This window comes from Streptomyces sp. PsTaAH-137 (assembly GCF_003259365.1).
Lineage (GTDB): Bacteria > Actinomycetota > Actinomycetes > Streptomycetales > Streptomycetaceae > Streptomyces.
In genome coordinates this window covers 1-57,159 of sequence record NZ_QLLY01000017.1, presented here as the reverse complement: position 1 = coordinate 57,159, position 57,159 = coordinate 1, and the positions used below count along the sequence as shown (strand labels likewise).

The following is a 57,159-nucleotide window of genomic DNA, read 5'->3' as shown; positions in this document are numbered from 1 at the left end:
GGAGGCCGGATTCCGGCACCGTCCGCGTCCTCGGCCTCGACCCGGTGCGGGACGCGGCGAAGCTGCGCCCGCGGATCGGCGTGATGCTCCAGTCCGGCGGCGTCTACTCGGGCGCCCGCGCCGACGAGATGCTCCGCCACATCGCGAAGCTGCACGCCCACCCGCTCGATGTGAACGCCCTCATCGAGCGACTGGGCCTCGGCAGTTGCGGACGCACCACCTACCGCCGGCTCTCCGGCGGCCAGCAGCAGCGCCTGGCGCTCGCGATGGCCGTGGTCGGCCGGCCCGAACTGGTCTTCCTCGACGAACCGACCGCAGGACTCGACCCGCAGGCGCGCCGCGCCACCTGGGACCTGGTCCGGGATCTGCGCGCCGACGGCGTCTCGGTGATCCTGACCACGCACTACATGGACGAGGCGGAGCAGCTCTCCGACGACGTCGCGATCGTCGACGCCGGGAAGGTCATCGCGCACGATTCCCCGGAACAGCTGTGCCGGGGCGGCGCCGAGAACACGCTCCGCTTCAGCGGCCGTCCGGCCCTCGACGTCGGCTCCCTGCTCAAGGCCCTGCCCCCCGACTCCGCGGCCGCCGAGCTGACCCCCGGCTCCTACCGCGTCAGCGGCACGGTCGACCCGCAGCTCCTGGCGACGGTCACCTCCTGGTGCGCCCAGCACGGCGTGATGCCGGACAAGATCTCCGTCGAGCGGCACACCCTCGAAGACGTATTCCTGGAACTGACCGGCAAGGAGCTGCGCGGATGAGCGCCGGTACGTACGCACCGAACCCAGGAGCCGCGCCGCTCCCCCGCATGATCGCCGCGCAGGCCGTGCTCGAGACCAAGATGCTGCTGCGCAACGGCGAGCAACTCCTGCTGACGGTCGTCATCCCCACCCTCCTGCTCGTCCTGTTCTCCTCGGTCGACATCGTGGACACGGGCTCCGGCAAGGCGGTCGACTTCCTCGCCCCGGGCATCCTGGCCCTGGCCGTGATGTCCACGGCCTTCACCGGGCAGGCCATCGCGACGGGCTTCGAGCGCCGGTACGGCGTGCTCAAGCGACTGGGCGCCTCTCCGCTGCCGCGCTGGGGGCTGATGGCCGCCAAGACGCTCTCCGTGCTCGTCACGGAAGTGCTGCAGGTGATCCTGCTGACCGTGATCGCCCTCGCTCTCGGCTGGTCGCCGCACGGGAACCCGCTCGCCGTCGCGGCTCTGCTCGTCCTCGGCACGGCGGCCTTCTCCGGGCTCGGTCTGCTGATGGCCGGCACACTCAAGGCGGAGGCCACGCTCGCCGCCGCCAACCTCGTCTTCCTGCTGCTGCTCGTCGGCGGCGGGGTCATCGTGCCGCTCGACAAGTTCCCCGACGCGGCGCAGTCCGTGCTCGGTCTCCTGCCCATCTCGGCGCTCTCCGACGGTCTGCGGGACGTGCTCCAGCACGGGGCGTCGATGCCCTGGGGCGACCTCGGCATCCTCGCCGTCTGGGCGGTCGTGGGGCTCGGCGCGGCGGGCCGGTTCTTCCGCTGGGAGTGATCCGGCGGGTGACCGGTATCGCTCCGTGTCACCCGACATGCCGTCGGCGTGACGTAACTCCCGTCACAGATTCCGCAGTTACGTCCCCCTCGTGAAGCCGCGCACAAGCGGCCCCCTACGATGGGCCCGTGCCAAACCTGACCCGCGCCGACGCCGTACAGGCGGTGCGCAACCCGCTCGCCTTCATCGCCGAACGCTGGACCCCCACCCCGCGGACCGTCCAGCGCGCGGCCCTCTCCGCCGTCGTCATGACGGTGGTCATCGTCGTCACCGGCGGCGCGGTGCGCCTGACCGGGTCGGGCCTCGGCTGCCCGACCTGGCCCAAGTGCACCGACCAGTCGCTGACCGCGACGAGCGAGATGGGCTTCCACGGAGCCATCGAGTTCGGCAACCGCATGCTCACCTATGTGCTGTGTGCCGCGGTCGGCTGGGCGATCATCGCCGCCCGCTCGCAGAAGCCGTGGCGCCGGTCGCTGACCCGGCTCGGCTGGACGCAGTTCTGGGTCGTCATGGGCAACGCGGTGCTGGGCGGCATCGTCGTCCTGGTCGGCCTGAACCCGTACACGGTCGCGGCCCACTTCGTGCTGACCACCGCGCTGCTCACGGTGGCCGTGCTGATGTGGCAGCGCACCCGCGAGGGCGACGCGGAGCCCCGCCCGCTGGTCGGGCAGGCCATCAAGCAGTTGGTCTGGTTCCTGGTCGCGGCGGCCGCCCTGCTCATCCTCGTCGGCACGGTGGTGACCGGTGCGGGGCCGCACGCCGGCGACTCCAGCGATGTCCCGCGGATGCCGCTGGACTGGGAGACGGTCAGCAAACTGCACGCGGTGCTGGCCTGGATCGTGGTGACGCTGACCTTCGCCCTGTGGTTCGTCCTCAAGGCCGTCGACGCCCCCAAGGGGCCCCTGAACCGCACCCGTGATCTGTTCCTGATCCTCCTGGCCCAGGGCGTCATCGGCTACGTCCAGTACTTCACCGACCTCCCCGAGGTGCTGGTCGCCCTGCACATGCTGGGCTCGGCACTGGTCTGGATCGGGGTGCTGCGGGTGGTCCTGTCGCTGCGCGAGCGCCCGGAGACAACGGCGGGCGTACCGGCCCAGGCGGGCTCGGAGCTGTCGGCGGTCTGACGCCGTCCGCCCGGCCTCCGTCGAGCACCTCGCGGCCTCCGGAGGGAACGTCTCACCCTCCATCGAGGACCTCCATGAGGCGGGCCGCGTAGGCGCGCGGGTGCGTGGTGTTCCCGTTGTGCCCGCCGGGGAACTCCCGCGCCTCGACTCCCCGTATCCGGGCGAGCTCCAGGGCGCACCGCCGGTCGAAGACCTCGGGAGCCGTGGCCCGGCCGACCGCCGGCACGATCCGCACCGCGGAGCGGGCGAGCAGGTCGGCATCCAGCTCCGCCTGGACGACCGCGGTGAACTCCTTCTCGATGAAGAACCCGAAGTTCGCCTCGCGCTGCGGGGTGAGCGGCATCGGCGTGAGGTGCGGCTCGGTCTCCTGGTGCGCCGGGTCGATACCGAGCACGCGCGCCATCTCCGGGAAGGCCGCCGACAGGCCCCGCTCGCGGTAGAGCTGCTGCAGGGCGAGCAGTTCCCGCACGTGTGCGGGGCGGCGGTCGGCGGGGAGCAGGGCCGGTGACACGGGCTCGTGCGCGACGAGGGTGGCCAGCTGCTCCGGATGGCGCAGCGCCAGATGCAGCCCGATGGAGGCACCCATGCTGCAGCCCAGCATCAGCGCGGGCCGGTCGGTCAGCTCGGCCAGCAGCTTGTGCACGTCGTCGGCGTGCTGGGTCAGGCGCACGCTTCTGTCCGGTGCCGCGCGTTCGCTGCGGGACAGGCCCCTGCGGTCGTACGTCACCACGGTGTAGCGGTCGGTGAGCCGGCCGACCAGATCGACACTGCGGCCTGCGTCCCCCTCTCCGCTCTGCGCGATGAGCAGCAGCGGACCACTCCCCCGGACCTCGTAGTACAGCGTGGCGCCCTCGACGGTGAGAAACATCGGATCCCCCAGGTGACATCTGCCGGTCGGCCCCCTCGCCGCCGCACACCCTCACCATAGTCCATCTATTTCGATGCATCAAGATAGATTCATCAGGACAGATTCATCGAGATGGATTCATCTGGATCGATGCAGTCTCGGTGTAACCTCCGGGCATGAGCGCCTCCCTCAGCCCCGTCGAACTGTTCCTGCTCGGCCGCACGCTGATGAAGATCGGCGAGGAGGCGCTGCCCGAGCCGGCTCTCGGCGCGGGCCCGTTCCGCGGTGGCAGCCGGGCGATCCTGGTGGTGCTCAGCGACGTCTACGCCCACGACAGCACGTCCGTCGGCGCCATCGCCTCCCGCACCGGCCTGCCCCAGAGCCAGGTCTCCGGTGCCGTCGCCCGGCTCAGGGAAACCGGGTCCGTCGTGACCGCGCCCGACCCAGACGACGGCAGGCGTCAGCTGATCCGGCAGGCCACCGAGGCCTCGGGGCGGGTCGCCGAGGTGCGCGCCGCCGGGATCAACGAGGCGCTGGCCACCGCGCTCGGCACCGACGACCCGGACCGGCTGCGCGAGGTCGGCGACGCGCTGGCCGTGCTGGCCCGGCACCTCACTCCGGAGTCGGTCAGCCGTCTGCGTCCGTGACCCCGAGCCCGTACACCCGTTGCGCGGTCCCCGACGCGATCATCCCGGCGACCCGCTGAGCGTCGTGGAGCGACCACGCCCCGTCGGCCACCCACTCGCCGAGCACCCGCCCCAGCGCCTCGCGGAACAGCCGGGCGCCGACCACGTGCAGTTCGGGCAGACCGCTTGCACCGGTGGAGAAGAGGAGCTTGCCGAACGGGGCGAGTTCCAGGATCTCCGCCAGCACCGCCCCGGCCCGGGCTCCGGTACGCGCGAGGGCCGGTCCGAGGTCCGCGTACACATGCGGGAAGATCCCCGCCAGATGGGCGGCGTGCCGGTGGTACGGGTAGCCGTGGAGCAGCACGAGATCGGTGCCGAGGCCCGCGGTGGCCCGGGCGAAGTCGGCGAGCAGCACCGGGTCCGTGCGGTCGATGCGCAGTCCGGGTTCGCCGAGCCCGGCATGGAGCTGGAGGGGCCGGCCGGAGGCGACCGCGATCCACAGCAGATGGCGCAGCAGCACGGGATCGGTCACCGGGCCGCCCACCGTGCGATCCGCCAGCCAGCGCCCGGCCGCTCCGCGCACCTCGCCCGGTCCCGGCGGCTGCGGCGCGAGCGCGAGGCCGTGCCGCACCCCGGCGACCGAGGTGAACGCGACGGCGCCGACGGCCGCGGCATGCACCGATTCGGCGAGGTTCGCGAGGAAGGACTCGACGGTTCCGGAGGTGTCCGCGACCTGTTCGGCCAGTAGTTCGAGGCGGACGATCTCGTGGGCCTCGGCCTCCGCGGCCGACGCCATCTCGGGCGGGCCCGTCAGATCGTCGGGCAGCCCCGTGTCCATGAGGTACGTCGTGATGCCGCTGCCGCGCAGCAGCCGCCGCCCCGCTTCCAGGACGCCGAGCTCGCGGCGCCTGGCCAGATAGCGGGCGGGCGGGCAGTGGGGTTCCAGACCGAGCAGGGGCGGGCACCAGCGGCGTACCGCGAAACCGGTCTGGGTGTCGAAGAAGGTGGTGCCGGGCGCGGGCGGCCCCACGCCCCGGCCGAGGTGGGCCTCGAACGTGCCGAGGCCCAGCTCCGTACGCAGCACCCCGTGGCAGTACTGGTCCACGAGGGACGGCGTTTCGATCATCCGGGGCTCCCCGTATATGGACCGTGCTCCTACAGTCCTAACGGGTGACAGGGCACCTGGTGTTGCTCAACCTTGCGTCGCACACCTGCACCCATGGCCGCCCAAAAGCCCGGGTCAGCCGCCGAGCTGAATGCCCGCCATGCGCTTCCACTCGTACGGGCCGGTCTCGACCTTGGCCGCGAAGTCGCCGTCGAAGTCCTCGTGGAGGGTGATCCCGGACTTCTCGACGGCCTTCTGGGCGATCTCGTACGTCCGCGCGACCAGGTCGCCCCAGCCGCCGTCCTCGCCGACGAGAACGATGCGGGTCCCGCGCTCGCCGATGTACGCGAGCTGCCCCTCGGCGCCGCCGTGGGCCTTGGCGAACACGCCGATCTGCCGGGCCAGCTTGGCCGCCCGACGCTCGTCCTTCGCCGCCCGACCGGGTGCCTCAACCTCTTGAGTCTCTGCCATGGACAGGATGCTACCGACGAGTAGGGAAACAAGCGATGGGTGGGGTGCGTGGCCTGGGCCACGCACCCCACCCATCGGACGAGTGTCGGAGACTGATCAGCGCAGGAACGGGTCCACGGCCACCGCCACGAAGAGCAGCGACACGTAGGTGATGGACCAGTGGAACAGGCGCATCTCCTTGAGCTTGCCGCCCGTGACCTCGGCCTTGGCGCGGTTCTGCAGACCGTGCGCCTCCCACAGCCAGAAGCCGCCCGCGAGCAGTGCGACCACGGTGTAGAACCAGCCGGTGTAGCCGAGCGGCGTGAGCAGCAGCGAGACCGCCACCATCACCCAGCTGTAGATGACGATCTGCTTCGCGACCACCTTGTTGGAGGCGATGACCGGGAGCATCGGTACGCCCACGCGCGCGTAGTCGTCCTTCACCTTCATGGACAGCGGCCAGTAGTGCGGCGGCGTCCAGAAGAACATCACCAGGAAGAGGATGACCGGCGCCCACGACATCGAGTTGGTCACCGAGGACCAGCCGATGAGCACGGGCAGGCAGCCGGCGATGCCGCCCCACACGATGTTCTGCGACGTCCGCCGCTTCAGGATCATCGTGTAGACGACCACATAGAAGAGCAGGGCGCCGAGCGACAGCCAGGCCGACAGCCAGTTCACGGCGAAACCGAACAGCAGTGTGGAGATCACCGCGAGAGAGATGCCGAAGACAAGGCACTCGTTCGGGCTCACCATTCCGGTGACCAGCGGCCGCTGCGACGTGCGCTCCATGAGAGCGTCGATGTCGCGGTCGTACCACATGTTCAGCGCGTTGGCACCGCCCGCCGACAGGTAGCCGCCGAGGCAGGTGACGAGCACCAGCTTCAGGTTCGGCACACCCTGCTCGGCGAGGAACATCACCGGAACCGTGGTGATGAGCAGCAGCTCGATGATCCGCGGCTTGGTCAGCGCCACGAACGCCTTGACTCGGGCCCCGAACGGCCGCTGGCTCCGGTTGCTGCTGCTCGTCAGCGCTCCCGCTGGACGGGATTCGACGGCCGTCACGCACACCCCTGACAGAGACTCCAGCGAGCCGCCGAAGAAGACCACTTGATGTGAAGTCCCGGTAAAGGCTCGCGCGTACCACGCCACTGTAGACGTTGCCTATACCTCGCCCTTCGTGGGGGTGGGGTCGTGTTGGGCAGCATGCCGCGAAGGACGCAACGCACACGCGCGCGTGCCGCACACCGTCCGTTTCGCCCCGGTCCGCAGGGGCACTCCAGATGAGCCTTCACGCCCCCGGATGAGCCCCCGGATGAGCGGGTCCGTATTCACGTGAGGAACGGCCCCGATCCCTGTCAGGAGGCGGATTCGACGGAGGCCCGGCAGTCTGGAACGAGTCGAAAAAACGCACGTTCCAGCAAGGGTAGGCTCGACAACGGCCGGTGAGACCGACATCACCGGCATTAGCCATGTGGAGAGGAGCCCTGACTCAGGGTGAGTACCAAGCCGACCACCACAGACCTCGAGTGGACCGATGTGGACCAGCGGGCGGTGGACACCGCCCGGGTCCTGGCCGCCGATGCCGTACAGAAGGTCGGTAACGGCCATCCCGGTACGGCGATGAGCCTGGCCCCGGTCGCGTACACCCTCTTCCAGAAGGTGATGCGACACGACCCGGCGGACGCCGACTGGGTCGGGCGCGACCGTTTCGTGCTGTCCGCGGGCCACTCGTCCCTGACCCTCTACATCCAGCTCTACCTGGCCGGTTTCGGCCTGGAGCTGGACGACCTGAAGGCGTTCCGCACCTGGGGCTCCAAGACCCCCGGGCACCCGGAGTACGGCCACACCACGGGCGTGGAGACCACCACGGGCCCGCTCGGCCAGGGTGTCGCCAACGCGGTGGGCATGGCGATGGCCTCCCGCTACGAGCGCGGCCTGTTCGACCCGGAGGCCGCCGCCGGCACCTCCCCGTTCGACCACTTCATCTACGCCATCGCCGGTGACGGCTGCCTTCAGGAGGGCATCTCCTCCGAGGCGTCGTCGATGGCCGGGCACCAGAAGCTCGGCAACCTGATCCTGCTGTGGGACGACAACCACATCTCGATCGAGGGCGACACCGAGACGGCCGTCTCCGAGGACACCTGCAAGCGCTACGAGGCGTACGGCTGGCACGTGCAGCGCGTCGCCCCGAAGCCGGACGGCGACCTGGACCACGAGGCGATCTACAACGCCATCGAGGCGGCCAAGAAGGTCACGGACAAGCCGTCCTTCATCGCCATGCGCTCGATCATCGCCTGGCCCGCCCCGAACGCGCAGAACACCGAGGCAGCCCACGGCTCGGCGCTCGGCGACGACGAGGTGGCCGCCACCAAGCGCGTCCTGGGCTTCGACCCGGAGAAGAACTTCTTCGTCTCCGACGAGGTCATCGGTCACACGCGCAAGGCCCTCGACCGCGGCGCCCAGGCCAAGGCCGAGTGGGAGAAGTCGTTCCAGGAGTGGCGCACCGCCAACGCGGAGCGCGCCGCCGAGTTCGACCGCATCAACGCGGGCGAGCTGCCGGCCGGCTGGGAGCAGAGCATCCCGGTCTTCGAGACGGGCAAGGCCGTCGCCACGCGCGCCGCGTCCGGCAAGGTCCTCCAGGCGCTCGGCCCGATCGTGCCCGAGCTGTGGGGCGGCTCCGCCGACCTCGCCGGCTCGAACAACACGACGATCGACAAGACGTCGTCCTTCCTCCCGGCGGGCAACCCGCTGCCGGAGGCGGACCCGTACGGCCGCACGATCCACTTCGGCATCCGCGAGCACTCCATGGCCGCGGAGATGAACGGCATCGCGCTGCACGGCCACACCCGCATCTACGGGGGAACGTTCCTGACGTTCTCCGACTACATGCGCAACGCCGTCCGGCTGTCGGCCCTGATGCACCTGCCCGTCACGTACGTGTGGACGCACGACTCCATCGGCCTCGGTGAGGACGGCCCGACGCACCAGCCGGTCGAGCACCTGGCCTCGCTGCGCGCCATCCCCGGGCTGCACGTGGTCCGCCCCGCGGACGCCAACGAGACGGCGATCGCCTGGCGCGAGATCCTCAAGCGCGGCAAGAAGGACTACGGCAAGAGCGCCCCGCACGGCCTGTCGCTGACCCGTCAGGGCGTGCCGACGTACGAGCCGAACGAGGACACCGTCAAGGGCGGCTACGTGCTCGTCGAGGCGTCCAAGGCGACGCCCGACCTGATCCTGATCGCCACCGGTTCCGAGGTGCAGCTGGCCGTCGAGGCCCGCGAGACGCTGGAGGCCGAGGGTGTCGCCACGCGCGTGGTGTCGATGCCGTGCGTCGAGTGGTTCGAGGAGCAGGACCAGGGGTACCGGGAGAGCGTCCTGCCGTCCGCGGTCAAGGCCCGGGTCTCGGTCGAGGCCGGTATCGGTCTGACGTGGCACAAGTACGTCGGTGACGCGGGCCGCATCGTCTCGCTGGAGCACTACGGTGCCTCCGCCGACGGCAAGGTCCTCTTCAAGGAGTTCGGTTTCACCGCCGAGAACGTGGTGGCCAAGGCGCGGGAATCCCTCGCCGCGGCTCAGCGCTGACGCCCGTACACGACGACATAGGAGATGCAATTTCCATGACAGACGCACTGAAGCGCCTCTCCGAGGAGGGCGTCGCGATCTGGCTGGACGACCTGTCGCGCAAGCGGATCACGTCCGGCAATCTCGCCGAACTGATCGACCAGCAGCACGTCGTGGGCGTCACCACCAATCCGTCGATCTTCCAGAAGGCGATCTCGGAGGGCGACGGTTACGACCAGCAGCTGGCCGACCTCGCGGCCCGCAAGGTGACCGTCGAGGAAGCGATCCGCATGATCACGACGGCGGACGTCCGCGACGCCGCCGACATCCTGCGCCCGGTCTTCGACGCGACCGGCGGCCAGGACGGCCGGGTCTCCATCGAGGTCGACCCGCGCCTCGCGCACAACACCAAGGCGACGGTCGCCGAGGCCAAGCAGCTCGCGTGGCTGGTGGACCGGCCGAACACGCTCATCAAGATCCCGGCGACGAAGGCCGGTCTGCCGGCCATCACCGAGGTCATCGGCAAGGGCATCAGCGTCAACGTCACGCTGATCTTCTCGCTCGAGCGCTACCGCGAGGTCATGGACGCCTACCTGGCCGGTCTGGAGAAGGCGAAGGCCGCGGGCCTGGACCTGTCCAAGATCCACTCGGTGGCGTCCTTCTTCGTGTCCCGCGTGGACACCGAGATCGACAAGCGGATCGACGCCCTGGGCACCGACGAGGCGAAGGCCGCTCGCGGCAAGGCCGGTCTGGCCAACGCGCGTCTGGCGTACGAGGCGTTCGAGGAGGTCTTCAGCGGTGACCGCTGGGCCGCCCTGGACAAGGCGCAGGCCAACAAGCAGCGTCCGCTGTGGGCCTCGACCGGTGTGAAGGACAAGGCGTACAAGGACACCCTGTACGTCGACGACCTGGTCGCCCCGGGCACGGTGAACACCATGCCGGAGGCCACCCTGGAGGCCGCGGCCGACCACGGGCAGATCACCGGCAACACCATCGCGGGCACGTACGCCGCGTCCCGCCAGGAGATCGAGGCCGTCGAGAAGCTCGGCATCTCGTACGACGAGGTGGTCCAGCTCCTCGAGGACGAGGGCGTCGAGAAGTTCGAGGCGGCCTGGAACGACCTGCTCAAGTCGACCGAGGCGGAGCTCAAGCGCCTCGCCCCTTCGGAGGGCTGATCCCTTGACCGCACACGGAGCGAACCGCAATCCGCTCCGTGACGCCGCAGACCGACGGCTCCCGCGCATCGCGGGTCCGTCGGGTCTGGTGATCTTCGGCGTTACGGGTGATTTGTCACGTAAAAAGCTGATGCCTGCCGTTTACGACCTCGCCAACCGGGGCCTGCTTCCCCCGGGCTTCTCGCTGATCGGGTTCGCCCGCCGCGACTGGGAGGACGAGGACTTCGCCCAAGTCGTGCACGACGCGGTCAAGGAGCACTCCCGCACCCCCTTCCGCGAAGAGGTCTGGCAGCAGCTCATTCAGGGCATGCGCTTCGTCCAGGGCAACTTCGACGACGACGACGCCTTCGAGAACCTCAAGGCGACGATCAACGACCTCGACAAGTCGCAGGGCACGGGCGGGAACTTCGCGTTCTACCTCTCCGTACCCCCCAAGTTCTTCCCGCTGGTCGTCAAGCAGCTCAAGGAGCACGGGCTCGCGGACGCGCCCGAGGGCTCGTGGCGCAGAGCCGTCATCGAGAAGCCCTTCGGCCACGACCTCGCCTCCGCGCAGGACCTGAACGCGATCGTGCACGAGGTGTTCGACCCGGACCAGGTGTTCCGGATCGACCACTACCTCGGCAAGGAGACCGTCCAGAACATCCTGGCGCTGCGCTTCGCCAACCAGATGTTCGAGCCGATCTGGAACCGGTCGTACGTGGACCACGTGCAGATCACCATGGCCGAGGACATCGGCATCGGTGGTCGCGCTGGGTACTACGACGGCATCGGCGCCGCCCGTGACGTCATCCAGAACCACCTGCTCCAGCTGATGGCGCTGACCGCCATGGAGGAGCCCGCCTCCTTCGAGGCGAACGCGCTCGTCGCGGAGAAGGCCAAGGTGCTCGGCGCGATCAGGCTGCCGAAGGACCTCGGCAAGGACACGGTGCGCGGCCAGTACGCCGCCGGGTGGCAGGGCGGCGAGAAGGCCGTCGGCTACCTCCAGGAAGACGGCATCGACCCACAGTCGAAGACCGACACCTACGCGGCCGTGAAGCTGGAGATCGACAACCGCCGCTGGGCGGGCGTGCCCTTCTACCTGCGGACCGGCAAGCGGCTCGGCCGGCGCGTCACCGAGATCGCCGTCGTCTTCCAGCGCGCCCCGCACTCCCCCTTCGACCACACGGCGACGGAGGAGCTGGGCCAGAACGCGATCGTGATCCGCGTCCAGCCGGATGAGGGCATCACGGTCCGCTTCGGCTCCAAGGTGCCGGGCACGTCGATGGAGATCCGGGACGTCTCGATGGACTTCGCCTACGGCGAGTCGTTCACCGAGTCGAGCCCGGAGGCGTACGAGCGGCTGATCCTGGACGTCCTCCTGGGCGACTCGAACCTCTTCCCGCGCACGGAGGAGGTCGAGCTGTCCTGGAACATCCTCGACCCGATCGAGCAGTACTGGGACACGCACGGCAAGCCCGCGCAGTACCCGTCCGGCACGTGGGGGCCCGCCGAGGCGGACGACATGCTCGCACGAGACGGACGGAGCTGGCGGCGCCCATGAAGATCGACCTGACGGACACCACGTCCAGCAAGATCAACAAAGCCCTGGTGCAGGGCCGTCGTGCCATCGGCACCCCGGCCGTCGGCATGGTGCTCACCCTCGTCATCGTCACCGACGAGGAGAACGCCTACGACGCGCTGAAGGCGGCCAACGAGGCCTCGCGCGAGCACCCTTCGCGCACCCTCGTGGTCATCAAGCGCGTCTCCCGCTCCCCGCGCGACCGCACGAAGTCGCGGCTCGACGCCGAGGTGCGGGTCGGCGCGGAGGCGGGCACCGGCGAGACCGTGATGCTCCGGCTGTACGGCGAGGTCGTGAACCACGCCCAGTCGGTCGTCCTGCCGCTGCTCCTCCCCGACGCCCCGACAGTCGTCTGGTGGCCCGTGGACGCCCCTCTGGACCCCGCGAACGACCCGCTGGGCGCCCTGGCCCAGCGGCGCGTCACGGACACGTACGCGGCCGAGCAGCCGGTCCACGAGCTGGAGGCCCGCGCGGCGTCCTACTCCCCCGGCGACACCGACCTGTCCTGGACCCGGATCACGCCGTGGCGCTCCATGCTCGCGGCGGCCCTGGACCAGGTCACGACCGACGTCACGTCGGTGGAGGTCGAGGGCGAGGAGTTCAACCCGAGCTGCGAACTGCTGGCCATGTGGCTCGCGGACCGGCTCGACGTCCCCGTCAAGCGCACGCTCTCGGCGGGCCCCGGCCTGACCGGCGTGCGCCTCGACTCCACGCACGGTCCGATCGTCCTGGACCGGGCCGACGGCACGCTGGCCACGCTCTCCATCCAGGGGCAGCCGGACCGCGCGGTCGCGCTCAAGCGGCGTGAGACGTCCGAGCTGATCGCGGAGGAGCTGCGCCGGCTGGACCCGGACGACACCTACGCGGCGGCCCTGCGCTTCGGCGTCGACCGGCTGGGCGAACCGGCGGACCAGAGCACGGTCCCCATGGACCACACGCCGGCCGAGAAGCCGGCGGAGGAGAAGGCCGAGGCGGAGTCGCGCCCCGCGCCCGTCAAGAAGGCCGCCGCGAAGAAGGCGCCCGCCAAGAAGGCGGCGGCCAAGAAAACAGCAGCCAAGAAGGCCCCTGCCAAAAAGGCTCCGGCCAAGAAAGCGGCAAGCAAGTGAGTGCAGCACCCCAACTGGTCGTCCATCGCGACAAGGAGCTGATGGCGCAGGCGGCCGCGGCCCGGCTGATCACCAAGATCGTCGACGCCCAGGCCACCTGCGGCACCGCCTCCGTCGTCCTGACGGGCGGCCGCAACGGCAACGGCCTGCTGGCCGCGCTGAGTTCGTCCCCGGCCAGGGACGCGATCGACTGGGGCCGCCTCGACCTGTGGTGGGGCGACGAGCGGTTCCTGCCGGACGGCGACCCCGAGCGCAACTACACACAGGCCAAGGAGGCGCTGCTCGACGCCGTTCCGCTCGACCCCGCGCGCGTGCACGCCATGCCCGCGTCGGACGGGCCCCACGGGGACGACGCGGACACGGCCGCCGAGGCGTACGCGGCCGAGCTGGCCGCGGCGGCCGGGCCCGAGGACCACGGGGACGTCCCCACCTTCGACGTCCTCATGCTCGGCGTCGGCCCGGACACGCACGTCGCGTCGCTCTTCCCCGAGCTTCCGGCGGTCCGTGAGACGGAGCGCACGGTGGTCGGTGTGCACGGCGCCCCGAAGCCGCCTCCCACGCGCGTGTCGCTCACGCTTCCGGCGATCCGGGCGGCGCGTGAGGTGTGGCTGCTCGCGGCGGGCGAGGACAAGGCCGAGGCGGCCGCCATCGCGCTGTCCGGCGCGGGAGAGGTCCAGGCCCCGGCGGCGGGCGCCTACGGCCGCTCGCGCACGCTGTGGCTGCTCGACGCGGCCGCGGCCTCGCAGCTTCCCCCGGAGCTGTATCCGCCGGCGGTGTCCTGACCGCTCCGACGCACTCGGGCCCCGTACGGACGCATGTGAACCCATGTGCCGGTACGGGGCCCGACGCGTTCCGGGCGGTTCCGGACCGGTCCCGAACAGTCCTGGACAGAGCCCTCAGAAGCCGCGCGTCTCCCAGCGCCCCTCCAGCTGGGACAGCAGTTCGCCCAGCCGTCCTGCGAGTTCGGCGCTCCGGTCCGGGGTGAGGCCCGCGAGCAGCGTGCGTTCGAAGGCCAGTTGCTCGGGCAGCACGGCGTCGAGGACGTCCCGGCCGGTCTCCGTCAGGCGCACATGGGCCACCCGGCGGTCCCGGTCGTCGGTGTGCCGCTCGACCAGGCCGCGTTCGGTGAGCCCGCGCAGCCGCTTGGTGACCGCGGCTCCGGAGGAGAATGTCTCCCGGGCCAGTTCACCGGGGGTGAGATCGCCGCCGGTCCTGCGCAGCGCGCCCAGCAGGTCGAACTCGGCGCGGGACAGCCCCGCCTCGCGCAGCGATGTGCTCTCCGCCTGCTGGAGGAGGGCGGCGCAGCGGTTGATCCGGCCGATCAGCTCCATGGGGCCCGTGTCCAGGTCCGGGTGGACGCCGCGCCACTGCCGGACCACGGCTGCCATGACGTCGTCGGTCATGCCCGCTGCTCCCCCGCGCCGACGAGCGGTTCGTCGCGTACGAGGCCCTGCTTTCGGACGGTCGCGGCGAGCGTGCGGTGGGCCTGCTGCTCGGTGCGCATCAGCTGCTCCTCGGGCAGGGCGCGCTGCCACCATTCGCCTGCGGCGGTGTCGGCGGCGTCCCTCAGCTCCACCAGGCTGGCGGTGAGGCGACGGCGGGCGACGGCGAGATCGGCGGCGGATCCGCCGGAGACGGCCAGGGTGCTGTCGGCGCCGACGGTGGCCCGCTCGGTGGCGGCGAGGGCCTGCTCCATCCGGCCGCCGATGCGCCGGTTGGTGATGAGAATGGCCGCGGCCAGGCCGACCACGACCCCGGCGAGGGTGTCGAGGACACGGTCGGTGACGAGCTCCGTGACCGGCCTGACATGGGCGAACTCGGTGATCAGCAGCGCCATCGGCGTGACCGAGACGGAGCCGAGCCAGTAGTTGCGGCTGATCAGCATCTCGTTGCAGAAACTGAGCACGACGCACAGGACGGCCAGGACGACGACGCTGGTGCGGGCCAGCGGGACGAGCGCGATGAAGACCAGGACGCCCAGGACGTTGCCGAGCAGGCGCTGGAGCACGCGGTGCCAGGTGAGGGTGACGTTCGCCTGGTAGATCGCGCTGGCCGAGACGATCGCCCAGTACGGGTGGCCGACACCGAGGGCCAGGCCCACGTATCCGGCGGCCGCGCAGCCGACGGCGCAGCGTGCGGCGATGGGCAGCAGCGCCGATCCGGGCCGCAAAAGAAGCGCGACGAGACGCTTGCGGCCCTGCGCGCGGCGCCCTTCGCGCTCGGCGTCGATGCCGAGCAGTTCGTCGCCGCCGCCCGGGGGCAGTGCCACCTCGGGCAGGGCGCCGCGGCCGCGTACCTGGTGGGCCCAGCCGAGCAGCTGGTCGCCGTCGCCCGCGCGGGGCGTGCCGACGAGGGCGGCTTCGGCGTGCAGCACGAGGTGTTCCAGGGTGCGCCGGGCCGGGGTGCGCTCACCGGCGGCCAGCAGGGACTGCCAGGCGCCCTGTACGGCCGCTGCGGCGGCATGCCGGGCCCGGAGGCGCCGGGTGGTGTCGTCGGTGGCCAGATAGGCCGCTGAGGCCTCCAGGGCCCGTGCGGTGGCGCGGCGCTCGGGGCCCTCGCGCCGGATCAGGGCCGGGGCCAGCGCGACGAGCGCGCCGACGATGCCCGCGCCGAAGGTCAGCAGGACGTGGAAGGGGACCTCGTGCAGCTCCTGCGGGGCGAACAGGGTGCCCGACACGACGAAGACGAGGATCACGTGACCGGGCGGGCCGATGCGGGTGGCGTCGCAGACGGCCTTCTGCACGCCGGCGATCACCGCGGCGATCGCGATCAGCGCGACGACGCTGTCGACGAGGGAGGCGCAGATCAGGGCGACGGCCATGCCCGCGGTCATGCCGATGACGACCCAGACGGTGGCCCGGACGCGCGCGCTGTAGGGCAGCTGATGCCCGTAGAGCGCGCAGAACGCTCCGGCCATGGCGTACATCGCCAGCTCGCTGCGGCCCGCTATGAGCAGCGGTACGAGGACGAGGGCGGCGGCCACGGCGACGCTGGTCGCGGGCTTGAACCAGATGTCGGACGGCCGGTTGATACGGAGTACGCCGGTCAGCGGGAGCTTGCGGACGGGGGGCTGTCTGGTGGCGGACGCGGCGTTGCTCATACCAAAAGATTAGCATGTGTTTTATCTGTAAAAGATAACGCCGAACGTCAGGCGTTGCCGCCGCTGCTCGCGCTAGCGCCCCGCCACCTGGTAGTCGGATCCGTCCTTCTCGCGGACGAGCAGGCCGTCGATGACGCAGTAGCGGCGCAGGGCGGCGGTGTCGTCGTGGACGGTGCGCAGCGCCGCGTTGACCTCGCGCTCGCTGTAGGAGCGGTCCGCGTCGAAGAGGGTGTCCGTGAGATGGACGAGGAGCTGGTGGCGGACGGCGGGGCGGACCGGGATCGCCGTCAGCCGGCCGCCGGCGAAGAAGCCGGTGAGATTGCGCGGCACCCCCGAGGCCGGCTCGGGCGCCTTGGCCCGCCGGAAGACCTCGGTCCCGGCGCGCAGCGACCCGTCGGCGTCACGCTCGACGAGCCCGGCCGCGATCAGCTTGCCCAGATGCTTGCGGGCGACCGGGGAGTCGGCCTCGCGCGGTGGCAGGTCGTCGAGCACGATGCGCGCGTACAGCCTGAGGCGCTCGGGATCGGCGAGCGCTGAGAACAACTGGTCCACGGGGGCCTCCCGGCGGGGTGACGGACGAAACCCGCAGTCTCGCCCGCCACCGGCCCCCGCGCATCCGATTAACGGCCCCGCAGCTCCCGGTACTTGGCCACGAGCGCCTTGGTCGACGCGTCGAGCCCCGGCACGTCCGCGCCCTCCGTCAGGGCGGGCTCCACGCGCTTGGCGAGCACCTTGCCGAGTTCGACGCCCCACTGGTCGAAGGAGTCGATGTTCCACACGGCGCCCTGGACGAACACCTTGTGCTCGTAGAGGGCGACGAGCTGACCGAGCACCGAAGGAGTGAGCTTCTTCGCCAGGATCGTCGTGGTCGGGTGGTTGCCCTTGAACGTCTTGTGCGGCACCAGGTCCTCGGCCACGCCCTCGGCGCGCACCTCGTCGGGCGTCTTGCCGAAGGCCAGCGCCTGCGTCTGCGCGAAGAAGTTGGCCATCAGCAGATCGTGCTGCGCGACGAGCCCGGGCAGCAGATCAGCGACCGGCTCGGCGAATCCGATGAAGTCCGCCGGGATCAGCTTCGTGCCCTGGTGGATCAACTGGTAGTACGCGTGCTGCCCGTTCGTGCCGGGCGTGCCCCACACCACCGGGCCGGTCTGCCAGGCCACCTCGTCGCCGTCGCGCTGCACGTACTTGCCGTTCGACTCCATGTCGAGCTGCTGCAGGTAGGCGGTGAATTTCGACAGGTAGTGACTGTAGGGCAGAACGGCGTGCGACTGGGCGTCGTGGAAGTTGCCGTACCAGATGCCCAACAGGCCCATCAGCAGCGGAACGTTGGACTCGGCGGGCGCGGTGCGGAAGTGCTCGTCGACGAGGTGGAACCCGTCGAGCATCTCGCGGAACGCGTCGGGGCCGATCGCGATCATCAGTGAGAGCCCGATCGCGGAGTCGTACGAGTACCGTCCGCCGACCCAGTCCCAGAACTCGAACATGTTGGCCGTGTCGATGCCGAAGTCGGCGACCTTCTCCGCGTTGGTCGACAGGGCCACGAAGTGCTTGGCGACGGCGTCCTGATCGGCCTTCAGCTCGGTGAGCAGCCAATTGCGGGCGGAGGTCGCGTTGGTGATCGTCTCGATCGTCGTGAACGTCTTCGACGCGATGATGAACAGCGTCTCCGCCGCGTCCAAGTCCCGTACGGCCTCGTGGAGATCGGCCCCGTCCACGTTGGACACGAAGCGGACCGTGAGGTCCCGGTCGGTGAAGGAGCGCAGTACCTCGTACGCCATCGCGGGTCCGAGGTCGGAGCCGCCGATACCGATGTTGACGATGTTCCTGATGCGCTTGCCGGTGTGGCCGGTCCACTCGCCGGAGCGCACCCTGTCGGCGAACGCGCTCATCTTGTCGAGGACGGCGTGCACGGCGGGCACGACGTTCTCCCCGTCGACCTCCACCACGGCGTCGCGCGGGGCCCGCAGCGCGGTGTGCAGCACGGCCCGGTCCTCGGTCGTGTTGATCTTCTCGCCGCGGAACATGGCGTCCCGCAGCCCGAAGACACCGGTCGCCGCGGCCAGCTCGCGCAACAGTCGCAGCGTCTCGTCGGTGACCAGGTGCTTGGAGTAGTCGACGTGGAGATCGCCGACCTGAAGCACATAGCCGGAGCCGCGCGCGGGATCGGCCGCGAACACCTCACGGAGCTGTACGTCGCCCAGTTGTTCCCGGTGCTTGGCGAGCGCCTGCCACTCGGGGGTCCGGTTCAGCGCTGCCTGCTTGTCGGACGCGTTCATCTCGACCTTCAGCCTTCTCTCGTACGCGCGTACGGGCGATGCCCCACTCTTGCCACCCAACCTAATTGATCAGGGTGAATCGGGCCTTTCGGCGCAACGAAATCCCGGGCGCCCGTCGACCCGCGTACGAAGGCGGGCCGGGCACCGTCCCTGGTGCCCGGCCCGGCCGGCTGATCAGATCTCGCCCCGCAGTTTCGCGAGCGCCTCGGCGAGGATGGCCTCGCCGTCGGCGTCACTGCGACGCTCCCGTACGTACGCGAGGTGCGTCTTGTACGGCTCGGTGCGCGGCGGGTCCGGCGGATTGTCCCGGTCCTGCCCCGCCGGGAATCCGCAGCGCGGACAGTCCCAGGTCTCCGGCACCTGCGCGTCGGAGGCGAAGCTCGGCTGCGTCTGGTGTCCGTTCGAACACCAGAAGGAGATGGCCAGGCGCGGCGCGGACTCGCCACGCTCGGCCTCGCCCATCGGCCCCGCCCCGACCCGACTTCCTCGGATCGCGTTGCCACTTGCCACGGTCGTAACTCCCTGCGTGATGGTGCCGCGAAGCGTGTCGGCGTCTCGCTTCGCCGCGGAGCGCCACAGTCTACGTAAGGCCCAACGCGCGTCCAGTGATTGGAGTTACATCCCCTCCACCTAGACGCAAGCCCCATGATAGGCCGCGCAGTTGAGCGCGTACCTCACATGGGGCGTTACGTGAAAATACCTGACCTGTGTGCAGTTGCGACGAGTCGCTGCGAAGGTCAGTTGTTGATCTTCATGAGAATGCCGAGCACGACGATGCACGCGAACCAGAGCAGACCGATCACGACGGTGATCCGGTCCAGGTTGCGCTCGGCGACCGAGGAGCCACCGACGGAGGACTGCATGCCGCCACCGAACATGTCGGAGAGGCCGCCGCCCTTTCCCTTGTGCATGAGCACCAGGAGCATCAGCAGCAGGCTGAAGACGATCAGGGCGATCGAGAACCCCATAACCACGGCTGGACCAACTTCCTCGGACTGAACTCGGACGAATCTGGGACTTTAACGGACGACCAGGGCCGAGCAGCGTGCCGCTCGGCCCCGCAAGAGTACGACGTATCGCCGTCAGCGCATACTCACCGGCAGGCTGACAGGTCGGCGATCCTTTTCGGCCTACTGCTCGCCGAAGCGGACGATCTTGACGAACTCGTCGGCGTCCAGCGCGGCACCGCCGACCAGGGCGCCGTCGATGTCGGCCTGGGCCATGATCTCCTTGACGTTGCCCGACTTGACCGAGCCGCCGTACTGGATGCGGATCTTCTCGGCGACGTCCTCGGAGTACAGCTCGGCGAGCTTGCCGCGGATGGCCTTGCAGACCTCCTGCGCGTCGTCGGCGCCGCACACCTTGCCGGTGCCGATGGCCCACACGGGCTCGTAGGCGATGACGATCGTCTCGGCCTGCTCGGCCGGGAGGTCCTTGAGGCCGCCCTCGACCTGGGCGAGCGTGTGGGAGACGTGGTTGCCCGCCTCGCGGACGTCCAGCTCCTCACCGACGCACAGGATCGGCGTGATGCCGTGCTTGTAGGCGGCCTTCACCTTGGCGTTGACGATCTCGTCGGTCTCGTTGTGGTACTGCCGGCGCTCGGAGTGGCCGATCGCGACGTACGTGCACTTGAGCTTGGCGAGCATCGGGCCCGAGATCTCGCCGGTGTAGGCACCGGAGTCGTGCGCCGAGAGGTCCTGGGCGCCGTACTTGATCTTGAGCTTGTCGCCGTCCACCAGCGTCTGCACGGAGCGCAGGTCGGTGAAGGGCGGCAGGACGGCGACCTCGACGGCTTCGTAGTCCTTGTCCGCGAGAGCGAAGGCGAGCTTCTGGACGTGGGCGATGGCCTCGAGGTGGTTGAGGTTCATCTTCCAGTTGCCCGCCATGATCGGCGTGCGGGTGCTCATAAAGGGTCAGTCCTCCAGTGCGGCGAGACCGGGCAGCGTCTTGCCCTCGAGGTATTCGAGGGAGGCGCCGCCGCCGGTCGAGATGTGGCCGAATGCCTTCTCGTCGAAGCCCAGGGTACGGACCGCGGCGGCGGAGTCTCCGCCGCCCACCACGGTGAAGCCCGGGGAGTCGATGAGTGCCTGGGCGAGCTCCTTGGTGCCCTCGGCGTAGTCGGGGTGCTCGAAGACGCCCATCGGGCCGTTCCAGAACACGGTCTGCGCGTCGGCGAGCTTCGACGCGTACAGCTTGCGGGTCTCCGGGCCGATGTCGAGGCCCTCCTGGTCGGCCGGGATGGCGTCCGCGGCGACGGTGGAGGGGTTGGCCGGGGCCTTGGTCTTGAGGTCGGGGAACTCCGTCGACACCAGGACGTCCACCGGCAGTACGAGCTCGACGCCGCTCTTCTCGGCGCGCTCCATGTACTCGGTGACCGCGGGAAGCTGGTCCTCCTGGAGGAGCGAGATGCCGACCTCGTAGCCCTTGGCCTTGAGGAACGTGTACGCCATGCCGCCGCCGATGAGGAGACGGTCGGCCTTGCCGAGCAGCTCGTCGATGACGGCCAGCTTGTCGGAGACCTTGGCGCCGCCGAGCGCGACCACGTAGGGGCGCTTGACGTCGTCGGTGAGCTTCTTCAGGACGCCGACCTCGGTGGCGATGAGGAACCCGGCGTAGTGCGGGAGCCGCTTCGGCAGGTCGTACACCGAGGCGTGCTTGCGGTGCACCGCGCCGAATCCGTCGCCCACGTAGAGGTCAGCGAGGGCTGCGAGCTGATCGGCGAACTCGCCGCGCTCGGTGTCGTCCTTGCTCGTCTCCCCCGCGTTGAACCGCAGGTTCTCGATGACGGCGACCTGGCCGGGCTCCAGGCCGTTCACCGCGTCGTGGGCGGCGGGGCCGACGGTGTCCTGCGCGAAGGCGACCGGCTTGCCGAGCAGCTCGGCGAGGCGCTCGGCGGCGGGCAGCAGGGAGAACTGGGGGTCCGGGGCGCCCTTGGGGCGGCCCAGGTGGGAGGCGACGATGACCTTGGCGCCCGCTCCGGCCAGGGCCTCGACGGTCGGCAGGACGGCGCGGATGCGGCCGTCGTCGGTGATGAGGCCGTCGGCCAGCGGCACATTGAGGTCGGCGCGGACGAACACCCGCTTGCCGTCGACCCCTTCGGCGAGAAGTTCCTCAATGGTCTTCATGAGTGGGCTCCTTGAGAGGACTGGTCGTACGAGGCTGAGAGGCTGACGTGCGAAGGGCCCGGACTGTCGCGCGGCGTCGCGCGGGTCCGGACCCTTCGCTCACATCTGAGTGCCTTGCTGCTCCAGAACCTTAGAGGTTCAGAGCTGGCTGCCGACGAAGACCGTGAGGTCGACGAGGCGGTTGGAGTAGCCCCACTCGTTGTCGTACCAACCGAGGATCTTCACCGTCTTGCCCTCCTGGACCATCGTCAGGGAGGAGTCGAAGGTGCAGGACGCCGGGTCGCTCACGATGTCCGAGGACACGATCGGGTCCTCGGTGTAGAACAGGATGCCCTTGAGGTCGCCGTCGTCGGCGGCCTTCTTGAACGCGGCGTTGACCTCGTCCTTGGTGACCTCGCGCTGCAGCTCCACGACCAGGTCGGTGGCCGAGCCGGTGGGAACCGGGACGCGCATGGCGATGCCGTCCAGCTTGCCCTTCAGCTGCGGGAGCACCAGGGCGGTGGCCTTCGCGGCACCGGTGGTGGTCGGGATGATGTTCTCGGCGGCGGCGCGGGCGCGACGCAGGTCCGAGTGCGGGAAGTCCAGGATGCGCTGGTCGTTCGTGTACGCGTGGACCGTCGTCATCAGGCCCTTGACGATGCCGAAGTTCTCGTCGAGAACCTTGGCCATCGGCGCCACACAGTTGGTGGTGCAGGACGCGTTCGAGATGACGTGGTGGTTGGCCGCGTCGTACTTGTCCTGGTTGACGCCCATCACGATGGTGATGTCCTCGTCCTTGGCCGGAGCCGAGATGAGGACCTTCTTCGCGCCACCGGCGATGTGCTTCTCGGCGTCGGCCTTCTTGGTGAAGATGCCGGTCGACTCGATGACGATGTCGACGCCCAGGTCGCCCCACGGGATGTCGGCGGGGTTGCGCTCGGACAGCACCTTGATGGTGTGGCCGTCGACCGTGATGGTGTCCTCGGTGTGCGACACCTCGGCCTTGAGGCGACCCAGGATGGTGTCGTACTTCAGGAGGTGTGCGGTGGTCGCGGTGTCACCCAGGTCGTTGACAGCCACGATCTCGATGTCCGCACCCTGGTCCAGCAGCGCGCGGAAGTAGTTACGACCGATGCGGCCAAAGCCGTTGATGCCTACGCGGATCGTCACGAACCGATCTCCTCGTTGGTACGCCGGGTTTCGACGCCGGCGAGATTTATTGGGATGTCCCCGACCGCCTCCGACCCTACCTCCCATAAAGGCTTTGGGTGACATCGAGCGTCCGTACGCAGCGCACATCGGCTTGTACTCATCAGTAACCTTGTGGCCACGGCTTATTTCGTGGGTATTTCCGCGTCGATCCGGCTCATCAGTCGCTAATTGAGCGCAGGTCCTTTCTGATGAGCGCAATGAGATCGAGGGCGCGGCGCGCTGGGCCGTCCGGGTGGCGCCGCCCTCCCGTGGGCCGACGGCCGAGGGCGGGCAGCGGCGACGGTGGAGCGAGTGGGTACACCGGAAGTTCACTTTCCGGATTTCGGCGGGCCGCTCCGATCACCGGATAAACGCGCACGGGAACAGCCGACGCGGGGTTTGAAGCGGGGATGGCCTCCTGGACCGGATGGCCTCCGCGCATAGCCGCCTTACGTGCCTATTGAGGCGCGATAACCGCCAGTGGGCCGTGGTGGCAGGGGGTAGGAAAAAAGCCGGTGGCGGCACCCTCCAGGGGTGCCGCCACCGGCTCGTTCACCTGCGGGCGGGATCAGCCCGCCATGTTGTCCGCGAGGCTGTCGGCCAGCCCTTCCGCCATTTCGTCGGCCAGCTCCTCCGTCAGGTTCGACTCCGTGCCCGGGATGCCGAGGTCCTGCGCCCGCTTGTCCGCCATGGCCAGCAGGCGGCGGATCCGGCCGGCGACGGCGTCCTTGGTCAGCGGCGGGTCGGCGAGCGCGCCCAGCTCCTCCAGGGAGGCCTGCTTGTGCTCCATGCGCAGCCGGCCGGCGGCCGCCAGGTGCTCGGGCACCTCGTCGGCCAGGATCTCCAGGGCGCGCTGCACGCGGGCGCCGGCGGCGACCGCCGCGCGGGCCGAGCGGCGCAGGTTCGCGTCGTCGAAGTTCGCCAGGCGGTTGGCGGTGGCGCGGACCTCGCGGCGCATCCGCCGCTCCTCCCACGCGAGCACCGACTCATGGGCACCCATCCGGGTGAGCAGCGCGCCGATCGCGTCGCCGTCGCGGACGACGACACGGTCCACGCCGCGCACCTCGCGGGCCTTGGCGGCGATCGAGAGGCGGCGGGCCGCGCCGACCAGCGCGAGCGCGGCCTCCGGGCCCGGGCAGGTCACCTCGAGGGAGCTGGAGCGCCCCGGCTCGGTGAGCGAGCCGTGCGCCAGGAACGCGCCCCGCCAGGCCGCCTCCGCGTCGCAGGTGGCCCCCGAGACCACCTGCGGGGGCAGGCCGCGGATCGGGCGGCCGCGGCCGTCCACGAGCCCCGTCTGACGCGCCAGCTGGTCACCGCCCGCGACGACCCGTACGACAAAACGCGAGCCGCGGCGCAGCCCGCCCGGCGCCATCACGATCAGCTCCGAGCTGTGCCCGAAGATCTCCAGAATGTCCCGCTTGAGCCGCCGGGCGGCCATCGCGGTGTCCAGCTCCGCCTCGATCACGATGCGGCCGCTCACCAGGTGAAGGCCGCCCGCGAACCGCAGGATCGCCGAGACCTCGGCCTTTCTGCAGCAGGTCCGGGTGACGGGAAGCCGGGAGATCTCATCCTTCACCGCTGCCGTCATCGCCATGGGCCGATCCTTCCATGCATCCGAAAAATACGGTCGTACGCGGCGGCCAACAGCTCCGGGTCGTGTCTTGGAGTCCCGTCGGGCCTGGCTACCGGCGCCAGCTCGACCGCGGCACCGAATCGCTCCTTGGCGGCATCGATGAGTTCATCGCGGTCGGGCACGGCGGCCTCGTCGGCCAGCACCACGTCCAGGGCGAGTTTAGGGGCGTGTCGTCCCAAAACCTCCAAATGACGCTGCGGTGAGAACCCATCGGTTTCTCCGGGTTGCGGTGCGAGGTTGAGCGAGAGGACCTTGCGGGCCTTCGTCTCGACGAGCGCGTCGAGCAGTTCGGGCACCAGGAGATGCGGGATCACGGAGGAGAACCAGGAGCCCGGGCCGAGCACCACCCAGTCCGCGTCGAGGACGGCGGCGACCACCTCGGGGACGGCCGGCGGGTCGTGCGGCACCACGTGCACGGACTGGACCTCGCCCAGGGTGAGCGCGACGTTCGCCTGGCCGCGGATGGTCCGGATGTCGTCCGGGCGTGCCGGATCGTCTCCCCTGACCTCGGCCTGCAGCTCCAGCGGCACCGCGGACATGGGCAGGACGCGGCCGTGTGCGCCCAGCAGCTTGCCGACCAGGTCCAGTGCCTGGACGTGATCGCCGAGCTGCTCCCACAGGGCGACGATCAGGAGATTGCCGACCGCGTGGCCGTTCATCTCGCCCGGGGACTGGAAGCGGTGCTGGATGACGCGGGCCCAGGTCTGGCCCCAGTCGTCGTCGCCGCACAGGGCCGCGAGGGCCTTGCGCAGGTCGCCGGGCGGCAGCACGCCCAGCTCGTCCCGCAGGCGCCCGCTGGAGCCGCCGTCGTCGGCGACCGTGACGACGGCCGTGAGGTCGCCCGTGATGCGACGCAGCGCCGCGAGCGAGGCCGAGAGGCCCATGCCGCCGCCGAGCGCGACGACCTTGGGCGTCGCGCCCTTGCCGGGCGCCGCCGGTGAGCTTCTGCGGCGGATCCTGCTGGTGAGCCGCAGCGTACGTCCCGTCATTCGCGGCCCATGTCCCGGTGGACGACCACGGTCTCCACGCCCTGCGCGGCGAGGCGGGCGGCGAGCTTCTCCGAGGTGGCGACGGAGCGGTGCTTGCCGCCGGTGCAGCCGACGGCGATGGTCACGTACCGCTTGCCCTCGCGGCGGTAGCCGGCCGCGATCAGCTGGAGCAGCTCGGTGTAGCGGTCGAGGAACTCCTTGGCGCCGGGCTGCGAAAAGACGTAGTTCGAGACCTCCTCGTTGAGCCCTGTGAAGGGGCGCAGCTCGGGGACCCAGTGCGGGTTCGGCAGGAAGCGCATGTCGACGACGAGGTCGGCGTCGACGGGCAGCCCGTACTTGAAGCCGAACGACATGACGGTGGCCCGCAGCTCGGGCTCCTCCTCGCCCGCGAACTGGGCGTCCATCTTGGCGCGCAGCTCGTGCACGTTCAGGCTGGAGGTGTCGATGACGAGGTCGGCGTCGCCGCGCAGCTCGCGCAGGAGCTCGCGCTCGGCGTCGATGCCGTCGACGATGCGGCCGTCGCCCTGCAGGGGATGCGGGCGGCGCACCGACTCGAAGCGGCGCACCAAGGCCTCGTCGGAGGACTCCAGGAAGACGATGCGGCGCGTGACGTGCTTGTTCTCCAGGTCCGCGAGGGATTCCCGGAGGTTGTCGAAGAAGCGACGGCCGCGGACGTCGACGACGACCGCGATCCGTGCCACGTTGCCCTGCGAGCGGGCGCCGAGCTCCACCATGGTGGGGATCAGCGCGGGCGGCAGGTTGTCGACGACGAACCAGCCGAGGTCCTCCAGACACTTGGCCGCGGTGGAGCGGCCCGCGCCCGACATGCCCGAGATGATCACCAGCTCGGGGATGGCGGAGTCGGGGACGCCGGGGGCGTCGTGGGTGGTGCCTGTGCCGGTACTCACTGCTGCTCCATGCTCGGATTGCTGCTCGGCCGCCCCCTGCGGTGGCGCGGGGCTGTGCGCCGTACCGCTGGTGTCGCCGATGTCGCTGCTCTCGTGGTCCTGCTCGGTCATGGCTCCTGCCCCCGTCGTTCTTCCGAGGCGCCGACGGGCTCCTCGGTGGTCCGCGCGTCCGTCGCGCGGTCCGTGGCGTGGTCCGTGACGTCGTCGTGGTCGGGCGTGACGTCGTCGTCTTCCATGATCTCTCCGGTGGCGGTGTTCACGGCCGGTGCCGCCGGTGCCGCCTGCGCGAAGGCGATCACGATCGTCTCAGCCGTCTTGCGGCCTATGCCGGGAACCTCACAGATCTGGTCGATTGTGGCGGACCTCAGCCGCTTCACCGAACCGAAGTGCTTGATGAGGGCCTGTTTACGGGCGTCACCGAGTCCCGGTACGTCGTCCAGCGGTCCGGCCCTGAAGCGCTTGGCCCGCTTGGTGCGCTGGTAGGTGATCGCGAAACGGTGGGCCTCGTCGCGGACCCGCTGCAGAAGATAGAGCCCCTCGCTGGTCCGTGGCAGCACCACCGGGTCGTCCTCGTCGGGCACCCAGACCTCTTCGAGGCGCTTGGCGAGGCCGCACACGGCGATGTCGTCGATGCCCAGCTCGTCCAGGGCCCGCTTGGCCGCCGCGACCTGCGGCTGGCCGCCGTCCACCACGACGAGCTGGGGCGGATAGGCGAACTTCTTGGGCCGCCCGTCGTCCTCGGTGAGGCGCATCTCCTGCTCGGTCTCGTCGTCCAGCTCGGCGTCGGACCAGTCGGCCGACTTCTCCTGGGCGGCGAGATAGCGCTTGAAGCGACGCGTGATCACCTCGTGCATGGAGCGGACGTCGTCCTGCCCCTCGAAACCCTTGATCTGGAAGCGCCGGTACTCGCTCTTGCGTGCGAGGCCGTCCTCGAAGACCACCATGGAGGCGACGACGTCGTCGCCCTGGAGGTGGGAGATGTCGTAGCACTCGATGCGCAGCGGGGCGCTGCCCAGGTCGAGGGCTTCGGCGATCTCCTCCAGGGCGCGGGAGCGTGTGGTCAGGTCGGAGGCGCGCCTGGTCTTGTGCAGGACCAGTGCCTGCTGCGCGTTCCTGTGCACCGTCTCCATGAGGGCCTTCTTGTCGCCGCGCTGCGGGATGCGCAGCGAGACGATCGAGCCGCGGCGCTCGGTCAGCCAGGCCTGGATCGGCTCGACGGGCTCGGGCAGGGCGGGGACGAGGACCTCCTTGGGGACGGCGTCGCCGCTCTCCTCCCCGTAGAGCTGCTGGAGCGCGTGCTCGACCAAGTCACCGCTGGTGACGGCCTCGACCTTGTCGGTGACCCAGCCGCGCTGGCCGCGGACGCGTCCGCCGCGCACGTGGAAGATCTGGACCGCCGCTTCCAGCTCGTCCTCCGCGAGGGCGATGAGGTCGGCGTCGGTGGCGTCGGCGAGTACGACCGCGCTCTTCTCCATGGCCTTCTTCAGGGCCTCGATGTCGTCGCGCAGGCGGCCGGCCCGCTCGTACTCCATCTCCTCCGCCGCCGCCTGCATCTCCTTCTCCAGGCGCCGGATGTACGTCCCTGTACGGCCGGCCATGAAGTCGCAGAACTCGTCGGCCAGTTCGCGGTGCTCGTCCGGGGTGACGCGGTCCACGCAGGGCGCCGAGCATTTGCCGATGTATCCGAGCAGGCAGGGGCGGCCGGTCCTCGCCGCGTTCTTGAACACTCCGGCGGAGCAGGTGCGCACCGGGAAGACGCGCAGCAGAAGATCGACGGTGTCACGGATCGCCCAGGCGTGCGTGTACGGCCCGAAATAGCGCACGCCCTTCTTCTTCTGGCCACGCATGACCTGAACCCGGGGAAATTCCTCGTTCATGGTCACCGCGAGGTACGGATAACTCTTGTCGTCGCGGTACTTGACGTTGAACCGGGGGTCGTACTCCTTGATCCAGGAGTACTCCAGCTGCAGCGCCTCGACCTCCGTGGACACCACCGTCCACTCCACGGACGCGGCCGTGGTGACCATGGTGCGGGTGCGCGGGTGCAGGTTCGCCAGGTCCTGGAAGTAGTTCGCCAGGCGCTGACGCAGACTCTTCGCCTTTCCGACGTAGATCACCCGGCGGTGTTCGTCGCGGAACCTGTACACCCCTGGGGAGTCGGGAATCTGTCCCGGCTTGGGGCGGTAGCTGGAGGGGTCGGCCATGTCAGACACCCTACTTCCGGGGTGTGACAGTTCGGGCCGGTCCGGCGCCGGACCGGCCGCGCAGCCCGCCAGGTCAGCCCGTCCGGCGGGCGGGCCGAGCGGCCACAGCCGTGCCGCTCCCCGCCCGGCACCGGCGTCTTCTGCCGGGTCGGCGCGGCGGACGATGTGCTCGTCGTGGCCGCCCTGCCATGTCCGGACACACTGGCGCGGATCGGCCCTTGTCGGTGGCAGATCAACACGCTTCAATGCCGGGTGACTTCGGGCGCTGAACGACGTCGTACGGATGTGAGGAACCCCTGTACGTCGACCGACCGCCCTCACTCCGACCGGCGCGAACGCCCCGATACAGCGATGTGGATGTTCACATTCCGCAGGCAGTGTGCGGAGAAGCGGAGACCCCGATGCGACTGGGCGAACAGCACACGGAAACCAAACGGCCACCGGCACTGGAGGCGGCTCTGCGCACCGGCCCGTTCCATGTCGCCCTGCGGGCCGCGATAGCCGCCCGGAGACTGCCACTGCACCGGGTGCAGCATCATCTGTCGCGCCAGGGCATCAAGGTCGGTGTGACCAGCTTGAGTTACTGGCAGCAGGGGGCGCGAAGACCGCAGCGCGACGAGTCGATGCGGGCCGTGCGTGCTCTGGAGGAGATCCTTCAGCTGCCCGACGAGTCGCTGATCCGGCTCCTCGGGCGGGGCGAGAAGCCTGTCGCGGAGCAGCGGCCCACGACGCGCCCGTACCGCCCGCCGACCACGGCCTCCGGAGTGCTCCACCGGCTGCTGACGGAGCTGGGGTCACCCCTGGACGGGGGCCTGCACACCGTCGGGCACTTCGAACGGGTCCGGATCGGGTCCCGCAGGGAGCTGCTCGGCAGAGACTCGCAGCACATCGTGCGGGCCCATCGCGACGGGGTGGACCGCTATGTGGCCGTCCATCACGGAGACCCGGGCTGCTCCCCCAGGGACGTGGCGGTGGAGGCCGTGGAGAACTGTCGTACCGGACGGATGTGCTGGGACACCAAAACCGGCGTGCTGGTGACGGAACTGCTCTTCGACACGCGGCTGCGGGCCGGGGACACCCATGTGTTCCGCTACGGATTCCAGGACGGCACCGCGGGCACGTCGAGCCAGTACGTTCGCGGGTTCAGCCGCGCCGGCGGGCAGTACGCGCTCCAGGTGCGGTTCGCCGACGACACGCTGCCGGTGGGCTGCCACCGCTTCGCCCAACGGTCTACGGCCGCCCCACGCGTCGACCGCCAGGAACTGACGGTCAGCGATCGGCACCGGTCGGTGCACATGGTGGAGCAGGGCGTACGGGTGGGGCTGCTGGGGATCGGCTGGGATTGGGAGTAGGGGTGGAGGGTGATGGCGGGCCCGGGCCGGGTCGACCTGATCCAGGTCGCCCCGGGGCCGGGCACGGTGGGCGGCCGGAAGCGGTGGGGCGGCTGGGCGGTGGAGGCGGGATCAGGACGTTCTCGGCGGGGTCTACTGCTTGGGGCTCGCGACGATCTTGCCGCCCTCGACCTTCACCGAAAGCTCCTCCAGCGGCTCCGTCGCCGGGGACTGCAGCACCTTCCCGGTGGTGGCGTCGAACTTGCTGCCGTGGCAGTTGCAGGTCAGCTCGGTGCCCTTCAGCATCCCGATGGGGCATCCGGCGTGGGTGCAGATCGTGCTGAACGCCTTGTAGTCGCCGCTCTCGGCACGGCTGACCACGACGTGCTCGTCCTTGTAGAGCTTCGCGCCGCCTTCGGGTACCTCGTCGGCCTTGCCCAGGTCGACGGGCGCGGTGGGTGCGGCGGCCGCACCCGAGTCGCCCCCGGTGGAGCACGCGGTCAGGCCGATCCCTGCCGTCCCCGCAATGGCGACGCCGCGCAGCGCGGTGCGGCGAGAGATGCGGGAAGGGGTTGTGCCGGGCATCGAGGCTCCACGGGTGTCGCTGGGCGGAGGCAGCCCGGCGCCGGGCCGGGAACCGACCGGCCTTGAGGCTGACCAGGGGTGACAGATCAGACGATACCGGCGGGGTGGCAGGCACCCTGGCGGGGCCCCTGCGGAGCGGTGCGCGAGCGGCTTGGGAGCGGTGAGAGGAACGCCCGGTCCCGCCCTCCGTGTGCCCGCTTCGGCGGTGTGCGTGCCCGGGTCGGGGGCAGGTGGTGCCTCGCAGGTCGCCGACGCTCTAGCCTGCCGTCGGGCGGCCCGCTTCACAGGAGGCTGTGTCGCTCAGGGGTCGGCCACGGTGTGCGCGGCGCCGACCGTGATCATGCCGTCGTTCGGTCGCCCCTCGGGACGACCGGACACACGGCTGCCCGCTCGCCCCGCACCACTCCGTCCGCCGTCTGAAAGGACCCCGTTGTGATCGTCGTCGCCGGAGAGGCCCTGATCGATCTCGTCCCGCTGGGGTCGAGCCCCGACGACGGCGGCGCGGACCGACGGGCTCCCGGGCTGCCCCCGCTCGCACCGCGGCTGGGCGGCGGCCCGTACAACACGGCGGTGGCGCTCGGCCGCCTCGGCTCTCCCGTCGCCTTCTGTTCCCGCCTGTCCCGGGACGGCTTCGGCGAGGCCCTGCTGAACGGTCTGCGCTCCGCAGGGGTGGACACCTCGCCCGTGCAGCGCGGGGACGAGCCGACGACGCTGGCGGTCACGTCCATCGGGCCGGACGGTTCGGCCGGCTACTCCTTCTATGCGGAGGGCACCGCCGATCGCCTCTTCTCGGTGCCTGACCTGCTTCCGGCGGGTACGCGCGCGGTGTCGTTCGGCACCTGCTCGCTGGTCCTGGAGCCGGGCGCGAGCGCCTACGAGGACCTGATGCGGGCGGCCTCCGCCCAGGGTCTGTTCACCGCGCTCGACCCGAACATCCGGCCCGGGCTGATCCCCGACGCGGACGCCTACCGGGCCCGCTTCAAGAACTGGCTGCCCTCGACCACGCTCCTCAAGCTCTCCGAGGAGGACGCGCAGTGGCTCGGCGGTACACCGCAGGAATGGCTCTCCAGCGGGCCCGCCGCCGTGGTGCTCACGCGGGGCGGAGACGGTCTGACCGTCTTCACACGGAACGGCGGCGAGTACGCCGTCCCGGGTGAGCGGGTCGAGGTCGTCGACACCATCGGCGCCGGTGACACGGTCAACGCGGCGCTGCTGCACGGCCTTTCGCAGCAGGATGCCCTCTCCCCCGCCGCCGTCGACGGCCTGGACGGTGACGGCTGGACACGCCTGCTCCGGTTCGCGGCCCGCGCGGCGGCGATCACCTGCTCCCGCGCGGGAGCGGAACCGCCCTACGGATCCGAGGTCGGGGAGGTGTAGGGGCCTGCCGGAACCCCTCCCCGCGACGGTATCGGACCGACAGCTCTGCTCTGTGCTGTTGTCAAGGTTCGACTGATCCTGCGGTTCACGGCGGCAGTGAACCGCGGGACCAGGCCGGCTGACTGTTGAACGGACGGTGCCCCGTGGGAAGTTCCCACGGGGCACCAAATATTTCACGGAGAGTAACCAACGGCTCCTCTGTGTCAGGCCTTGCGGGCCCGACCGGCCGCCTTCTTCGCCACGGTCTTCTTGGCCGTGGACTTCGCCGGCGTCGTCTTCTTGGCCGTCGACGTGGCCTTCGTCGCGGACGACTTGGCCGCCGCCTTGGTCGTGGTCGCCTTGGCCGTCGCCGCCTTCTTCGCCGGGGCCTTGCCCGCCGCCACCGTCTTCTTCGCAGCGGTCTTGCGGGCGCGCGTGGCGGGCGCCGGGGCATCGCTGACCCGGTCGGCGCCGAGGATGTCGCGCAGGAACTTGCCGGTGTGGCTGGCAGGCTCCGCCGCGACCTCCTCCGGGGTGCCCTCGGCGACGACGATGCCGCCGCCGTTGCCCCCCTCAGGGCCCATGTCGACGACCCAGTCCGCGGTCTTGATGACATCGAGGTTGTGCTCGATGACGATGACCGAGTTGCCCTTGTCGACGAGGCCGGACAGCACGGTGATCAGCTTGCTGATGTCCTCGAAGTGCAGACCCGTGGTCGGCTCGTCGAGCACGTAGACCGTGCGGCCCGTGGAACGCTTCTGCAGCTCGCTGGCCAGCTTCACGCGCTGCGCCTCGCCACCGGACAGGGTCGGCGCGGACTGGCCGAGCCGGACGTAGCCGAGACCCACGTCGTTCAGCGTCTTGAGGTGACGGGCGATGCCGGGAACGGCCTCGAAGAAGCTCAGCGCCTCCTCGATCGGCATGTCCAAGACCTCGGCGATGGACTTGCCCTTGTAGTGGACGTCCAGGGTCTCCCGGTTGTACCGCGCACCGTGGCAGACCTCGCACGGGACGTACACGTCCGGCAGGAAGTTCATCTCGATCTTGATCGTGCCGTCGCCCGAGCAGTTCTCGCAGCGGCCGCCCTTGACGTTGAAGGAGAAACGCCCGGGCAGATAACCGCGGACCTTCGCCTCGGTCGTCTCGGCGAACAGCCTGCGGACGTGGTCGAAGACACCGGTGTACGTCGCCGGGTTCGACCGCGGCGTACGGCCGATCGGCGACTGGTCCACGTGCACGACCTTGTCGACGAGGTCGTCGCCGTCCACGCGCGTGTGCCGGCCGGGGACCGTGCGGGCGCCGTTCAGCTCGCGCGCCAGGTGCGTGTACAGGATGTCGTTGACCAGCGTCGACTTGCCCGAGCCGGAGACACCGGTGACGGCCGTGAGCACACCCAGCGGGAAAGACACGTCGATGTCCCGCAGGTTGTTCTCCTTGGCTCCGTGCACCGTCAGGCGGCGGGCCGGATCCACCGGGCGCCGGACGTCCGGGATGGGGATGGCCCTCTTGCCCGACAGATACTGGCCGGTCATCGACTCGGCGTTCTTCACCAGCTCCTTCAACGGGCCGCTGTGCACGACCTTGCCGCCGTGCTCACCCGCACCGGGGCCGATGTCGACGATCCAGTCGGCGACCTTGATGGTGTCCTCGTCGTGCTCGACCACGATGAGCGTGTTGCCCATGTCGCGCAGGCGGACCAGCGTCTCGATCAGGCGGTGGTTGTCGCGCTGGTGGAGACCGATGGACGGCTCGTCCAGGACGTACAGGACACCGACGAGACCGGAGCCGATCTGCGTGGCGAGGCGGATGCGCTGGGCCTCGCCGCCCGAGAGGGTGCCGGCCGCCCGGTTCAGCGACAGGTAATCGAGGCCCACGTCCACGAGGAACCGCAGTCGCTCGTTGACCTCCTTCAGCACGCGCTCGGCGATCTTCTTGTCGCGCGCGTTCAGCGTGAGCTTGGCCAGGAAGTCGGCGCAGTCGCTGATGGACATCGCCGAGACCTCGGCGATCGACTTGTCCATGACCGTGACGGCCAGCACGATCGGCTTCAGGCGCGTGCCCTCACAGGTGGGGCAGGGCACCTCCCGCATGTAGCCCTCGAAGCGCTCGCGGCTCGCGTCCGACTCGGCCTCGCTGTGGCGGCGCTTGACGAACGGCACGGCGCCCTCGAACGGCGTCGTGTAGACGCGCTCGCGCCCGTACCGGTTGCGGTAGCGGACCTCGATCTGGGTCTTGTGGCCGTAGATCAGCGCCTTCTTCGCGCGCTGCGGCAGTCCGGCGAACGGGATGTCCGTGCGGAAGCCGAGGGCGTCGGCGAGAGCGCCGATGAGGCGGCCGAAGTAGTCCTTGGTGTGGCCGTGCGACCACGGGTGGATGGCGCCCTCGTCGAGCGACTTGTCCTCGTCGGGAACGATCAGCTCCGGGTCGACCTCCATGCGCGTACCGATGCCCGAGCAGTCGGGGCAGGCGCCGAAGGGCGAGTTGAAGGAGAAGGAGCGCGGCTCCAGCTCCTCGAAGGACAGGTCGTCGTGCGGGCAGTACAGGTGCTCCGAGTACATGCGCTCGCGCTCGGGGTCGTCCTCCGGGAGGTCGACGAAGTCGAGCACGACCATGCCGCCGGACAGGCCGAGCGCGGTCTCCACGGAGTCGGTCAGGCGGCGCTTGGCGGAGTCCTTCACCGTGAGGCGGTCGACGACCACCTCGATGGTGTGCTTCTCCTGCTTCTTCAGGGTCGGCGGCTCGGAGAGCTGGATCGTCTGGCCGTCCACGCGCGCGCGGGAGTAGCCCTTGGTCTGCAGGTCGCTGAAGAGATCGATGAACTCACCCTTGCGCTCGCGCACCAGCGGCGACAGCACCTGGAAGCGGCTGCCCTCGGGCAGCTCCAGGACCTTGTCGACGATGGCCTGCGGCGACTGGCGCGCGATGGGGCGGCCGCACTCGGGGCAGTGCGGCTTGCCGATGCGCGCGAAGAGGAGTCGCAGATAGTCGTAGACCTCGGTGATGGTGCCGACCGTGGAGCGCGGGTTGCGCGACGTCGACTTCTGGTCGATCGAGACGGCCGGTGACAGGCCCTCGATGAAGTCGACGTCCGGCTTGTCCATCTGGCCGAGGAACTGACGGGCGTACGAGGACAGCGACTCGACGTACCGGCGCTGGCCCTCGGCGAAGATCGTGTCGAACGCGAGCGAGGACTTGCCGGAGCCGGACAGACCGGTGAAGACGATGAGGGAGTCGCGCGGGAGGTCGAGCGAGACATTCCGGAGATTGTGCTCGCGCGCGCCACGGACGATGAGACGGTCGGCCACGCCGGTCCGCACCTTTCTAGAGAGAAGCGACAGGGGCGATAGCCCCCGCCCCCCGAGGTCTGGCTCTCTCGAGGACGCCCCGAGAGAGCCCCGGGAAAGTCACGAGAGGGCTGTCTTCGAAGAGTAGAGGGAGCCACTGACAACGCCGGTTGGTTTCCCTGCTTGCTAACAAAACCGGACCTTCAACCATGCCCGATGTCGCACTCGACCATATAGCACGTGTATTCGATTTAGGCGCGACGTCGGCCACCTTCACCCGAACGTGTGGCGCAGCTATCGTCGGCGCCATGATTGATCACGTGCGCGACCTGGAGTCTGTACGCGAAGCGACCGACAGGCTGCTCGCCGTGGTCGGCACCCTGGACAACGCCGACGTGACCGAGCCGTCACGGCTTCCGGGCTGGAGTCGTGGCCATGTGCTGGCCCACCTCGCCCGGAACGCGGAGGCGCTGGTCAACGTTCTCGCCGGCCGCCCCATGTACGTGAGCGCCGAGGCACGCGACGCCGACATCGCGCGCGACGCGCCGCGCGGGCTGCGCGAACAGCTCGACGACGTGCGCGAGAGCGCGGAGCTGTTCGCGCGTGCCGGAGCAGAGGAAGGCGACTGGGGGCGGACGGTCGAGCTCCGCAACGGGGTCACCGACACAGCCTCCCGCATCCCCTTCCGTCGTCTCGTCGAGGTCGAGCTGCACCACGTGGACCTCGGGATCGGCTACGAGCTGGAGGACCTCCCGGAGGAGTTCACCTACCGCGAGATCGACTTCCTGGCCGAGCGTTTCGCCGGGCACAGCGAGGTGCCGTCCGTGGCCCTGGTCACGGAGACGGGGCGCATGTGGAGCCGGGGCGCCGGATTCGGCACCGGCAACTGGACAACGGGCGGCGGCGCTCCTGGTGCCCCCCTGTCCGTAACGGGCCGCCCCGCCGACCTCCTGGGCTGGCTCTGCGGCCGTCGCCCGGGCTCCGCCCTCGCCGTCGACCGGGGCACCCTGCCGACACTGCCCCCGCTATAGGCTGAACCCATGACGTACAGCGGAACGGTGAAGGTCGGCGGCCCGGCGGACGTGCACGAGCTGCAGAGCCTGATGATCTCCAAGGTCGCGGTCGGGCCGATGGACAACAACGCCTATCTGCTGCGCTGCCGCGCGACCGACCAGCAGCTCCTCATCGACGCGGCGAACGAGCCGAAGACGCTGCTGCGCCTCATCGGTGACGACGGCATCGCGGCCGTCGTCACCACGCACCAGCACGGGGACCACTGGCAGGCCCTCTCCGAGGTCGTCGCGGCGACCGGTGCGCGCACGTTCGCCGGGCGCGACGACGCCGAGGGCATCCCGGTGGCGACGGACGTGGCCGTGGCCGACGGGGACACGATCGAGTTCGGCCAGATCTCGCTCACGGCCCGCCACCTGGTGGGCCACACGCCCGGCTCCATCGCCCTGGTCTACGACGACCCGCACGGCCACCCGCACGTCTTCACCGGTGACTGCCTCTTCCCGGGCGGCGTGGGCAACACCTGGAAGGACCCGCAGGCCTTCACCAGCCTCATCGACGACGTGGAGACGAAGATCTTCGCGCGGCTCCCCGACGAGACCTGGGTCTACCCGGGGCACGGGAACGACACGACGCTGGGGGCCGAGCGGCCGCATCTGCAGGAGTGGCGCGCCCGGGGCTGGTGACCCAAGAGGCCCGTACGGGACGGGTGTTCACGAACCTGCAACACCGTTCCCACCATGCGGACAGTTGCCCGTCTGACCTCGACAGACGGGCCTGAGCGCTGCCAGTCTCCCGCCATGCCTCTCGACAATCGCACCGTGCGTCTTGCCCTCTGCTCGACCGTGGTCCTCGCCGCGACGGCGGCCTGCGCCCCCGAACCTGAGAACAAGGCCGGGGACAAGCCCGCGACCGCCTCCTCCTGCGCTCCCGGCAAGCTCGCCACGGTCGCCTCCGGGAAGCTCACCGTGGGCACCGACAAGCCCGCCTACGCCCCGTGGTTCCAGGACGACGACCCGGCCAACGGCAAGGGCTTCGAATCGGCCGTCGCCTACGCCGTGGCGAAACAGCTCGGCTACGAGAAGTCTCAAGTGGCCTGGCGGACCGTGCCGTTCAACAGCTCCTTCGCACCGGGTGCCAAGAAGTTCGACTTCGACATCAACCAGGTGTCGATCAGTGAGGCGCGCAAGAAGGCCGTGGCGTTCTCGTCCGGCTACTACGACGTGCGACAGGCAGTCGTCGCCCTCAAGTCCTCCAAAGCGGCCAAGGCGAAGACCGTGGCCGACCTCAAGGGCGTGAAACTCGGCGCCCAGGTCGGCACCACCAGCCTGGACTTCATCAACGACCTGGTGAAGCCGGACCAGAAGCCCGCCGTCTACCAGAAGAACGACTTCGCCAAGTCCGCGCTGAAGAACGGCCAGGTGGACGCGATCGTCGTCGACCTGCCGACCGCCTTCTACATCACGGGCGCCGAGGTCACCGACGCCGAGGTGGTGGGCCAGTTCGACAACACCGGTGGCACACCGGAGCAGTTCGGCCTCGTACTCGACAAGGAAAGCAAGCTCACCTCCTGCGTGACCGGCGCCGTGGACTCGCTCCGCAAGGACGGCACGCTCGCCTCGCTGGAGAAGAAGTGGCTGTCCGAGGCCGTCGATGCTCCGGTGCTGAAGTGACCGTCCCGAAACAGCCCGCCCCCGTGGAGGACACGTACGTCCCCTCCGAGCGGCGCAGGGCCCGCGAGCGCCACCGGCGCGCCCGTGCACGGCGCGCGACCGCCATCGCCGCGCTCAGCACCCTGGTCACCGGTGCCGTCCTGTTCCTCGTCGTCACCGGCTCCCCCGGCTGGGACCGCACGAAGGAAACCTTCTTCAGCGCGCACTACGCGCGCGTGGCGCTGCCCGACGTCCTGGAAGGCCTGTGGCTGAACGTACGCCTCCTGGTGGTGTGCGGGGCGTGCGTGCTCGTCCTCGGGATGCTGCTGGCCCTGGCGCGCACCCTGCGGGGACCTGTGTTCTTTCCGGTGCGGGCGCTGGCGACGGCGTACACGGACTTCTTCCGCGGACTGCCGCTCATCATCTGCCTGTTGCTGATCATCTTTGGTGTGCCCGCCCTGCGGCTCCAGGGAGTCACCACGGATCCCGTGGTCCTGGGAGGGGCCGCGCTCGTGCTGACGTACTCGGCGTACGTCGCCGAGGTCTTCCGCGCCGGCATCGAGTCGGTGCACTCCTCGCAGCGGGCCGCCGCGCGCTCCCTGGGGCTCAGCAACCGTCAGACGCTGCGCTACGTGGTGCTGCCCCAGGCGGTGCGCCGTGTCGTGCCTCCTTTGCTGAACGACCTGGTGTCGCTGCAGAAGGACACCGGGCTCGTCTCCATCGGCGGTGCGGTGGACGCCGTGTACGCGGCGCAGATCATCGCCGGCAAGGATTTCAACTACACGCCTTACGTGGTCGCGGGTCTGGTGTTCGTCGCGCTCACCATCCCCATGACCCGCTTCACCGACTGGGTGACGGCCCGTATGGACCGCCGCCGGGCCCAAGGAGGCCTCGTATGACCGAGCCCGTGCTGCGGATGCGGTCGGTGCGCAAGACGTTCGGCGGGAGCGTGGTGCTGCGCGACGTGGACCTCGACGTCGCCCCGCACACCGTGACGGCCCTGATCGGCGCCTCCGGCTCGGGAAAGTCGACACTGCTGCGCTGCGCCAACCTCCTGGAGGAGATCGACGACGGGGCGATCTGGCTGGACGGTGCGGAGATCACCGATCCGCGCACGGACGCGGACGCCGTGCGGCGCCGGATCGGGATCGTGTTCCAGGCGTACAACCTGTTCCCGCACCTGACCGTCCTGGATAACATCACGCTGGCACCGCGCCGGGTGCACGGTGTCGCGCGGAAGGCGGCCGAGGAGCAGGCCAGGGGTCTGCTGGAGCGCCTCGGGCTCGGCGCGAAGGCCGACGAGTACCCGGACCGGCTCAGCGGCGGCCAGCAGCAGCGTGCGGCGATCGTCCGGGCCCTCGCCGTCCGGCCTCGCCTGCTGCTGCTCGACGAGATCACCGCGGCCCTCGACCCGGAGCTGGTGGGAGAAGTCCTCGACGTCGTACGCGGCTTGAAGGGCGAGGGCATGACCATGGTGCTGGCCACGCACGAGATGAGCTTCGCGCGCGAGGTCGCCGACCAGGTGTGCTTCCTGGAGGGCGGTGTCGTGCTCGAACACGGTTCCCCCGAAGCCGTCTTCGGGGATCCGCGGCAGGAACGCACCCGCCGGTTCCTGCGGCGGATCGTGGAGGCGGGGCGCCTGTAGCCGTCTACGCGCGCGCCGTGGCGGGGGCTGCCAGCGCGGCCACTCGTTCCACTCCGAACACGTACCCCTGCACACCGCATCCGGCGATCACTCCGTCGGCGCGGTGCGACACGTAGGAGTGGTGCCGGAACTCCTCGCGCTGGTGGATGTTGGAGATGTGGACCTCGATCACCGGCATGCCGTCGCAGGTGTTGAGCGCGTCCAGGATCGCCACCGACGTGTGCGAGTAGGCGGCCGGGTTGATGACGATGCCCACGTGGTTCTCCCGGGCCTCGTGGATCCAGTCGACCAGCTCGCCCTCGTGGTTGGACTGCCGGAAGTCCACCGTGGCGCCATGGGACGCGGCCGCCTTCACGCAGAGCGCCTCGATGTCGGCGAGCGTGTCGAGGCCGTAGATCTCGGGCTGGCGCTTGCCGAGCAGGTTCAGGTTGGGACCGTTGAGAACCATGATCGGGGCGCTGGCGAGGGTGTGCGGCACTGGGACCTCCGTACGTCGGGCGGTTGCTCCCTGAGGGTCTATCACGGGCTCTCGGCACGGCCGACGTCGGCCGACACGGATCGCGTACGGGATCGTCGAGCGCACTCGTGCGCCTCCGGCCGCGCTCTCGTACGCCCCGTAACCAGCCTCGATCACGGGTAGTTGCCGCGTCATGCGCACTTCTCACGGTCCGTCACTGCCACGTCTCGCGGCGGCCGCCCTGGTCGGTACGGCCATCGAGTTCTTCGACTTCTTCGTCTACGGCACCGCGGCGGCACTCGTCCTCGGCCCGCTCTTCTTTCCGACGTTCTCGCCGCTCGCGGGAACTCTCGCGGCCTTCGCGACATTCGGAGTGGGCTTCGTGGCGAGACCGCTCGGGTCGGTCCTGTTCGGGCACATCGGGGACCGTCGTGGCCGGCGTCCTGTGATGGTGGGCTCGCTGCTGCTGACCGGGGCGACGACCGTTGCGGTCGGATTCGTGCCCACGTACGCGTCGATCGGGGTGGCCGCTCCCCTGCTGCTGCTCGTGCTGCGCTTTCTGCAAGGGCTCGGTCTGGGCGGCGAGTGGGGCGGAGCGGTCCTGCTCACGGCCGAGCACGCGCCCGCCGGGCGGCGCGGCCTGTGGGCGAGCCTTCCGCAGATCGGCCCATCGGCGGGCTTCCTGCTGGCCAACGGCATCATGCTCGCCCTGTCGGCGGCGCTCACCGACGCGCAGTTCGCGGACTGGGGCTGGCGTGTGCCCTTCTGGGCCGCAGGGGTCCTGGCCCTGGTCGGACTGTGGCTGCGCTCTTCTTTGGTGGAGAGTCCCGCCTTCCTCTCCATGGAGGAACCGGCGCGGCTGCCGCTCGCCGAGGTGGTCCGCGGGCACGGGCGGCTGGTGCTGCTCACCGCCGGCGCGCTCGCCGTCGGGTACGCGATCTTCTACTCGGTGACGACCTGGTCGCTCGCCTATGGAGTTGAACGGCTGGGCGTGAGCCGCAGTGTGATGCTGGCCTGCATCATGGCGGCCGTCGTCGTCAAGGGTGCGCTGACACCGGTGGCGGCCCTGCTCGGGGACCGGTTCGGGCGACGGCCGGTCTGTCTCGCGGGGTGCGCCGTGGCCGTGGTGTGGATGGTGCCGATGGTGGCGCTGCTGTCCACCGGGGAACCGTTGCTGATGTTCCTGGGATTCCTGGTGGCCCTGCTCGCGTTCATCGCGATGTTCGCCGTGATCGCCGCGTATCTGCCGGAACTGTACGAGCCGCGGGTCCGTTGTACGGGTGCCGCCGTCGGCTACAACCTGGGCGGCGTGCTGGGCGGGGCGCTGACGCCGATCGTGGCGACGGCGCTGGCCGGTGAGGGAGCGGGGGTTCCATGGGGTGTGGGGTTGTATCTGTCGGGTGTCGCGGCGCTGAGCCTGGGGTGTTTCGTCCTGCTGCCGGAGACGGCGCCCGCCGCGGTGGCGCAGGACGCTGTCACGGCGTGACGGCGAGTTCCACGTACGCGGCGAGGATCACCAGATGCACGCCGCCCTGGAGCGGAGTCGCCCGTCCGGGCACCACGGTCAGGGTGCTGACCACGAGGGTCAGCGCGAGCAGGACCATGTGGGTGGCACCCAGACCGAGCACCAGCGGTCCCGACAGCCAGAACGAGGCGATGGCGACGGCCGGCACGGTCAGCCCGATGCTGGCCATCGCCGAGCCGAGCGCGAGGTTGAGGCTGGTCTGCACGCGGTCGCGCCGGGCGGCGCGCAGCGCCGCGATGGTCTCCGGCAGCAGCACGAGGAGCGCGATGATCACGCCGACCACGGCCTGCGGCATGCCCGCCGCCTCCACGCCGTGCTCGATCGTCTTGGAGACGCCCTTGGCGAGCCCGACGACGCCGATGAGGGCGAGACCGAGGAGACCGAGACTGAACAGCGCGGTGCGGTTGGTCGGTGCTTCGGCGTGGTCGTCGGCGTCGATGACCACGCCCTGCCGGGAGATCGGCAGGAAGTAGTCGCGGTGGCGCACGGTCTGCGTCGCCACGAACAGCCCGTACAGGACGACCGCGGAGACGGCCGAGAAGACCAGCTGCGACGTGGAGAACTCGGGTCCGATCTTGCTCGTCGTGAACGTCGGCAGGACCAGGCAGAGCGTGGCCAGGGTGGCGACGGTGGCGAGGGCACCGCCGGTTCCCTCCGACTGGAAGATCGCCACTCGATGACGGAGGGAGGCCGCGAGGAGGCTGACACCGACGATGCCGTTGCAGGTGATCATGACGGCGGCGAAGACCGTGTCCCGGGCGAGGGTCGAGCTCTTGGGCCCGCCGTCGGCCATCAGGGTGACGATGAGCGCCACCTCGATGATGGTGACGGCGACGGCGAGCACGAGCGAGCCGAAGGGTTCACCGACGCGATGGGCGACGACCTCCGCGTGATGGACGGCCGCGAGCACGGAGCCCGCGAGGACCAGGGAGACGAGGGCGACCAGGACACCCGGCAGTTCGCGCCCCCAGGTGCACCCGAGCAGCACGATCGCCAGCACCGGGACGAGAACGGTCCACCGTGTGGCCAGTGCCCGAAGTCTGGTGATCATGCCTTTGATGCTGCCCGGGGCGGTGTGGGGGCGCGACCTGGATCAGCACCGCGCGGCGGTTCCGGTCCGGCTCACTTCAGTTCGCGCGCGTCCTTCAGATCGCAGTTGGTGAAGGCCGGCGGCCGGGTGCACAGGGCCGAGAGCTGTTCGTTGAGCTTGCCGACCTCGGGGCGTTCGTTGCTGCGCATGGCGTCGTCGTAGGACTCGAACTCGACGATCGCGAGGTAGCGTCCCGTCTTCTCCCGGTCCTGGAGCAGGACGCGGTGCGTGGGGCCGCCGGGTGTGCCCTGCATCTGCCGCTCGAACCGGTCGAGCAGTTCCCGTATCTCGTCCATCCGCTGCGACTCAAAGTCGATGATCTGGACGAACTTCTGGCTCATGGGGCCTCCCCCTCGTGCCGTCGTGCCCCGGGAGCGGGACACGCTCAGGGCACAAGCAAGCACCGGGAGGGGTCTGCGGCAATCGGCCGCGCACCCCTCCCGGTGCTGGTAATCCCTACGCCTGCTGGTGTCAGGCCTCGATGCTGTCCTTCTGAGCCTCTTCGGCCGCGTCGCGCTCGGCCTGCTTCTTCGAGGCGATGAGGCTGGTGATCGTCGTGATGATCAGGACGCCACAGATGACGGCGAGCGAGACCGGGATGGAGATCTCCGGTACGTGCACGCCGGACTCGTGCAGGGCGTGCAGGATCAGCTTCACGCCGATGAAGCCGAGGATCACCGACAGGCCGTAGCTGAGGTGGACCAGCTTCTTGAGCAGGCCACCGATGAGGAAGTACAGCTGGCGCAGACCCATCAGGGCGAAGGCGTTCGCCGTGAAGACGATGTACGGGTCCTGGGTCAGGCCGAAGATCGCCGGGATCGAGTCCATCGCGAACAGCACGTCGGTCATACCGATGGCGAGCATGACGACCAGGAGCGGCGTCATGACCTTCTTGCCGTGCTGCTGGATGAACAGCTTCGTGCCGTGGTATCGGTCCGCGACGCCGAACCTCTTCTCCACCGACTTCAGGAGACGGTTCTCCTCGAAGTCCTCTTCCTCCTCGTCCGCCAGGGCCTCCTTGATGAGCTTCCAGGCGGTGTAGATGAGGAAGGCACCGAAGAGGTAGAAGACCCACGAGAAGCTCGAGATGATCGCGGCGCCCGCCGCGATGAAGATCGCCCGCAGGACGAGGGCGATGAGCACACCGAAGAGCAGCACGCGCTGCTGCAGGTGGGTCGGCACCGAGAACTTCGCCATGATCAGGATGAAGACGAAGAGATTGTCGACACTGAGCGACTTCTCGGTGATGAAGCCGGCGAAGAACTCGCCACCGGCCTGGCCACTGCCCCAGACCGTCACGCCGATGCCGAAGAGCACCGCCAGAGCGATCCAGACCACGGTCCAGATGCCGGCTTCCTTGATCGACACGTCATGGGGCTTGCGCCCGATGAAGAAGTCGACCGCGATCAGGGCGCACAAACCAAGAATGGTCAGCACCCACAGGGTCATCGATACGTCCACTGCGCCTCCGGCGTCGTACGGCTACTGATCAGCGTCGTCGCTGCCGGAGGTCTCTTCCACCCGAGCCCCGGTCCGGGGCTTCGGGCCGACGCCCCGGGATCGACGGCCATGGGGCCGGGTCGTCCGTATTGACGGGCACGTCGCGTATGGGAGTACTCCCCTCCGCGTCAAGAAGAGTACTTGAAAGACCCATGAGAGGTAAAGGCATTAGTAAAGAGATCACCAAATGCGCAGGTCAGAGCCCCCTGTCGCGCCGGGCTTTCGCCACCTCCGCGAGGACTTGACGCAGCACCGCGCTGCCGTTCGGAACCGTCGGCGGCTCATACGTCCAGGTGTGCCCCACCCAGGGGTCGGCGAGGTGGTCGTCGGGCACCGGTGTCAGACGCAGCAGGGCGCGCCACAGGGGGTCGAGGAGCGGGCCGTACTCGGTGGCGTCCGCGCGGTCGGCGACCAGCATCAGATGGACGCCCACCTGCGGTCCTTCGTCCGCGAGATAGCGCAGCCGGGTGATGGCGCGGTCGTCGAAACCGTGCGGGAAGTCGTGCACCACGAGCAGTTGCTCGGCCGTGTCTAGGTCGGGCGGCAGGGAGTCGGCGACACCCGCGCGGATCGCCATCTGAACGAGGTCGACCCGCTCGGTGAGCCGGGTCAGCGTCTCGGCGATGCCGGCGGCTCCCCTGGCGGGCGGACCCGCGAGCACCCCGGCGTCGACCAGGGGGGCCAGGGCTCCCGCCGCCGTACCCGCCGGGTCGATGACGTGCACGCTGAACTCGCCCGCCGGGTGGACCGCGAGCAGCCGGGCGACATGGACGACGGCGGTGTGCGCGGCGCGGGCCCGCAGCGTGTCGGCGTCGGTGAGCGCGTCACCCGTGGAAGCGCCCGCGTCGATCCACAGCCCGCGCTCCAGGGGCAGCCGCACGAGCATCGGGATGCACAGGCCCGCTCCGTCGCTCTCCGGCAGTCTCAGCTCGCCCAGGCGCACGGCCATGGGGTTCTCCATGGGGCTGCGGTAGGCGTGCCAGCACGGGTTGTCCCAGCCGGCGTAGGGCGCGGGGAGCGCGGGCTCGACGACCTCGGACTCGGCGACGAGCTGGGCCAGGTCCCGGTCGAGGGCCTCGCGGGCGCGGTCGACGAGGGCGCCGTGCTTGGCCCGCGCGGCCTCGCGGGCGGCGTCGCCCTGGCTGCCGATGCGGCTGCGCGGGTCGGAGAGGCCCGAGAGGATGCGGTCGAGTTCCTGCTCCATCCGGGAGTCGGCGAAGTCGACGGCGCTGCGATAGGCGGCGGTGGTGCGGGCCAGGTCCTCGAACATCCCCCACACCTGGTTGTAGAGCCGCTCCTCCATGGTCCAGCCGCTGGCGTCACCCGCGACCGGCGCGGCCGGCCGGCCCGGCTCGGCAGGCTGTACGGAGGGTGGGGGCGGCGGGGCCTGACGGCGCGGGTGGCTGTAGTCGATGGGGCCGCTCGGGCCGCCGCCGGCCGGGGCCGCGGGAGTGGGCGGCAGGGCGCCGGAGGCGCGGCCCGCGGTGGCCGCCGCGCGGACCTGGCTCTCGTCCGCCGCGCGCGGCGGGGGTGCCACCGCGCGGGCCAGGCCCTGGGCGACGGCGTCGTGGATGGTGCCCGCCAGCGCCCGCGCGTCCGACAGCCCCTGGTCGGCGAGGAGCGCGGCGAGGCCATCGGCGTAGCCCTGACCGATGGCGCGCACCTTCCAGGCATCCTGTCGGCGGTACAGCTCCAGGGCGACGACGGCCGACTCGGAGTCGAGGTCGGTGACGGTGTAGCTGGCCTGCTCGGCGCCGTCGAGGCCGGTGACCGCGACGAACGGGGCCGCCACCGCTCCGAAGCAGGTCGGTCCGCCCGTGCCGACGGGCAGGGCGAGCAGCACGGTGACGCGGTGCACGTCCTGCGGCATCGCGTCGAGGTCGACGGCGAGGCGGTGGTCGGCCGCCGCCTGCCGCGGTACTTCGAGGCCCGGCAGTGCGGGCGCGCCGGGGTGGGCGACGCGCCCGATGCCGTGCACGGTGCCCCGGTCGTCGGCGAGCGTGGCTCCCGCGACGACCGGGTGGCCGGCCGACACCCGGATCTCGAGACGGGTCTGGGTGAGGGGGTGGTTCTGGCCCCTCACCAGTTCGGCCGCCATCGTCGGCCCGCTAGAGGCCGGGCAGGATGGAGGGCATCAGGTCCTGGAACGTGCGGCCGTTGGCCGGCGTGCCCAGGGCCGTCATCCGCCAGCCCGCTCCGTCCCGGTGGACCTTGGCCATGATCTGCGCCGTGTACTGGCCGCCGCCGTCGAGCGTGAAGCGGGCCAGCTCCTGGCCGTTCGTCTCGTCGACCAGGCGGCAGAACGCGTTCTGCACTTCCTGGAAGGTCTGGCCCGTGAACGAGTTGACCGTGAAGACGATCTGGTCGATGTGGACCGGGACGCGCGCCAGATCGACGAGGATCGACTCGTCGTCACCGCCCTGTCCCGCACCGCCCACCAGGTTGTCACCGGTGTGCCGCACCGAGCCGTCGTCGCTGACGAGGTGGCGGAAGAAGACCACGTCCACCGGCTGCTTGTCGGCGAAGAGGACCGCGGAGGCGTCGAGGTCGATCTCGCGGGTCCGGGTGCCGAACAGGCCCCGCCGCGGAGCCGCCTGCCAGCCGAGGCCCATCCGTACGGCGGTGAGGGTGCCTCCGCCCTGCTTCTCGAGGCTGATCCCCTGCCCCTTGTCCAAGCTGATGCCCACGCGCTGTCCCCTCTCGTACCGTCCCCTGTTGCCGCGGCGCATGCGCGGTTGGTCAAACCCTAGAGGGCGACACTGACAGCACCGCCACCGCGGGCGGAATATTGTGGCGGTCTTGCAACACAGCCACATCACTCCGCCCGTCGCGGCAGGTCAGGCCAGGCCCGCCTCCCTCATCTGGCGCAGCTCTTTCTTCATCTCCGAGACCTCGTCGCGCAGACGCGCCGCGATCTCGAACTGGAGATCGGCCGCCGCGGCGCGCATCCGCTCGGTCAGCTCCTCGATCTGCTCGGAGAGCTCGGCCGCGGGACGGTCGGTGGGCACGGCCGGCTCCGCCTTGCCGCGCTTCTTCTTGCCCGTGTCCGCCGTGCCGAGGGAGGGGACGGGGGCCTTGGCACCCTTTCCGTCCTTGCCGCCCTTGCGGTAACCCGTGCCGAGCAGCGCCTCCGTGTCGACGTCCTCGCGCGCGATGGACGCCACGATGTCGTTGATCTTCTTGCGCAGGGGCTGCGGGTCGATGCCGTTCGCCTCGTTGTACGCGATCTGCTTCTCGCGGCGGCGATTGGTCTCGTCGATGGCCTTCTCCATCGCCGGGGTGACCTTGTCGGCGTACATGTGGACCTGGCCCGACACGTTTCGCGCGGCGCGGCCGATGGTCTGGATCAGGGACGTCCCGGAGCGCAGGAAGCCCTCCTTGTCGGCGTCGAGGATCGCCACCAGGGACACCTCGGGCAGGTCGAGGCCCTCACGCAGCAGGTTGATGCCGACCAGGACGTCGTACTCGCCCGCCCGCAGCTCGCGCAGCAGCTCGACGCGGCGCAGGGTGTCCACGTCGCTGTGCAGGTAGCGCACCTGGATGCCCAGCTCCAGGAAGTAGTCCGTGAGGTCCTCGGCCATCTTCTTGGTGAGCGTGGTGACGAGGACGCGCTCGTCCTTCTCGGTGCGGGTGCGGATCTCGTGCACCAGGTCGTCGATCTGCCCCTCGGTGGGCTTGACGACGACCTCGGGGTCGATGAGGCCGGTGGGGCGGATGATCTGCTCGACGAAGCCGTCCGAGCGGGCGAGCTCGTAGTTTCCGGGCGTCGCCGACAGGTAGACGGTCTGGCCGATGCGCTCCTGGAACTCCTCCCACTTCAGCGGGCGGTTGTCGAGCGCCGACGGCAGGCGGAAGCCGTGGTCCACCAGCGTGCGCTTGCGGGAGGCGTCGCCCTCGTACATGGCTCCGATCTGCGGCACGGTGACGTGCGACTCGTCGATGACGAGCAGGAAGTCGTCCGGGAAGTAGTCGAGCAGCGTGTTCGGCGGGGAGCCGGGCTCGCGGCCGTCGAAGTGCATCGAGTAGTTCTCCACGCCGGAGCAGGAGCCGATCTGGCGGAGCATCTCGAGGTCGTACGTGGTCCGCATGCGAAGACGCTGGGCCTCCAGCATCTTGCCCTGCTTCTCCAGCTCGGTGAGGCGCTCGCCCAGCTCCTTCTCGATGTCGTTCGCCGCGCGCTCCAGGCGCTCGGGGCCCGCCACGTAGTGCGTCGCCGGGAAGATGTACAGCGAGTCGTCGTCGCTGATGACCTCTCCGGTGAGCGGGTGGAGGGTGGAGAGCGATTCGATCTCGTCGCCGAACATCTCGATGCGGACCGCGAGCTCCTCGTAGACGGGGAAGATCTCGATGGTGTCGCCGCGCACCCGGAAAGTGCCGCGTGTGAACGCCAGGTCGTTGCGCGTGTACTGGATGTCGACGAAGCGGCGCAGCAGGTCGTCGCGTTCGATCTCGTCGCCGACCTTCAGTTGGACCATGCGGTCCACGTACTCCTGCGGCGTGCCGAGGCCGTAGATGCAGGAGACGGAGGCGACCACGACGACGTCGCGGCGGGTCAGCAGCGAGTTCGTCGCCGAGTGGCGCAGGCGCTCCACCTCCTCGTTGATCGAGGAGTCCTTCTCGATGTACGTGTCCGACTGCGGGACGTACGCCTCGGGCTGGTAGTAGTCGTAGTACGAGACGAAGTACTCCACCGCGTTGTTCGGCAGCAGCTCGCGGAATTCGTTCGCCAGCTGGGCGGCCAGCGTCTTGTTCGGCGCCATCACCAGGGTGGGGCGCTGGAGCTTCTCGATCATCCACGCCGTGGTGGCGGACTTGCCGGTGCCGGTCGCGCCGAGCAGGACCACGTCCTTCTCGCCTGCTGTGACGCGCTTCTCCAGCTCGGCGATGGCCGCGGGCTGGTCACCGCTGGGCTGGTACGGACTGACGACCTCGAAAGGTGCCACCGTGCGTTCGATCTTGGATACGGGCCGCATGGAATCAACCGTACGACCCGCCACTGACAACCGGGCCGGATCAGCCTTCGGACGCGGGCGTCACCAGTCCTGCGGGGCGCGGCGCGGCTCCGGCCGGCCGAGGGAGCGACGGACGCGGCGGCCCTGGATCGGCCGGCTGCGGTGCGTGGCGTGGACGGCCGCGGCGTCGCTGCGGTTGTCGGCCGCCTCCTGTGCGTCGCGCCAGTCGGGGCGGCCCATGACCATCAGCGGATCGAACATGACGACCACGCCGGCCAGGAGGAGGAAGCAGAGCGGGCCGATCATCATGGGCGCGATGATGCCGGCGGCCGTGTCGCCTCCGGGGTTGCCGGTGACCGAGCCCTGCACATGGACGCTGACGCCTGTCATCGCCATGTAGTGCATGCCGGACACGGCGAGTCCCATGACGAGGCTCGCGCCGAGGCTCCAGAGAATGCCGCGGACCTGTACGGCGGCCCACAGGGCGAGGGTGGCGGCCACCATGGCGATCACCACGGAAGCCACCACGGTGACGATGTTGTACTGAATCGTCCCGTGAAGGCGCATTCCGGCCATTCCGAGGTAGTGCATGGTGGCGACGCCCAGGCCGGTGATGGTGCCCCCGGTGAACAGGGCGGGGCCGGTCGCTCCCCTGTAGCCGACAATGAAGACGCCGACGCCGACCATGACGATGGCGACGCCGAGGCTCGCGAACGTCGTGGCCATGTCGTAGTGGATCGGCACTCTCTCGACGGAGAAGCCCATCATCGCGATGAAGTGCATCGTCCAGATGCCTGAACCGATGGCGGCCGAGCCGAGCGCGAGCCAGCCGGCCCGCCAGGTGTTGGCCACCAGAAGCGATCTGGTCGTGCAGCGCAAGCCCAGTGCGCCTCCCAGGCAAGCCATGAGATACGCCACCACCGGTGTGACGAGTCCATAACTGAAGCCGTCGACCGTGCCCTGCATGTGTCGCAGCCCTTCCGCCCTGTTGTGCCGTGAGGTGCCTTGCTGGTGCCCCGGGGCGGCCACTTTAGTGACCGCGGTTGAGCCTGAGATTAAAGCTCACGCGGGAACGTCCGAACGATTTTCCGGCAAAGAATCCTGGCATCCGACACGGGGGTCGTCGCAGTTGGGTAACTCCGTTCAACCTCTGACCATCCTTCGCCTGTGTTCTGTTGGCTCCGGGCTGTCACGCTCGTGCCGTCCGTGATCCACGACGCACGAGGAGGAGACGTGTCCGCACGTACAGCAGTCGCCCTGGCCTGCATGACCGGTACGGCCGTCATCGGGGTTCTGGTCCTGCCCGCGGCGGCTCAGGCCGCACCCGAGTCCGCCCAGCACCACGATCCCGTCATCGTGGCCCACCGAGGTGCCTCCGCCTACGCCCCCGAAAATACGCTCGAAGCCGTCGACAAGGCCAACAAGCTCGGCTTCGACTGGGTCGAGAACGATGTCCAGCGCACCAAGGACGGCGCCCTGGTGGTCCTGCACGACACGACGCTGTCGCGCACCACCGACGTCGAGCAGATCTTCCCCGACCGCGCTCCGTGGAACGTACGGGACTTCACCGCCGCCGAGATCGCCAAGCTGGACGCGGGCAGCTGGAAGGGCGCCGAGTTCACGGGTGCGCGGATCCCGACGCTGCACGAGTACCTGCGGCGGGTGGAGCGCAACCACCAGAAGCTCCTCCTGGAGATCAAGTCGCCCGATCTGTACCCGGGCATCGAGGGCCAGATCCTGCGACAGCTGGGCCGGGACGGCTGGCTGAACCGCGGACACGTCAAGCAGCGGCTGGTCATCCAGAGCTTCGACGCCGCCAGCGTCCGGACCGTGCACGAGCGGCGGCCCGACATCACGACCGGTTTCCTGGGCACCCCCGCCGTGGCGGAGCTGCCCGCGTACGCGAAGTTCGCCGATCAGATCAACCCGTCGAACACGACCATCGGCACGGACTACGTCACCGCGGCGCACGCGTTCAAGGGGCCGCACGGCAAGCCCCTCCAGGTCTACACGTGGACCGTCAACGACGCGGCGGCCGCGCAGCGTGTGGCCGGGTACGGGGTCGACGGGATCATCACGAACAACCCCGACGTGGTGCGTGAGGCGCTGGACGACTGAGTCCCGCCCGGCGTTGTCAGTGGCCCGCCGTACCGTGGTCGCCATGGACGCCACCGGGCAGAACGAGCAGAACGACCGGGACGCCGCGGCCGCGCCGCAGCGGGTCGTGTGGGCCGTCGTGGGCAGTGACATCGGGCCGCTGCTGCTGGCCGCGACGAGGGACGGTCTGGTGAACGTGGTCTTCCACGCCACCGACGCGGTACGGGACAGGGCGCTCGACCGGATCGGCTCCCGCTTCGGGACCGAGCCGGTCGAGGCGCCCGACTCTCCGCTGCTCGCCGAGGCGATACGGCAGTTGGCGGAGTATTTCGCCGGACGGCGACGCGACTTCGACGTGCCGCTCGACTGGTCGCTGATCGCCGGGTTCAACCGGGAGGTGCTGCGCGAGCTGGCGTCCGGGGTGTCGTACGGCGCGGTGGTGGGGTACGGGGATCTGGCCCGGCGGGTCGGGCAGCCGGCCGCCGCTCAGGCCGTGGGGGCGGCGATGGGGGCGAATCCGCTGCCGGTCGTGGTGCCGTGCCACCGGGTCGTGGAGCGCGACGGGGGCATCGGTGGGTTCGGGGGCGGTCTGGAGACGAAGCGGAAACTGCTCGCCCTGGAAGGGGTGTTGCCCGAACCTCTGTTCTGAGAGGGTCTCTGGGCTGCGGCTGGGCGTTGGCGGGGTGGGGGTTGTTGTGGTGCGTGCGAGTGGTGGGTGGCTCTTTCGCCTGAAGGGCGCGTCCGCGAACGCGGGACGGGCTGCGGGCGCCGGGCCGGCGGTGGATGCCGGGCCGACCGTGGGTATCGAGTCGGACGTCGTGGCCTTGCAGCGGCGGACGCAGCGGGTGCTCGTCGCCTCGCAGATACTCGGCGGTCTGGGGACCGCTACAGGGATCGCGCTGGCCGCAGTGCTCGCTAAGCGGGTGAGCGGGGACGAGGCGCTGTCCGGGCTCGCGTCCACCGCGAGCGTCGCCGGAACCGCTGTGCTCTCCGTGCCGCTGGCCTCGTTGATGAACGCGCGGGGGCGGCGGGCCGGGCTCGTGCTTGCCTATCTGATCGGCGTGGCGGGCGCGGCGACGACCGTGGCCGCCGCCGTGGCCGGGAGCTTCCCGCTGCTGCTGGTCGGGCTCGCCGGGTTCGGCGCGGCGTCGTCCGCGAATCTGCAGGCCCGGTACGCGGCCGCCGATCTGGCCGCGCCGGACCGGCGGGCCCGCGCGATCTCGACGGTCGTGTGGGCCACCACCATCGGCGCCGTGCTCGGGCCGAACATCGCGGCGCCCGCGGGCCGCAGCGTCAGCGGTTTCGGGATACCGGAGGAAGCAGGGCCGTTCGTATGGGCGGCCGGGGTCTTCCTCGTGTCCGCGGCCCTGGTGCAGATCATGCTGCGGCCCGATCCCCTGCTGACCGCACGCGCGGCGGCCCCCGCCGAGGAGCGAAGACCCGAGGCCCGCTCCGTCCGGGCGGGGTTCTCGGCGGTCGCGGCCTCGCCGCGGGCCCGGCTCGCGCTGGTGACGGTCGCCGTGTCGCACACCGCGATGGTGTCGGTCATGTCGATGACACCGGTGGATCTCCAGCACCACGGCGCGGGAATCCAACTGATCGGACTCGTGATCAGTGGGCACATCACGGGGATGTACGCGTTCTCCCCGGTCATGGGGCGGCTGGCCGACCGGTTCGGACGGCTCAGCGTGATCGGGCTCGGTGTCGGCCTGCTCGCGTGCGCGGCCCTGCTCGCCGGGACCGCGGACGGCAGCCGTGCGCAGAGCGCGGCGGGGCTGTTCACGCTCGGGCTCGGCTGGTCGGCGGGGCTCGTCGCGGGGTCCGCGCTGCTCACCGACTCCGTGCCGCAGGCCGCGCGGGCCGCCGCACAGGGATTGTCCGATCTGACGACGAGCCTGGCGGCGGGTGTCGGCGGCGCGACCGCGGGCCTGGTCGTGGCGACGGCCAGCTACGCGTGGCTGAACCTGGCGGCGGCCTGCCTGCTGCTGCCGCTCGCCGCGCTCGCGCTGTTCACCCGCCGCATCACCCAACAGGGCTGACCTTCGGAACCTTCAGCGGAAACGTTCAGCCCAGCGTGATGTGGTACGCCTTGCGCAGCGTCTCGTGCACGGTCCACGTCGTGCGATCGCCCTCGCGCAGTACCGCCGCGCTGCCCGGGCCGACCTCCAGGGTGTCGCCGCCCTCCACCTCGACGGTGGCGCGGCCGCTGACGACGACGAACAGTTCGTTCGCCTCCGTGTCGGTGACCACGCCGGGCGTGATCTGCCAGATGCCCCTCAGCTGGGTGCCGTCGGCCGACTCCCACAGCACCTTGCCGGTGACCTCGGGGGTGCCGGAGACGATCTGTGCGGGGTCGAGCGGCTCCGGTTCGAGCTCCACATCCGGGACGCGCACGGCGAAAGAGGGAGCGGAGGCGGCCGTAGCGGCTGTGGTCTGGTCGTTCGCGGTCATGGCTGGTCACCCTAGTCGGCACGCGCCCCTCGCCTCACTGGACGCCTCGTAGCGTGCCGGGCCCGCCGACTGGACGGCTCGTCAAGGGGCACATGACTGACAGACGCGAAAAGCGACTTGGCGACACAGCCGATACGAGGGAGCTCATAGCGACATGGAGATCTCCGGGATTCTCAGCGCGATAGTGATCGGCATCATCATCGGCGTGCTCGGGCGGCTGGTCCTGCCCGGACGCCAACGGATCGGGATCCTGGCGACGATCGCCGTCGGCATCGTGGCGGCCCTGCTCGGGTCGGCGATCGCCGCGGGCTTCGACGTCGCCGACACCAAGGGAGTGGACTGGATCGAGTGGCTGATCCAGATCGGCCTGGCCGCGCTCGGGGTGGGCCTGCTCGACCGCGGCCGGGCGCGCCGCTGAGCAACGCCCCCGCGGCCGCGCCCGCCTGATCGCCGCCCCTTCGGCGGCGCCGGTTTCAACGGCATCGCGCCGCACGTCTCCTCAGCGCGCTGTTTCGGTAGCAGACTCCACCGTGCGCACAGCCGGAGCATCCGCCGACGACGAGCGACGAAGCCGAAGGGACGGCGATCAGGCATGAGCGGAAACAGGGCAGTCGCATATCTCAAACCGGGCGCGGTCGAGGTCAGGACCATCGACCACCCGACGCTCGAACTGAAGGACGGCCCGGGGGTGGCGCCCGCCAACGTCGGCCGGGTCTGCCGGCACGGCGTGATCCTGAAGGTGCTGGCCACCAACATCTGCGGCAGCGACCAGCACATGGTGCGCGGCCGCACCACGGCGCCCGAGGGCCTGGTTCTGGGCCACGAGATCACGGGCGAGATCGTCGAGAAGGGCCCCGACGTGGAGTTCCTGGGCGTCGGGGACATCGTCTCGGTGCCGTTCAACATCGCGTGCGGCCGCTGCCGCAACTGCAAGGAGCGCAAGACGGGCATCTGCCTGAACGTCAATCCCGCACGTCCCGGGGCGGCTTATGGCTATGTCGACATGGGCGGCTGGGTCGGCGGTCAGGCCGAGTACGTGATGGTCCCGTACGCGGACTTCAACGCGCTGCGCTTCCCCGACGCCGACCAGGCGCGCGAGAAGCTCCTCGATCTGACGATGCTGTCGGACATCTTCCCGACCGGATTCCACGGCGCGGTCACGGCGGGGACGAAGGTCGGCTCGACCGTGTACGTCGCCGGGGCCGGGCCCGTCGGTCTCGCGGCGGCCGCGTCGGCGTACCTGCTGGGTGCCGCCGTGGTGATCGTCGGCGATCTGAACCCCGAACGGCTGGCCCAGGCGCGGAGTTTCGGCTGCGAGACGGTCGACCTGACGCAGGGCACGGCCGAGAACCAGGTCGCGCAGATCCTGGGTGTACCGGAGGTCGACGCGGCCGTGGACGCGGTCGGATTCGAGGCCCGCGCGCACGGCCCGGACGCCCCCGAGGCGCCGGCGACGGTCCTGAACTCCCTGATGGGCCTCACGACGGCCGGCGGCGCGCTCGGCATCCCCGGTCTGTACGTGACCGACGACCCGGGCGGTGTCGACCAGGACGCGCGCACCGGAACGCTGAAGGTCCGGCTGGGTCTCGGCTGGGCGAAGAGCCATCGGCTGACGACCGGGCAGTGCCCCGTCATGAAGTACCACCGGGGGCTGATGATGGCGATTCTGCACGAGCGCGTGCACATCGCGAAGGCCGTCAACGCGACGGTGATCGGCCTTGAGGACGCGCCGCGCGGCTACGCGGAGTTCGACCAGGGGGCGAGCAGGAAGTACGTCCTCGATCCGCACGGCGCGCTGAGCGGCGCGCGGCCCGTCTAGGAGTACGGCACAGTCGGGGGAAGGGGGCTCCACGCGCGCGTGGAGCCCCCTTCCCGTGCCCCTCGTGGTTTCTCCGTGTACGCCTCGCCCACGGATCGCGTGTTTGAGAGTGACGCGCGTCCGCCAGGGATGTCAGGGACAGATCAGAGGGGCCGAGGAGGCACGCACATGCTGGTGGTGTCGGACGAGATACGTGACGCGGTCGGAGCGGGGCGCCCGGTGGTGGCGCTGGAATCGACGATCATTGCTCATGGGCTGCCGCGGCCCCGGAATCTGCGGGTGGCCCTCGAACTGGAGGACGTCGTACGGGACGCGGGGGCGGTGCCCGCGACCATCGCCGTCCTGGACGGGCGTCCTCATGTCGGCCTGGACAAGGCGCAGGTGGAACGGATCGCCAACGAGGACGGCATCCGCAAGCTGAGCCAGCGGGATCTTCCGCTCGCCATGGCGACGGGCGCCAGCGGCGCGACGACCGTCTCCGCGACGGCGCTGCTCGCGGCGCGTGCCGGGATACGGGTCTTCGCGACGGGCGGCCTCGGTGGGGTGCACCGGGGCTGGACGCAGACCCAGGACGAGTCGGCCGACCTGGGGCTGCTCGCCCGGACGCGGATCACCGTGGTCTGTGCGGGCGTCAAGTCGATCCTCGATGTGCCGGCCACGTTGCAGCGGCTGGAGACGCTGGGGGTGGCGGTGGCCGGATACGGCACCGAGCGCTTCCCCGGCTTCTACCTCGCCGACTCCGGGGAGCCGGTCGACTGGACGCTCCGCACTCCGGAGGAGGTGGCCCGGGTCATGCGGGCGCAGGACGACCTGGCGGCGCAGGAGTCCGCGCTGATCGTCGCCAACCCCGTACCGGAGGAGTCCCAGTTGGATCCGGCGCTCCACGCGCGCGTGCTGGAGAGCGGGCTGCGGGCCTGCGCCGAGGAGGGCGTCAGCGGGCAGGGGGTGACGCCCTTCCTGCTGGACTATCTGGTGCGGCACACCGACGGGGCGTCCCTGGAGGCGAACTTGGCGGCCGTGCGCGGGAACGTCCGGCTGGCCTCGCGGATCGCGGCGGCCCGGGCGCGGATGTGACGCGGGCCGGTGGGGCGCTGCTCGTCGTCGGCGACGTCGTCACGGATGTCGTCGCCCGGCATCGCGGACCGCTCGCCCGGGGGACGGACACGGCGGCCCGGATCCGTACGGTGCCGGGTGGCGCGGGCGCCAATGTGGCCTGCTGGGCGGCGTACGCGGGCTGTTCCGATGTGGCGTTGCTCGGGCGGGTCGGGGCGGACTCCGTGCGGTGGCACGAGGAGGCGCTCGTGCGGGCCGGGGTGCGGCCGCTGCTCGTGGTGGACGCCGAGGCGCCGACCGGGGCCGTCGTGAGCCTCGTGGACGAGGCCGACGGGGGCGAGCGAACGTTTCTGACGGACAGTGGGGCGTCTTTGCGGGTGGGGCCCGAGGACTGGTCGGCCGCGCTTCTGGACGGCGTGGGGTGGCTGCACCTGTCCGGGTATCTGTTCTTCTCCGGCACGGGGCGGGCGTTGGTGTCCGTCGCGATGCGCGACGCACGCGCGCGTGGAGTGCCGGTGAGTGTGGATCCGGCGTCGGCCGGGTTTCTGCGGGAGTTGGGGGCCGAGCGGTTTCTGGCGCTGGCCGAGGGGGTCGATGTGCTGGTGCCCAGTCGGGACGAGGCGGTGCTGCTCAGTGGTGTGGATGATGCCGGGGACGCCGGGGCGAAGTTGAGCGGGCGGTTCTCGGTGGTGGTCGTGAAGGCGGGGGCCGCGGGGGCGTTGGTGGCGCGGGGTGGGGTGGTGCGGCAGCGGGTGAGGGGTGCCGCGGGGGTGGTGGTGCGGGATTCGACGGGGGCCGGGGATGCGTTCACCGGGGGCCTGGTCGCTGCGCGGCTTCGGGGGGCGTCGTGGGGGGAGGCCGTCGGT

At 70.1% G+C, this 57,159-nt stretch carries 52 protein-coding genes (1 of these 52 only partly in view); 24 read left to right on the top strand and 28 right to left on the bottom strand.

The features are described 5' to 3' along the window. The 3 genes from K377_RS31210 to K377_RS31200 all read left to right on the top strand — a co-directional run. Positions 1–761: the 3' portion of an ABC transporter ATP-binding protein gene (locus K377_RS31210; protein ID WP_111666934.1), read on the top strand. The gene continues 166 nt to the left of window position 1, outside the view; only the last 761 of its 927 coding nucleotides appear in the window; its start codon lies off the left edge, out of view; its stop codon occupies positions 759–761. Then, positions 758–1,525, top strand: a complete 768-nt coding sequence (locus tag K377_RS31205; protein WP_111666933.1) for an ABC transporter permease — start codon at positions 758–760, stop codon at positions 1,523–1,525. The genes K377_RS31210 and K377_RS31205 overlap by 4 nt, the downstream gene beginning before the upstream one ends. Before the next feature lie 128 nt (positions 1,526–1,653). Then, a complete protein-coding gene (locus K377_RS31200; protein ID WP_111666932.1) occupies positions 1,654–2,649 on the top strand; it encodes a heme A synthase in 996 nt (331 codons plus the stop codon). Between the two features lie 52 nt (positions 2,650–2,701). Here the strand turns inward: K377_RS31200 and K377_RS31195 are convergent, their stop codons facing one another. After that, complete coding sequence (locus K377_RS31195) at positions 2,702–3,517, bottom strand: alpha/beta fold hydrolase (RefSeq protein ID WP_111666931.1); 816 nt, start codon at positions 3,515–3,517, stop codon at positions 2,702–2,704. A 155-nt stretch (positions 3,518–3,672) separates the two neighbouring features. On the opposite strand from K377_RS31195, the gene K377_RS31190 reads away from it, so the two are divergent. After that, positions 3,673–4,143: a MarR family winged helix-turn-helix transcriptional regulator gene (locus K377_RS31190; RefSeq protein ID WP_111666930.1), complete on the top strand. Its 471-nt coding sequence runs from the start codon at positions 3,673–3,675 to the stop codon at positions 4,141–4,143. Here K377_RS31190 and K377_RS31185 read toward each other — a convergent pair. From K377_RS31185 to K377_RS31175, 3 genes are all read right to left on the bottom strand, one after another. Beyond that, positions 4,124–5,248 carry an amidohydrolase family protein gene (locus K377_RS31185; RefSeq protein WP_111666929.1) on the bottom strand — a complete coding sequence of 375 codons (1,125 nt, stop codon included), beginning with the start codon at positions 5,246–5,248 and terminating at the stop codon, positions 4,124–4,126. The genes K377_RS31190 and K377_RS31185 overlap by 20 nt on opposite strands. 114 nt (positions 5,249–5,362) lie before the next feature. Next, positions 5,363–5,698, bottom strand: a complete 336-nt coding sequence (locus tag K377_RS31180) for a hypothetical protein (protein ID WP_111666928.1) — start codon at positions 5,696–5,698, stop codon at positions 5,363–5,365. A gap of 96 nt (positions 5,699–5,794) precedes the next feature. Beyond that, a complete protein-coding gene (locus K377_RS31175; protein WP_111667076.1) occupies positions 5,795–6,709 on the bottom strand; it encodes a heme o synthase in 915 nt (304 codons plus the stop codon). A 465-nt stretch (positions 6,710–7,174) separates the two neighbouring features. Here K377_RS31175 and tkt point away from each other — a divergent pair, with 465 nt between their 5' ends. The 5 genes from tkt to pgl are packed head-to-tail and all read left to right on the top strand — an operon-like array spanning position 7,175 to position 13,862. Next, on the top strand, positions 7,175–9,262 hold the full coding sequence (tkt, locus tag K377_RS31170) for a transketolase (RefSeq protein ID WP_111666927.1): 2,088 nt from the start codon (positions 7,175–7,177) through the stop codon (positions 9,260–9,262). A 35-nt stretch (positions 9,263–9,297) separates the two neighbouring features. After that, positions 9,298–10,416, top strand: coding sequence for a transaldolase (gene tal / locus K377_RS31165; RefSeq protein WP_111666926.1), 1,119 nt, complete (start codon positions 9,298–9,300; stop codon positions 10,414–10,416). Between the two features lie 4 nt (positions 10,417–10,420). Next, complete coding sequence (gene zwf / locus K377_RS31160) at positions 10,421–11,956, top strand: glucose-6-phosphate dehydrogenase (RefSeq protein ID WP_111666925.1); 1,536 nt, start codon at positions 10,421–10,423, stop codon at positions 11,954–11,956. Then, positions 11,953–13,080, top strand: coding sequence for a glucose-6-phosphate dehydrogenase assembly protein OpcA (opcA, locus tag K377_RS31155; RefSeq protein ID WP_111666924.1), 1,128 nt, complete (start codon positions 11,953–11,955; stop codon positions 13,078–13,080). Before zwf ends, opcA begins: the two co-directional genes overlap by 4 nt. Continuing rightward, positions 13,077–13,862 (top strand): 6-phosphogluconolactonase, encoded by a 786-nt coding sequence (pgl, locus tag K377_RS31150; protein ID WP_111666923.1) that lies wholly within the window; start codon positions 13,077–13,079, stop codon positions 13,860–13,862. Before opcA ends, pgl begins: the two co-directional genes overlap by 4 nt. Before the next feature lie 114 nt (positions 13,863–13,976). Here pgl and K377_RS31145 read toward each other — a convergent pair whose 3' ends face one another. The 13 genes from K377_RS31145 to uvrC form a co-directional block, all read right to left on the bottom strand. Then, entirely contained in the window at positions 13,977–14,483 is a 507-nt protein-coding gene (locus tag K377_RS31145) for a MarR family winged helix-turn-helix transcriptional regulator (RefSeq protein WP_237551548.1), read from the bottom strand. After that, entirely contained in the window at positions 14,480–16,180 is a 1,701-nt protein-coding gene (locus K377_RS31140) for an FUSC family protein (RefSeq protein ID WP_237551547.1), read from the bottom strand. The genes K377_RS31145 and K377_RS31140 overlap by 4 nt, the downstream gene beginning before the upstream one ends. Before the next feature lie 72 nt (positions 16,181–16,252). Beyond that, positions 16,253–16,732 (bottom strand): DUF2087 domain-containing protein, encoded by a 480-nt coding sequence (locus K377_RS42890; RefSeq protein ID WP_375605976.1) that lies wholly within the window; start codon positions 16,730–16,732, stop codon positions 16,253–16,255. 68 nt (positions 16,733–16,800) lie between these two features. After that, complete coding sequence (pgi, locus tag K377_RS31130; RefSeq protein ID WP_111666921.1) at positions 16,801–18,456, bottom strand: glucose-6-phosphate isomerase; 1,656 nt, start codon at positions 18,454–18,456, stop codon at positions 16,801–16,803. Between the two features lie 174 nt (positions 18,457–18,630). Continuing rightward, positions 18,631–18,966: an RNA polymerase-binding protein RbpA gene (locus K377_RS31125; RefSeq protein WP_111666920.1), complete on the bottom strand. Its 336-nt coding sequence runs from the start codon at positions 18,964–18,966 to the stop codon at positions 18,631–18,633. 227 nt (positions 18,967–19,193) lie between these two features. Further along, complete coding sequence (gene secG / locus K377_RS31120; protein WP_111666919.1) at positions 19,194–19,424, bottom strand: preprotein translocase subunit SecG; 231 nt, start codon at positions 19,422–19,424, stop codon at positions 19,194–19,196. A gap of 162 nt (positions 19,425–19,586) precedes the next feature. After that, entirely contained in the window at positions 19,587–20,363 is a 777-nt protein-coding gene (tpiA, locus tag K377_RS31115) for a triose-phosphate isomerase (protein WP_111666918.1), read from the bottom strand. Positions 20,364–20,369: 6 nt separating this feature from the next. Beyond that, on the bottom strand, positions 20,370–21,581 hold the full coding sequence (locus tag K377_RS31110; RefSeq protein ID WP_111666917.1) for a phosphoglycerate kinase: 1,212 nt from the start codon (positions 21,579–21,581) through the stop codon (positions 20,370–20,372). Between the two features lie 138 nt (positions 21,582–21,719). Continuing rightward, on the bottom strand, positions 21,720–22,730 hold the full coding sequence (gene gap / locus K377_RS31105; protein ID WP_111666916.1) for a type I glyceraldehyde-3-phosphate dehydrogenase: 1,011 nt from the start codon (positions 22,728–22,730) through the stop codon (positions 21,720–21,722). A 589-nt stretch (positions 22,731–23,319) separates the two neighbouring features. Beyond that, positions 23,320–24,345 carry a DNA-binding protein WhiA gene (whiA, locus tag K377_RS31100; RefSeq protein WP_111666915.1) on the bottom strand — a complete coding sequence of 342 codons (1,026 nt, stop codon included), beginning with the start codon at positions 24,343–24,345 and terminating at the stop codon, positions 23,320–23,322. Next, a complete protein-coding gene (gene yvcK / locus K377_RS31095) occupies positions 24,336–25,373 on the bottom strand; it encodes a uridine diphosphate-N-acetylglucosamine-binding protein YvcK (protein ID WP_111666914.1) in 1,038 nt (345 codons plus the stop codon). Before yvcK ends, whiA begins: the two co-directional genes overlap by 10 nt. Further along, entirely contained in the window at positions 25,370–26,392 is a 1,023-nt protein-coding gene (gene rapZ, locus K377_RS31090) for an RNase adapter RapZ (protein WP_237551546.1), read from the bottom strand. Before rapZ ends, yvcK begins: the two co-directional genes overlap by 4 nt. Then, positions 26,389–28,485 (bottom strand): excinuclease ABC subunit UvrC, encoded by a 2,097-nt coding sequence (gene uvrC / locus K377_RS31085; protein WP_111666913.1) that lies wholly within the window; start codon positions 28,483–28,485, stop codon positions 26,389–26,391. The genes rapZ and uvrC overlap by 4 nt, the downstream gene beginning before the upstream one ends. A 401-nt stretch (positions 28,486–28,886) precedes the next feature. Between uvrC and K377_RS31080 the strand changes: the two genes are divergently transcribed. Next, positions 28,887–29,837 (top strand): hypothetical protein, encoded by a 951-nt coding sequence (locus K377_RS31080; RefSeq protein ID WP_111666912.1) that lies wholly within the window; start codon positions 28,887–28,889, stop codon positions 29,835–29,837. A 132-nt stretch (positions 29,838–29,969) separates the two neighbouring features. Here the strand turns inward: K377_RS31080 and K377_RS31075 are convergent, their stop codons facing one another. After that, a complete protein-coding gene (locus K377_RS31075) occupies positions 29,970–30,401 on the bottom strand; it encodes a Rieske (2Fe-2S) protein (protein WP_111666911.1) in 432 nt (143 codons plus the stop codon). A gap of 432 nt (positions 30,402–30,833) precedes the next feature. Between K377_RS31075 and K377_RS31070 the strand changes: the two genes are divergently transcribed. Further along, complete coding sequence (locus K377_RS31070) at positions 30,834–31,778, top strand: carbohydrate kinase (RefSeq protein WP_111666910.1); 945 nt, start codon at positions 30,834–30,836, stop codon at positions 31,776–31,778. A 203-nt stretch (positions 31,779–31,981) separates the two neighbouring features. Here K377_RS31070 and uvrA read toward each other — a convergent pair whose 3' ends face one another. Further along, positions 31,982–35,062, bottom strand: a complete 3,081-nt coding sequence (gene uvrA / locus K377_RS31065) for an excinuclease ABC subunit UvrA (RefSeq protein WP_111666909.1) — start codon at positions 35,060–35,062, stop codon at positions 31,982–31,984. Between the two features lie 287 nt (positions 35,063–35,349). Between uvrA and K377_RS31060 the strand changes: the two genes are divergently transcribed. From K377_RS31060 to K377_RS31040, 5 genes are all read left to right on the top strand, one after another. Beyond that, positions 35,350–36,072, top strand: coding sequence for a maleylpyruvate isomerase family mycothiol-dependent enzyme (locus tag K377_RS31060; protein WP_111666908.1), 723 nt, complete (start codon positions 35,350–35,352; stop codon positions 36,070–36,072). A gap of 9 nt (positions 36,073–36,081) precedes the next feature. Next, positions 36,082–36,738 (top strand): MBL fold metallo-hydrolase, encoded by a 657-nt coding sequence (locus K377_RS31055; protein WP_111666907.1) that lies wholly within the window; start codon positions 36,082–36,084, stop codon positions 36,736–36,738. Between the two features lie 114 nt (positions 36,739–36,852). Further along, positions 36,853–37,725: an ABC transporter substrate-binding protein gene (locus K377_RS31050; RefSeq protein ID WP_111666906.1), complete on the top strand. Its 873-nt coding sequence runs from the start codon at positions 36,853–36,855 to the stop codon at positions 37,723–37,725. Then, positions 37,722–38,603, top strand: coding sequence for an amino acid ABC transporter permease (locus tag K377_RS31045; RefSeq protein WP_111666905.1), 882 nt, complete (start codon positions 37,722–37,724; stop codon positions 38,601–38,603). Before K377_RS31050 ends, K377_RS31045 begins: the two co-directional genes overlap by 4 nt. Further along, complete coding sequence (locus K377_RS31040; RefSeq protein WP_111666904.1) at positions 38,600–39,349, top strand: amino acid ABC transporter ATP-binding protein; 750 nt, start codon at positions 38,600–38,602, stop codon at positions 39,347–39,349. The genes K377_RS31045 and K377_RS31040 overlap by 4 nt, the downstream gene beginning before the upstream one ends. Before the next feature lie 4 nt (positions 39,350–39,353). Here the strand turns inward: K377_RS31040 and aroQ are convergent, their stop codons facing one another. Further along, complete coding sequence (aroQ, locus tag K377_RS31035) at positions 39,354–39,827, bottom strand: type II 3-dehydroquinate dehydratase (protein WP_111666903.1); 474 nt, start codon at positions 39,825–39,827, stop codon at positions 39,354–39,356. Between the two features lie 172 nt (positions 39,828–39,999). Between aroQ and K377_RS31030 the strand changes: the two genes are divergently transcribed. Continuing rightward, positions 40,000–41,292: an MFS transporter gene (locus tag K377_RS31030; RefSeq protein WP_237551545.1), complete on the top strand. Its 1,293-nt coding sequence runs from the start codon at positions 40,000–40,002 to the stop codon at positions 41,290–41,292. Here the strand turns inward: K377_RS31030 and K377_RS31025 are convergent. From K377_RS31025 to K377_RS30995, 7 genes are all read right to left on the bottom strand, one after another. Further along, positions 41,282–42,382, bottom strand: a complete 1,101-nt coding sequence (locus tag K377_RS31025) for a calcium:proton antiporter (RefSeq protein WP_111666902.1) — start codon at positions 42,380–42,382, stop codon at positions 41,282–41,284. The genes K377_RS31030 and K377_RS31025 overlap by 11 nt on opposite strands. Before the next feature lie 71 nt (positions 42,383–42,453). Next, positions 42,454–42,762 (bottom strand): hypothetical protein, encoded by a 309-nt coding sequence (locus K377_RS31020; protein ID WP_111666901.1) that lies wholly within the window; start codon positions 42,760–42,762, stop codon positions 42,454–42,456. A 130-nt stretch (positions 42,763–42,892) separates the two neighbouring features. After that, complete coding sequence (locus tag K377_RS31015) at positions 42,893–43,882, bottom strand: TerC family protein (protein ID WP_111666900.1); 990 nt, start codon at positions 43,880–43,882, stop codon at positions 42,893–42,895. Between the two features lie 235 nt (positions 43,883–44,117). After that, the gene (locus K377_RS31010) at positions 44,118–46,019 is read right to left on the bottom strand and encodes a TerD family protein (protein ID WP_111666899.1); all 1,902 of its coding nucleotides are present in this window, start codon (positions 46,017–46,019) and stop codon (positions 44,118–44,120) included. A gap of 10 nt (positions 46,020–46,029) precedes the next feature. Next, a complete protein-coding gene (locus tag K377_RS31005) occupies positions 46,030–46,650 on the bottom strand; it encodes a TerD family protein (RefSeq protein WP_202455124.1) in 621 nt (206 codons plus the stop codon). A 108-nt stretch (positions 46,651–46,758) separates the two neighbouring features. Next, positions 46,759–48,894, bottom strand: a complete 2,136-nt coding sequence (gene uvrB, locus K377_RS31000) for an excinuclease ABC subunit UvrB (RefSeq protein WP_111666897.1) — start codon at positions 48,892–48,894, stop codon at positions 46,759–46,761. Between the two features lie 60 nt (positions 48,895–48,954). After that, positions 48,955–49,839, bottom strand: a complete 885-nt coding sequence (locus K377_RS30995) for an MHYT domain-containing protein (protein WP_111666896.1) — start codon at positions 49,837–49,839, stop codon at positions 48,955–48,957. A gap of 267 nt (positions 49,840–50,106) precedes the next feature. Between K377_RS30995 and K377_RS30990 the strand changes: the two genes are divergently transcribed. The 3 genes from K377_RS30990 (at position 50,107) to K377_RS30980 (ending at position 53,009) form a co-directional block, all read left to right on the top strand. Further along, positions 50,107–50,991 (top strand): glycerophosphodiester phosphodiesterase, encoded by an 885-nt coding sequence (locus tag K377_RS30990; protein ID WP_375605975.1) that lies wholly within the window; start codon positions 50,107–50,109, stop codon positions 50,989–50,991. Between the two features lie 43 nt (positions 50,992–51,034). Continuing rightward, complete coding sequence (locus tag K377_RS30985) at positions 51,035–51,619, top strand: methylated-DNA--[protein]-cysteine S-methyltransferase (protein WP_111667072.1); 585 nt, start codon at positions 51,035–51,037, stop codon at positions 51,617–51,619. Between the two features lie 148 nt (positions 51,620–51,767). Beyond that, complete coding sequence (locus tag K377_RS30980; protein ID WP_309252253.1) at positions 51,768–53,009, top strand: MFS transporter; 1,242 nt, start codon at positions 51,768–51,770, stop codon at positions 53,007–53,009. A gap of 25 nt (positions 53,010–53,034) precedes the next feature. On the opposite strand, the gene K377_RS30975 is transcribed toward K377_RS30980, so the two are convergent. Next, positions 53,035–53,421, bottom strand: coding sequence for a cupin domain-containing protein (locus K377_RS30975; protein WP_111666893.1), 387 nt, complete (start codon positions 53,419–53,421; stop codon positions 53,035–53,037). Positions 53,422–53,575: 154 nt separating this feature from the next. Between K377_RS30975 and K377_RS30970 the strand changes: the two genes are divergently transcribed. The 4 genes from K377_RS30970 to K377_RS30955 all read left to right on the top strand — a co-directional run. Continuing rightward, positions 53,576–53,839 carry a GlsB/YeaQ/YmgE family stress response membrane protein gene (locus tag K377_RS30970; RefSeq protein WP_111666892.1) on the top strand — a complete coding sequence of 88 codons (264 nt, stop codon included), beginning with the start codon at positions 53,576–53,578 and terminating at the stop codon, positions 53,837–53,839. Between the two features lie 174 nt (positions 53,840–54,013). Beyond that, the gene (gene fdhA, locus K377_RS30965; protein WP_111666891.1) at positions 54,014–55,240 is read left to right on the top strand and encodes a formaldehyde dehydrogenase, glutathione-independent; all 1,227 of its coding nucleotides are present in this window, start codon (positions 54,014–54,016) and stop codon (positions 55,238–55,240) included. A 168-nt stretch (positions 55,241–55,408) separates the two neighbouring features. After that, complete coding sequence (locus tag K377_RS30960) at positions 55,409–56,314, top strand: pseudouridine-5'-phosphate glycosidase (protein ID WP_111666890.1); 906 nt, start codon at positions 55,409–55,411, stop codon at positions 56,312–56,314. Beyond that, a partial coding sequence (locus K377_RS30955) for a carbohydrate kinase family protein (RefSeq protein WP_111666889.1) occupies positions 56,311–57,159 on the top strand: 849 nt, incomplete at its 3' end. The genes K377_RS30960 and K377_RS30955, both read left to right, overlap by 4 nt.

Excerpts from the sequence above, each read along its gene's own strand:
- K377_RS31205 (WP_111666933.1), top strand. The coding sequence starts at position 758 with ATGAGCGCCGGTACGTACGCACCGAACCCAGGAGCCGCGCCGCTCCCC.
- K377_RS31195 (WP_111666931.1), bottom strand. The coding sequence starts at position 3,517 with ATGTTTCTCACCGTCGAGGGCGCCACGCTGTACTACGAGGTCCGGGGG.
- K377_RS31190 (WP_111666930.1), top strand. The coding sequence starts at position 3,673 with ATGAGCGCCTCCCTCAGCCCCGTCGAACTGTTCCTGCTCGGCCGCACG.
- K377_RS31185 (WP_111666929.1), bottom strand. The coding sequence starts at position 5,248 with ATGATCGAAACGCCGTCCCTCGTGGACCAGTACTGCCACGGGGTGCTG.
- K377_RS31180 (WP_111666928.1), bottom strand. The coding sequence starts at position 5,698 with ATGGCAGAGACTCAAGAGGTTGAGGCACCCGGTCGGGCGGCGAAGGAC.
- tal (WP_111666926.1), top strand. The coding sequence starts at position 9,298 with ATGACAGACGCACTGAAGCGCCTCTCCGAGGAGGGCGTCGCGATCTGG.
- opcA (WP_111666924.1), top strand. The coding sequence starts at position 11,953 with ATGAAGATCGACCTGACGGACACCACGTCCAGCAAGATCAACAAAGCC.
- K377_RS31145 (WP_237551548.1), bottom strand. The coding sequence starts at position 14,483 with ATGACCGACGACGTCATGGCAGCCGTGGTCCGGCAGTGGCGCGGCGTC.
- K377_RS31140 (WP_237551547.1), bottom strand. The coding sequence starts at position 16,180 with ATGAGCAACGCCGCGTCCGCCACCAGACAGCCCCCCGTCCGCAAGCTC.
- pgi (WP_111666921.1), bottom strand. The coding sequence starts at position 18,456 with ATGAACGCGTCCGACAAGCAGGCAGCGCTGAACCGGACCCCCGAGTGG.
- secG (WP_111666919.1), bottom strand. The coding sequence starts at position 19,424 with ATGGGGTTCTCGATCGCCCTGATCGTCTTCAGCCTGCTGCTGATGCTC.
- tpiA (WP_111666918.1), bottom strand. The coding sequence starts at position 20,363 with ATGAGCACCCGCACGCCGATCATGGCGGGCAACTGGAAGATGAACCTC.
- K377_RS31110 (WP_111666917.1), bottom strand. The coding sequence starts at position 21,581 with ATGAAGACCATTGAGGAACTTCTCGCCGAAGGGGTCGACGGCAAGCGG.
- whiA (WP_111666915.1), bottom strand. The coding sequence starts at position 24,345 with ATGGCGATGACGGCAGCGGTGAAGGATGAGATCTCCCGGCTTCCCGTC.
- yvcK (WP_111666914.1), bottom strand. The coding sequence starts at position 25,373 with ATGACGGGACGTACGCTGCGGCTCACCAGCAGGATCCGCCGCAGAAGC.
- rapZ (WP_237551546.1), bottom strand. The coding sequence starts at position 26,392 with ATGACCGAGCAGGACCACGAGAGCAGCGACATCGGCGACACCAGCGGT.
- uvrC (WP_111666913.1), bottom strand. The coding sequence starts at position 28,485 with ATGGCCGACCCCTCCAGCTACCGCCCCAAGCCGGGACAGATTCCCGAC.
- K377_RS31080 (WP_111666912.1), top strand. The coding sequence starts at position 28,887 with ATGCGACTGGGCGAACAGCACACGGAAACCAAACGGCCACCGGCACTG.
- K377_RS31075 (WP_111666911.1), bottom strand. The coding sequence starts at position 30,401 with ATGCCCGGCACAACCCCTTCCCGCATCTCTCGCCGCACCGCGCTGCGC.
- K377_RS31060 (WP_111666908.1), top strand. The coding sequence starts at position 35,350 with ATGATTGATCACGTGCGCGACCTGGAGTCTGTACGCGAAGCGACCGAC.
- K377_RS31055 (WP_111666907.1), top strand. The coding sequence starts at position 36,082 with ATGACGTACAGCGGAACGGTGAAGGTCGGCGGCCCGGCGGACGTGCAC.
- K377_RS31050 (WP_111666906.1), top strand. The coding sequence starts at position 36,853 with ATGCCTCTCGACAATCGCACCGTGCGTCTTGCCCTCTGCTCGACCGTG.
- K377_RS31040 (WP_111666904.1), top strand. The coding sequence starts at position 38,600 with ATGACCGAGCCCGTGCTGCGGATGCGGTCGGTGCGCAAGACGTTCGGC.
- K377_RS31030 (WP_237551545.1), top strand. The coding sequence starts at position 40,000 with ATGCGCACTTCTCACGGTCCGTCACTGCCACGTCTCGCGGCGGCCGCC.
- K377_RS31025 (WP_111666902.1), bottom strand. The coding sequence starts at position 42,382 with ATGATCACCAGACTTCGGGCACTGGCCACACGGTGGACCGTTCTCGTC.
- K377_RS31020 (WP_111666901.1), bottom strand. The coding sequence starts at position 42,762 with ATGAGCCAGAAGTTCGTCCAGATCATCGACTTTGAGTCGCAGCGGATG.
- K377_RS31010 (WP_111666899.1), bottom strand. The coding sequence starts at position 46,019 with ATGGCGGCCGAACTGGTGAGGGGCCAGAACCACCCCCTCACCCAGACC.
- K377_RS31005 (WP_202455124.1), bottom strand. The coding sequence starts at position 46,650 with ATGCGCCGCGGCAACAGGGGACGGTACGAGAGGGGACAGCGCGTGGGC.
- uvrB (WP_111666897.1), bottom strand. The coding sequence starts at position 48,894 with ATGCGGCCCGTATCCAAGATCGAACGCACGGTGGCACCTTTCGAGGTC.
- K377_RS30995 (WP_111666896.1), bottom strand. The coding sequence starts at position 49,839 with ATGCAGGGCACGGTCGACGGCTTCAGTTATGGACTCGTCACACCGGTG.
- K377_RS30985 (WP_111667072.1), top strand. The coding sequence starts at position 51,035 with ATGGACGCCACCGGGCAGAACGAGCAGAACGACCGGGACGCCGCGGCC.
- K377_RS30975 (WP_111666893.1), bottom strand. The coding sequence starts at position 53,421 with ATGACCGCGAACGACCAGACCACAGCCGCTACGGCCGCCTCCGCTCCC.
- K377_RS30970 (WP_111666892.1), top strand. The coding sequence starts at position 53,576 with ATGGAGATCTCCGGGATTCTCAGCGCGATAGTGATCGGCATCATCATC.
- fdhA (WP_111666891.1), top strand. The coding sequence starts at position 54,014 with ATGAGCGGAAACAGGGCAGTCGCATATCTCAAACCGGGCGCGGTCGAG.
- K377_RS30960 (WP_111666890.1), top strand. The coding sequence starts at position 55,409 with ATGCTGGTGGTGTCGGACGAGATACGTGACGCGGTCGGAGCGGGGCGC.